Raw genomic sequence first — 57,149 nt, 5'->3', positions numbered from 1 at the left:
CCCAGTTCGCTGGCCAGGACCACGTTGCCGCTGGCAAGAAGGGTCTTGACGCCGTCAAAGCCCGTGGCTTCCAGGGCTGCCTTGAGATCCGCCATCTTGATATTGATCCCGCCCACGTTGATGCCGCGGAGGAACACTGCGTAGCTGTTCATGCTGAAAGCCTAGCCGCGGCGGCGCGTCACTTGCGGGTACGCCCTAGTCGTTGTTCTTGCGCAGGGCTTCGGTGAGGATCCGGCCTGCGTTGCACACCACTTCGGCGTGCAACCGGCCCGGCTGGCGGGTGAGGCGTTCGATGGGGCCCGAGATCGACACTGCGGCAATGACACGGCCGGACGGTCCGCGCACCGGTGCGGAAACTGAGGCAACCCCCGGCTCACGTTCGCCGAGGCTCTGCCCCCAGCCCCGCCGTCGTACTCCTGCCAGCACCGTGGGCGTAAAGCGCGCGGATTGGAGGCCTTCGAGGAGCCGGTCATGGTCTTCCCACGCGAGCAGGACCTGGGCGGCCGAGCCGGCCTTCATGGAGAGCTGCGTGCCTACCGGAATGGTGTCCCGCAGGCCGATCGGACGCTCCGCGGACGCAACGCACACACGCCAGTCGCCCTGGCGCCGGAAGATCTGGGCACTTTCGCCTGTGGCGTCGCGCAGTTGCATCAGTACAGGTCCGGCGGAAGCGATCAGGCGGTCTTCTCCCGCGGCGGAAGCCAGCTCAACGAGCCTGCTCCCGAGCACGAACCGGCCTTGGATGTCACGGCTGACCAGCCGGTGATGGACCAGGGCAAGGGCAAGCCGGTGGACGGTGGGCCGGGCGAGGCCGGTGGCTGCTACGAGCTGGGCCAGGGTGGTAGGCCCGGCCTCAAGTGCGTCCAGCACATGGGCCGCTTTATCAATGACACCGACTCCACTAGAATTGTCCATGTAATGATATTGCCGTCTCAATATCTGAGATGCAAATGTTTCGGCTGGCGATTTGCACGGCCGCCCTGATTCAGTGGACCTTAACAGCCAACAGCAGTGAAGGGAGATGGCCGTGGCAAAGACACTGGCCGAGAAAGTCTGGGACGCGCACGTGGTGCGCAAAGGCGACGGCGAAGGAGCCAACGCCCAGCCCGACCTCCTCTTCATCGACCTCCACCTCGTTCACGAGGTGACCTCCCCGCAGGCTTTTGAAGGCCTGCGCCTGGCCGGCCGCAAGCTGCGCCGCCCGGACCTCACGATTGCCACGGAGGACCACAACACGCCCACACTGGACATCGACAAGCCCATTGCCGACCTGACCAGCCGCACCCAGATCCAGACGCTGCGCAACAACTGCGCAGAGTTCGGCGTCCGGCTGCACTCCCTTGGTGATGCCGAACAGGGCATCGTCCACGTGGTGGGTCCCCAGCTTGGCCTGACCCAGCCCGGCATGACAGTGGTCTGCGGGGACTCGCACACCTCCACGCACGGCGCGTTCGGCGCGCTTGCGATGGGCATCGGCACCTCCGAGGTGGAGCACGTCATGGCCACGCAGACGCTGTCCCTGAAGCCGTTCAAGACCATGGCCATCAACGTCGAGGGCACCCTCCGCCCGGGCGTCACGGCAAAGGACATCATCCTCGCCGTCATCGCCAAGATCGGCACCGGCGGTGGCCAGGGCTACGTCCTGGAATACCGTGGCTCCGCCATCCGGGCGCTGTCCATGGATGCCCGCATGACCATCTGCAACATGTCCATCGAAGCCGGGGCCCGCGCCGGGCTCGTCGCGCCGGACCAGACTACCTACGACTACATGTACGGTCGCCCGCACGCCCCGCAGGGTGCCGAGTGGGACGCCGCCGTCGAATACTGGAACACGCTGCGTACCGACGACGACGCCACGTTTGACGTCGAGGTGGACCTCGACGCCGACACGCTTGAGCCGTTCGTCACCTGGGGTACCAACCCTGGCCAGGGCGTGTCGCTTTCCGGGTCGGTGCCGTCCCCGGATGACTTCGGCGACGAGAACGCCAAAGCCGCCGCTGAGCGTGCCCTGCAGTACATGGGCCTGGCCGCAGGTACGCCCATGAAGGACATCCGCGTGGACACTGTCTTCCTCGGCTCCTGCACGAATTCGCGGATGGAGGATCTGCGCGCTGCGGCAGACATCATCCGCGGCCGCCAGAAAGACCCCAACATCCGCATGCTGGTGGTACCAGGCTCGGCACGCGTCAGGCTGGAAGCCGAAGCTGAGGGCCTGGACAAGGTTTTCAAGGACTTCGGCGCCGAGTGGCGCTTCGCCGGCTGCTCGATGTGCCTGGGCATGAACCCGGACCAGCTGGAGGTGGGGGAGCGTTGCGCCTCAACGTCCAACCGCAACTTCGAAGGCCGGCAGGGCAAGGGCGGACGCACGCACCTCGTCTCCCCGGTGGTGGCAGCAGCCACGGCCATCCGCGGCACGCTGAGTTCGCCGTCGGACCTTGATCCGGCCCCCGAGTCCGCCGCCATCCGCACCGACGCAGCCTAGGAGACCGATATGGAAAAGTTCACCACCCACACGGGCATCGGCGTCCCGCTGCGCCAAAGCAACGTTGACACGGACCAGATCATCCCTGCCGTCTACCTCAAGCGGATCACCCGCACCGGCTTCGAGGACGCGCTCTTCTCCGCCTGGCGCAAGGACCCTGCCTTCATCCTGAACCAGGCACCGTTCAACGCCGGTTCCGTACTGGTGGCCGGACCTGATTTCGGCACGGGCTCCTCCCGTGAACACGCCGTCTGGGCGCTGAAGGACTACGGCTTTAAGACCGTCCTGTCGTCACGGTTCGCGGACATCTTCCGGGGCAACTCCGGCAAGCAGGGGCTGTTGGCCGCTGAAGTGGCCCAGGACGACATCGAGCTCATTTGGAAAGAGCTCGAGAACGCACCGGGAACCGAAGTGACGGTTGACCTGGTTTCCAAGACTGTGATCTGCGGCAACATTGTGGCGCCGTTCGAGATCGACGACTACACACGGTGGCGTCTGCTCGAAGGCCTCGATGACATCGGCCTGACGCTGCAGCACGAAGAGGACATCACCGCCTACGAGGCCACCCGCCCCGCATTCATGCCGAAGACGCTCCCGGCCCGTCTGTCCTGAACAGCCGGACCGGCCAGCCGATAAGCCAGGCCAAGGAGGACGCCACACCCTGCCGGAGGCGTCCGCGCATTTCGGTTCGGTAACGCGACCTCCTATGCTTAGCTGGAGCCTTTGCAAGGACTTGGGGGCGAGTAATCGTAAGGAAACCGGTATATGAGTAGTGTTCTGACAATCCGCGGCGGAGTCCCGCTTACAGGCCGCGTCAGCGTCCGTGGGGCCAAGAATCTTGTTCCCAAGGCCATGGTGGCGGCGTTGCTGGGCAACGAACCCTCGGTGTTGCGGAACGTTCCGGAGATCAAGGACGTGGAGGTAGTCACCTCCCTCCTGCAGCTGCATGGCGTGACCGTGGTCAAGGACCCCGTCAACGGGGACCTGACGCTCGATCCCAAGGCGGCCAAGACCGCTCCCAGCACGGCCATTGATGCCCACGCCGGCGATTCTCGGATTCCCATCCTGCTGTGCGGACCGCTGATCCATGCGATCGGTGAGGCCTTCATTCCTGACCTGGGCGGTTGCAAAATCGGCGACAGGCCCATCGACTACCACCTCAATGTCCTGCGCCAGTTTGGCGCGGTCGTGGAAAAGCGCCCGGGCGGCATCCACATTTCGGCGCCCAAGGGCCTGCACGGTGCCAAGATCTCGCTGCCGTATCCGTCCGTTGGAGCCACCGAGCAGGTGCTGCTCAGCGCTACCCGCGCCGAGGGCATCACGGAGCTCTCAGGTGCGGCGACGGAACCCGAAATCATCGACCTCATCGCGGTGCTGCAGAAGATGGGCGCCATCATCAGCGTCCAGACTGACCGCACCATCCGCATCGAAGGCGTCCGAGACCTCGGAGGCTACAACCACCGTGCCCTCTCGGACCGCAACGAATCGGCGTCGTGGGCATCAGCCGCGCTCGTGACGCGGGGCGACATCTTTGTCGAAGGTGCTTCGCAGCGCGACATGATGACCTTCCTCAACACTTACCGGAAGGTGGGCGGCGGGATGGACATCGGCGAGGACGGCATCCGTTTCTACCACCGGGGAGGCAAGCTCAACCCGCTGGTCCTGGAAACGGACGTACATCCCGGCTTCATGACCGACTGGCAGCAGCCGCTGGTGGTGGCGCTCACCCAGGCCGAGGGCGTGTCGATTGTCCATGAGACGGTCTACGAGAACCGCTTCGGCTTCACGGACGCCCTCATCCGGATGGGTGCCAGCATCCAGGTGCACCGCGAATGCCTGGGCAGCGTGCCGTGCCGGTTCGGCCAGCGCAACTTCCTGCACTCAGCCGTTATCTCCGGACCCACCCAGCTCAAGGGAACCGACATTGACGTCCCTGACCTGCGCGGCGGCTTCAGCCACCTCATCGCAGCCTTGGCCGCTACCGGCACCTCCCGCGTGACCGGAATCGACATCATCAACCGCGGCTATGAGCGGTTCACGGAAAAGCTGGCAGGCCTCGGCGCAGATTTCGACATCACCACAGCAAAGTAGCGGGGGGCACGTGAAGGAAACGGCCAAGAGCCAGGCCACCTTTGTGGTCGTTGCCGGCATTGTCAGGCCGGTGATGAACCTGCTGATGAACAAGAAGTGGGAGGGCATTGAGAAGCTGCCCGCCGGCGGCTTCATCGCAGCACCCAACCACTGCACCGAAATCGATCCCCTCATCGTGGGCCACCTCCTCTATAACAACAAGAGGGCGCCCCACTTCCTCGCCAAGGCCGGACTGTTCAAGGTGCCGGTGCTGGGCTGGGTCCTGCGGGCCACGAAGCAGGTCCCGGTGGAACGCTCGACGGCGGGAGCCAACCGCTCCTTGCAGGTCGCCCAGGAGATCGTCGCCGAGGGCGGCGCGATCATCATCTACCCTGAGGGAACCTTAACCAGGGACCCTGACCTGTGGCCGATGAAAGGGCACACCGGCGCGGCCAGGCTGGCGCTCGAGGGCGGCATTCCAGTGGTGCCGATCGCCCACTGGGGCGCCCACGAGGTCTTCCCCCGCTATGCCAAGCGGTTCCACATGTTCCCCCGCAGGACCTCCACGGTTGTTGTGGGCGATCCGGTGGACCTCAGCCCCTACACGGGCCGTCCGCTGGACAAGGCCACCCTGACGGCGGCCACCGAGGCAATCATGGACGCCGTGACAGCTTTGCTGGCTGGCATCCGCAACGAAGAGCCGCCCGTCGAGCGGTGGGATCCCGCCAAGCACAAGCAAGCGAAACACGGGCGGTTTGTGGAGCGGGGACCACGGGCCGCAGGTGCCGGCCCTGCCGCTGGAACCGCAGATGCGGCCGGAACGTCGGCTGGCGACGAGGCGGACGCCCTGTGACCGGTGACGGGCGCCGCCCCGGCTCAGCCCGCTCGGTTGCGGTCCTCGGGGCCGGTTCCTGGGGAACCACCTTTGCCAAGATCCTGGCCGACGCCGCCACGGCCGCGGGCGACGAACGGCAGATCCGGGTCTGGGGCAGGCGCGGGGAAGTCGTGGAGCAAATCAACGGCATACACCGAAACATCCAGTACCTGAAAGACATCGCCCTGCCGGAGACCATCACCGCCTCCACGGATGTGGGCGAGGTCCTGGCAGGAGCGGACCTGGTGGTCCTGGCCGTACCTGCGCAGTCCCTGCGGCTTCAACTGCGCGAATGGAAGCCACTGATCGACCATCAGGCCATTGTGGTTTCCCTGATGAAGGGGCTCGAGCTCGACACCGACGCCCGGATGAGCGAAGTCATCAGCCAGGAACTCGGCATCCCGGCGGACCGCATCGCTGTGGTGTCGGGTCCGAACCTGGCCATGGAAATCGCCCGCGAGGAGCCAACGGCGTCAGTTGTCGCGTGCAGTGATTCCGCTGCTGCCGGGTGGATCGCTCGCAGCTGCACGGCGCCCTACTTCCGCCCGTACACCACCGCCGACGTCGTGGGCGTGGAAATCGGTGGCATCGTCAAGAACGTCATCGCGCTGGCTGTCGGTATCTGCGAGGGTAAGCAGATGGGGGACAACACCAAGGCTTCCGTGATCACCCGGGGTCTGGCTGAAACCTCACGGCTGGCCCTCGCCCTCGGCGGCGAGGCCCAGACCATGGCCGGCCTCGCAGGGCTGGGCGACCTGGTGGCCACGTGCTCCTCGCCGTTGTCCCGGAACCACACAGCGGGCCGCCTGCTGGGGGAGGGCCTGACGCTGGACGAGGTTGCCCAGAAAATGACCCAGACTGCCGAAGGGATCAAGTCCGGCCAGGCCGTGCACGAATTGGCAGGAAAGCTCGGCGTCGACATGCCCATTACCGCAGCCGTTGTAGCTGTCCTGGCCGGCAAACTGTCCGTTGACCAACTGGGGCCGCTTCTGCTGGCCCGGGAACTGAAACCTGAAGGCGATTACTGACCATGTCCGAAGACAACCTGAAAGCGGCCCCTTCCGCCAAACCGCGGGTGGCCGTGCTGTTTGGCGGCCGGTCCAGCGAACATGCAGTGAGCTGTGTGACCGCTGCCGGAGTGCTTGCCGCCATCAACAAAGACAAATACGAGGTCATCCCCATCGGCATCGCCAAATCGGGGCAGTGGGTCCTTGCCTCGGGGGACACCGCCCAGTGGTCACTGTCGGCGTCGTCGCTGCCGGAAGTTCCGCCGTCGACCGAAACGGTGACGCTCGCCGAGATCGGCGGCGAGCACCAGCTGATCGTCGCCGCACCCAACGAAGTTCCGCAGGAACTGGGGACGGTCGACGTCGTATTTCCACTGCTGCACGGTCCGTTCGGTGAGGACGGCACCATCCAGGGACTCCTGGAACTGTCCGACACCCGCTACGTCGGCGCCGGGGTCCTCGCCTCAGCCGTGGGCATGGACAAGCACTACATGAAGGTGGTCTTTGAGGCGGCCGGCCTCCACGTCGGACCCTACATCGCTGTTACCGACCGGCAATGGCTCAAGGACGCCGAGTCAGTCCGCAAGCAGGTGGACCGCCTCGGGTTCCCGGTCTTCGTCAAGCCCGCGCGGGCCGGATCCTCCATGGGAATTTCCAAGGTGGACTCATTGGAGGGGCTGGACGCCGCCGTCGAGGAAGCCCGCCGCCATGACCTCAAGCTGGTCATCGAAGCCGGCATAGTAGGCCGCGAAATCGAATGCGCCGTCCTGGAAGGGCGCGGGACAGCAGCGCCGCGGACTTCCATGCCTGGTGAGATCTCCGTGGCCGGCGGCACCCACGAGTTCTACGACTTCAACGCCAAGTATGTCGAGGATGACGCCGCTGCACTCAGCTGCCCGGCGGACATCCCGGAGGAAGCAATCGCCCGCGTTCGAGAGCTGGCAGCTGCGGCGTTTGATGCCGTGGGAGCCGAAGGACTGAGTCGGGTTGATTTCTTCTACACCCCTGAGGGTGAGCTGATCATCAACGAAATCAACACCATGCCCGGCTTTACACCGAAGAGCATGTACCCCCAGATGTGGGCGGCTTCGGGCCTGGACTATGCAGAGCTCATTGACGAACTCATTTACTTGGCACTGAACCGGAAGACCGGCCTGCGCTAGTCCCCACCGGCACCCTAACCTCGCTCCGCTTCGGCCAGGGAACCCTGCCGGCGTGGGCCCACCACCGGGACGCTAACCTCGCATGCACACTACTGGGTGGACGGCAGGTTCTTCAGCTCTTCCTGCCCGACGCAGTTCCGTGTGGCGGGGATCTTTGCCGCCGCGGCCGACAAGTCAGCAAGGACTGTCGCGGAACTAACGGCCTCCTGATCCTTGGTCAGGAGGATTTCGGTGGCTGGTTCGCGGCCGAAGGTAGTCAGGGTCCACGCGGTGTCGCCCTCCTTGATGACCCAATCCACGCCGTTGACGCTGACGCAGCGGTCCGTCGTCGGTCCCGGAACGTTGACGCCACAACGCAGGATCACTTGCGAGGGGTCGCCCCACGCAGCGGTTGCCTGGCTGTTGGTTTTCCGCAGGCCCGCGTCCCCGATGGCATCAGGCAGTGCCACCATCATGGGCGCGCAGGCGGGGTTGGCTGCGTCCTGCGCCGCGGTAACATCCACTACCGGGGAACAAGCCACCAGGCAGAGTCCCACAGCGAGAACGGCCACTACTGCACCGGAAGCCCTGCTGTACGCCGTCGGGATGGGCATGGCTGGTGCGGGTAAAGGGGCGGGGCGCATCAACCCATCATCTCCATTTACCGTTTGCTGCGCCAATCCTTGGATTCGCCTAATCAAAGGCTTGGATCAGTTTTTGCGCAGGTATCCCCGCGATGCCCGCGGTTCCCCTAGGATGACTGCATCACTTCTGGTCTCACCCCTAAGCGAGCACTCTTGAATATTCTGCGTCGGACGGCCCTGGCCGTGTCCGTTATCGTGCTGTCGTCAGCCCTTCCCCAGTTCGCCTTTGCGGCGCCGGCTGATCTATCCGTGCCGGCGGGCGTTTCCGCCGTGGCGGATCCGGGTCCTGTGCCGGTGGACGACTTCGTCCGCCCCGACGTTCCTCCACGGCACATCGAATCGGAATACACGTATGTTGACCAGCCGCTGGCGGGGACCATCAAGACCACCCTCGTGACGGTGAAGCTTGCCGACAAAACGGTAGAGGAGACCAACGCTGCCGTTCCCATGGCGGCCGCCCAGGCTTCCCTGAGTGCGGCAAGCGCGTACTGGTCAACGCAGACTGTGGGCAGGGTGAACATGTCGCTGATCAAGGCCGAGACGGCCCGGCCGTCGGCGGCGCGATCCACCCAGTCGCCCAACGAAATCGTTGACATCGTCTCGCGCGAGCTGGGATGGACGCAGACGTCCTACACCGCGCTGGTGATGTACATTCCGGGCGCCTATCTGACCAATGGCGCCGCCGGCATGGCTTTCAGCAACGGCTCCGTGGGCGGCCGGATCATCATGCCCCAGAACGGCAGGCTCAGCACGCCGGTCCTGACACATGAATTCGGACACGCTCTGGGGCTTGACCACGCGAACAGCCTCCAGTGCGGCAGCGGGATCTCCGACGTCGCCCCGGGACCGTACGGGGGATTCGCGGATTCGTCATGCAGCATCAAAACCTATGGCGACAACCTGGATGTCATGGGCATCTCGCACTACGACTTCATGCCGGCCATAGGTGCCCCGTTCTGGGAGATGGGACGCTTCGGCAACGGCAACGAGATTGCCGACGCCGGCACTGTCACCGCAACAAAGTCACTGACGCTTAAGCCGTGGGCCGGCACGGGTGCAGCCCGCGCCGCAAAGTTCACAGACCCGAAATCGGGCGAGGTCTACTACCTGGAACTGAGGGCACCCGTCGGATACGACGTGGGCAAGGCCATTGGCGGGAACCGGGGCGTGAAGATCTCGCAGCAGGGTTCGGGAAACTCGTCCATATTGCTGCCTCCTTCGACTTTTCCCATCAGCGGCAACTACAGCTCCACCCAGGCGTGGCAGGCCGGCGCAACCTTCAAGACCCATGCGGGGACGAAGGTGACCATAGATTCGGTGAGTGACACCTCCGCGACCGTGACGCTTCGTCCTCCGGGCGCGCCGGGTATCGGCGCTATCGATGCCGTAGAACTGCAGCGTGACAGCTCGGCGGTGAAACTGGTGGTGCGGGGCTGGGCATACGATGGCGCCAAACCAGCGGAATCAAGCGACGTGCACGTCTACCTGAAGACACCTGACGGAGTGGAGCGCAGCTACGCAGTGCCGGCGAACCAGCCGCGGCCGGACGTTAACAGCGTGATGCAGGTGACCGGTCAGCACGGTTACTCCAAGACTTTTGACGTCACCGCAGCCGGGCCGTACCGGGTGTGCGTGTACGCAATGGGAAGCGTCGAAAACACATACCTTGGCTGCAGGACGGTGACAGCGGAAGCGTCGCCGCCGCCGCTGGGTGTGCTTGACTCATTCAGCTACGCCGTGGAATCCGGAAAGGGTGTTCTCAAGGCTCGGGGCTGGGCTTTCGATGCCGGCGCTTCCTCTGCCAGCATCCCCGTGCATATTTATCTCAGCGGCCCCAGCGGCCAGAGTGCCCACGCCCTGACTGCGAACGGCTCCCGCCCGGACGTCAACTCCGTGTTTTCGATTTCCGGAGCCCATGGATTCAGCCTGAGCACGCCGGTGACACAGGGCGGCCGTTATACCGCGTGTGCCTATGGCCTCTTTGTCGCCCCGCTCTCGCAAGGCAACAGCTTCCTTGGTTGCAAGGAAATCCTGTTGCCGGCGACTCCAGCGCCTGCCGGATTTGTGGATAGCGTCTCCCTGCGCAAAGTTGACACGAAAGCCTACCTGTCGGTCTCCGGGTGGACGGCAGACCTTGGCTCCCCACTGGCCTCCATCCCAGTGCATGTCTACGTCACGTCACCCGATGGAAGCGTCAAAGGCCAGGCATTCACCGCCGACCGGCCGCGCGCTGATATAAACAGTGCGCTCGGCATCACTGGCAACCACGGTTTCGAGCCATCGGTGGAGATCCAGGGAGCCGGCACCTACAGGGTCTGTGCCTACGGGATACCGGTCAGCCCACTGGCGGAGGGCAACAGCCTCCTGGGGTGCCGGAGCATTAACGTGCCGGCCACGCCTGCGCCCGTGGGGTCCTTCGATTCGCTCGTCGTTGAGTCCGGGGCTGCCGGGTCGGTGCTGGTGTCCAAGGGCTGGGCCTATGACCCGGCCTTCACCTCGGCCAGTATCCCCGTGCATGCATACCTCACGGCGCCAGACGGGGCGGTGAGTGCTGTCGCCTTCACCGCGGATGTGCCCCGCCCCGACGTTAACAAAGTGATGGGCATACCGGGAAACCACGGATACACCGTTTCGGTCCCCCTTGCACAACGTGGCAAATACACCCTCTGCACCTGGGGACTGGCCGTGTCATCCCTCTCTGCTGGAGTAACACAGCTGGGCTGCAGGGCGATAAACTACTGACCAAATGACTAAAATTATCGACGTCGGTTCTCCTCGAAGAATGGTGCCCCAGGAGACGAGGACGGCTCACCCGGCGGTCAAAATTGGCATCAGGGTGTTGGTAAATGCAGTGGCCGTGGCGGTCCTCGGGCTGTTGACTTGGGGAAGGCTTCCGCCCCTGGCCCGCCAGACCGTCTGGGCTGAGGACGGCGGAGTATTCCTCCGCGACGTACTCAGCAATGGACACTTGAGGAGCATCCCGCTTCCGTACGACGGGTACCTCCATGTCATCCCGCGCACGCTGGCAAGCCTGGCCCACGCCGTCGTGCCGCTCCAGGGCTATGCGTTGGCCATGTCGCTCCTGAGCTGCCTGGCTGTTGCGGCCATTTCCGTAGCGGTTTTCCACCTGTCACGTTCGGTTGCAGAGTCCGTTCCCGTGCGGGTCATGATCGCAGCGATCCCTGTACTGCTGCCGATCGGGCCGCAGGAAGTACTGGGGAATGCAGCGAACCTCCACTGGTACCTCCTCTGGCTGATGCCTTGGCTGCTGCTTTACAGGCCCAAGTCGCGTCCGGCAGGGGTAGCGATGTTTGTTGGCGCCTTCCTTACGGCGGCCAGCGAGATCATCACCGGTATGTTCTTGCCGCTGGCCGTCTGGGCTGCGTTCCGGCGTCGCAATTTTGCAGCCCCCGCAGGTCTGGTGCTGGGGGCCGGATTGCAAGTCCTGGCCACCTTGACCAAGCCGCGTTTCAGTGGTGCAGCCCCTTCCGATGCCGTGGATGTCATTTCAGTATTTCTAGGGTTCGGGCTGTTGCCGATCGGTTCCATCTGGCACGCGGACAGCCGGACCCTGGCGTCGAACATTGTCTCGTACGGGGGGTGGGCGCTCTTCATTCCCTGCCTGCTGGTTGTTGCCCTTCTCACGTACACTCTCTTTGCCGGCGGCCGCGGGCTGAAACTCACAGCACTCGGCGCCCTGGGAGCTTCGGTGCTGTGCTGGGTGGCGTCCGTCGTGCTGAGCGGTAACACCATGTTTAACTACGCCACGTACACCGAGGCTGACTGGGCCACAGGGTTCGGCTATATCCGCTATGCGGCGGCGCCGGCGATGTTCCTCCTCCTGCTGGTGCCATTGGCTGTCGCAGCTGCCCTTGCGAAGGGACATGTCAACCGGAGGGCTGCCTTCGCGGTCACCGGGATGTTCCTTGCTTTCCTCTTGGTCAGCTACCTGCCAGCGTCCACCGTGCGTCAGGCCGGCCCCTCCTGGTCAGCGGGCGTCAGCGACGCCCGGGTGGCCTGCGAGGCTGATCCCAGCCTTGCCACTGGGACTGTGCTGATAGCGCCCGTGACGTGGAAGTTTGCCCAGGTCCAGATTCCCTGCAGCGAGCTCCGTTCTCCGTGAGGAGTGCGGAGCGCAAGCTGGCACCGGCAACGAATGTCGGTGCTGCGCTGTAGCGTAGTGGCGTGCCTGTAAATGCTGTGCCTGGGAATGCCCCCACCGAAAAAGCCCTGCCTGAAAAGGCACTGCCCGAAGAAGCTGCGCCTCAGAAAGCCGCCCCTGGAAAGGCCGTGACTGTCGCGGAACTGTCCGAGTCCGATCTTCTGACCCGGATATTCCCCCGGCTGGCGATGGACAGCCGCCATGCCGCTGCCACGCTGCTGGGTCCGGGGGACGACGCCGCGATCGTTGCCGCCCCGGACGGCCGGACGGTCATCAGTATCGACACACAGGTGCAGGACCAGGACTTCCGGCTTCAGTGGCCCAACGGGTACCGCACCACCGGCTTTGACGTGGGCTGGAAGGCTGCTGCCCAGAACCTCAGCGATATCAATGCCATGGGCGCCACCGCAACGTCCATGGTGGTCAGCCTCACCCTTCCGCGGGACACCCCGGTCAGTTGGGTGGAGGATCTTGCCGATGGCCTGGCAGCCGGAATCCGGAAGCTGGGCGCTGACTCCTGTTCTGTTGCCGGCGGTGACCTCGGGCGTGGCCGGGAGATTTCGGTCAGCGTCGCTGTGCTGGGCACCCTGAGCGGCGGATCGCCGGTGCTGAGATCTGGAGCCTGCCCCGGCGATGTGCTGGCACTTGCCGGTACGGTGGGGCGGGCGGCGGCTGGGCTAGCCCTCCTGGAGTCGGACGCAGGCATAGAGTCACTGACTCCGGAACAGCGCAAACTGGTGGCACTTCAGTGCCGGCCGGGGCCTCCTCTTGCCGCAGGTCCGCTGGCACGGTCAGGCGGCGCAACGGCGATGCTGGATATCTCCGATGGGCTCCTCCGGGACGGGGCCCGCCTCGCCCGCTCCAGCGGCGTCGTCCTGGACCTGGATCCGCAGGCGCTTCGGCAACTGTCCGAAGGGCTGGAACCGGCGTCGGACCTTCTCAATGCCGACCCCATGGAGTGGGTGCTGGCCGGAGGAGAAGACCACGGACTCCTGGCCACATTCCCTCCCGGCGTTCAGGTGCCTCCCGGATTCACTGCGATAGGCTCAGTACAAGCCTTGGGAGAAAGCGAAAGCCCGGGCATCAAAATTGCAGGCCACGCCGCGGACACCGGGGGATGGGATCACTTTGCACACTAAGGTTGCCGCCAACGCGCAAGCGATGAAGCGGTGGTTGGGCAAGGCTGAAACGGCTCTTGGCAACCACAGCGACCGCCTTAACGCCATCAATATCTTCCCCGTGGCGGACGGTGATACCGGCACCAACCTCTATCTCACAGTCCGGGCGGCCTCCCGCGCGCTCCAAGGCGTCGGGCCGGGCAACGGCAGCACCAGCCTGGATTCCCGGCAGCCCGACGCCGGACAGGCGGACGTCGGAGCTGTCCTGGCAATGGCCGGACAGGCGGCCTTGGAGCAGGCAAGGGGCAATTCGGGCACACTCTTTTCCGTCTTTCTCTGCGCAGCCGCGGAGCCGCTGGCCGGCCACACCAGGCTGACGTCCACCCTGCTTGCCGCCGCCCTCAACCGGGCACAGATCAGGGCCTGGTCAGCATTAAGCGACCCCGTCCCCGGGACCATGCTCTCAGTTATGGAAGCTGCCGCCCGTGCTGCTGCCGCGGTGGATGCCGGTCAAAACGGCGATGACAGCAACCACGCTCTTGGCTTGTCGCTGGACGCCGCGGTTGAGGGCGCCCTGGCGGCAGTTATCCGCACGGAGGACCAGCTGGACGCCCTGCAGGCGGCGCACGTCGTGGACGCCGGCGGTGTGGGAATGCTCCTCATCCTGGATTGCCTCCGATCCGCCGTCCTGGGGGAGGAACTGCAAAGCGAGCTCCTCGACGGGCTGCACGGCTACGACGTCCAGGACCCTCATATTCACACCAGCATGCCTGACGACGACGGCGTGGAAGTCATGTGCACCATCAGCCTCTCGCCGCTCAACGCGGCCACCCTGCGGCAGCGGCTCGATGAGATCGGCGAGTCCGTAATCATGAGCCAGGTGGGTTCTTCGGCTGAGGCTGACGGCAATTACCGCTGGCGCGTCCACGTCCACGTACCGGATGCAGAACTGGCCGTCCGGCTCATCCGTTCCTTGGGGGATCCCACGCAGATCACGGTCAGCGAGCTCGCCCTGCCGAGAGACCCCGACACCGACCCGGTGAACTCCAGTGGGCATGAACGCTGAATTCGACTTTGACCTAGGACGCCTCGTCGGCAGACGCTCCGCCGGCGTCATTGAGAAACACCTTGGCCTGACTACCGTCGGTGCCTTGCTGAACTACTTTCCCCGGCGGTACCTGGACCGGGGCGAGCTGACCCCTATCAGCGAGGTTCCCCTGGATGAGGACGTCACTCTGATAGCCCGGGTGGTGTCCAACAGCACCCGTTCCATGAAGGCACGCCGCGGCACCATTACCGACGTCGTGATTTCCGATGACGACGGAACGCCGGGGCTCCGGCTGGTCGGGGGCAGCGATTACCGCGGCAAAGTCCCCGGCACGCTCAAAGTCAGCTTCTTCAACGGTTACCGCGCCAAGGCTGAACTGCTGCTGGGGCGGCGGGCACTGTTCTCCGGCAAAGTCACTCGCTATGGTGGCTTGTTGGGGCTCACGAATCCCGATTTCCTTTTGCTGGACGAGGACCCCTTCACGCAGGGGAAGGACCCGGAGTCGCTGGCCCTGATGCCCATTCCGGTCTATCCGGCTACGGGCAAACTCACCAGCTGGGCCATCCAGAAAGTTGTGCGGGCATTGCTCGAAACGGCCGACCTCGACGCGCTGCCGGACCCAATTCCGCCTGCTGTTGCGGCACGGGAAAAGTTCCTGCCGGTCGCTGAGGCATACCGGCTGATCCACGCACCGGAATCCACGGCGGACTGGCAGCGTGCCCGGGATCGGTTCCGCTACCAGGAAGCGCTGGTCCTGCAGTCGGCATTGGCCAGGCGCCGGGCCCAGTTGGCCGCCGAAGAGGCCACCGCCCGGCGTCCTGTCCCGGACGGCCTGCTCGCTGCCTTCGACCGGCAACTCCCGTTTACCCTGACTGCCGGCCAGGCCTCCATCGGCAAGACACTCTCCACTGAACTTGCCCAGGACGGCCCCATGAACAGGCTCCTGCAGGGCGAGGTGGGTTCGGGCAAGACCGTCGTTGCACTCCGGGCCATGCTGCAGGTGGTCGACGCCGGAGGCCAGGCAGCACTCCTCGCCCCCACCGAAGTCCTCGCCGCCCAGCACTTCGAATCGATCAGGCGCACCTTGGGCTCGCTGTCCCGGGACGGGCTTCTTGGCGGATTGGGCAACGACGCCGTCCAGGTAACGCTCCTGACTGGATCCATGCCCACTGCGGCCCGCAAGCAGGCCATGCTGGACGCCGCTTCCGGTACGGCCGGGATCGTCATAGGCACCCACGCCCTGCTCAGCGGAAACGTGTCCTTCTATGATCTCGGCCTGATCGTGGTGGACGAGCAGCACCGGTTCGGCGTCGAGCAACGGGATGCCTTGCGGGCGAAGGCAAGCAAACCGCCCCACCTGCTGGTCATGACAGCCACCCCCATTCCCCGAACCGTGGCCATGACAGTTTTTGGGGACCTTGAAACGTCTGTGCTTGATGAGCTGCCCGCGGGCCGGGCCCCCATCTCCACCCACGTGGTGGGCCTGGCCGAGAACCCGGGCTGGGTAGGCCGCATTTGGTCCCGGTCGCGGGAGGAGATCGACGCCGGGCACCAGGTTTATGTTGTCTGCCCCAAAATCGGGACTGACGACGACGGCGACTTCAGTCCCGGAGAAGCGGAACCAACGGCGGCGGACCTGGAAGAGGGCGGCGCGGCGCGCGAGCTCGCGTCGGTGACGTCCGTCGTCGAGCAGCTCCAGCAGGAGCCGGCCTTGGCTGGCGTGCCCTTGGCTCCGCTTCACGGGCGCCAGGACCCTGGGGTGAAGTCGGCGGCCATGGCTGATTTCACGGCCAACCGGACCAAGCTTTTGGTCTCCACCACAGTCATCGAGGTGGGCGTCGATGTCCACAATGCGACCCTCATGGTGATCCTCGACGCCGACCGTTTCGGTATTTCCCAACTCCACCAGCTCCGTGGGCGTGTGGGCCGCGGCGGGCATCCCGGCACGTGCCTCCTGGTGACGGCCCTGGAGCCCGGCCATCCAAGCCGTCGCCGGCTGGACGCAGTGGCCGCCACCACTGATGGTTTTGAACTCTCCCAGGAAGACTTGAAGCTGAGGCGTGAAGGGGACATCCTTGGCGCCTCACAGTCAGGTGTCCGGTCCACGCTGAAACTCCTCAGAGTGCTGGAGCATGAGGACGTCATAGCAAAGGCACGGGAGGACGCCCAGAAGATCGTGGGTTCGGATCCGTCCCTTCAGCAGCATCCGCAGCTGGCGCACGCCATCGATGGATACCTCAATCCCGAAAAGGAGGCGTTCCTTGAACGCGGATAACGCGGATAACGCGGCGACAGCCGGCACGGCGGCGCGGAACAGGAAGTGCCCGGCATGAGCAGGATCATCGCGGGAGCTGCCGGTGGCACGCCCTTGGTCAGTGTTCCCGGGTCACTGACCAGGCCCACGACGGACCGGGTCAAGGAAGCCCTGTTTTCACGGCTGGATGCCTTCGATGTCATCTCCGGCGCGCGGGTCCTTGACCTGTACGCCGGCTCAGGGTCGCTCGGTGTGGAGAGCGGCAGCAGGGGCGCCGGAACCGTTGACCTTGTCGAATTCGATGCCAAGGCAAGCGGCGTGTGCCAGCGCAACGCGGACCTGGTCAACGGCGTCGTGGGGCGCAAAGTCGTCACCGTGCACCGCTCCAGGGTGGAGTCGTTCCTGGAGCGCGCCACACTTGACGACAACTGGGACCTGGTCTTCCTGGATCCGCCCTACCCGCTGGACGAGCCGGCCCTGTCCGCCGTGCTGGCCAAGCTTAATCCGCACCTTGCGCCGGCCGCCGTTGTGGTGGTCGAACGCTCGTCGCGGTCGCCGGAACCAGGTTGGCCGGTGGGAATGGAACGTTTTGCCGAGAAGAAGTACGGGGAGACGCGCCTCTGGTTCGCGGAGCCCTCGGTTCCGGACGCGATTCAGGTCGAGGAAGAACTTGACGAGCACGCAGACGCTGGCGGCAATTGAACGCCGGTGGTCAAAGTCCGGTCACTGAAACTCAGCCTGCGAGGCCGTCCAGTTCAACGCCCGCCAGCACTTTGGCCGGGTGAGGTCCCCGCGCCGTCAGTTCCACGGACCAGTTCCGGGGCCATGGGAATTGTGTGCCGGCGAGGATGATGTTGCCCGGGTAGCGGCCAGCGAACATCCCGGCCTCGGCGAAGGCCGCGACATCCTCCATTGCCCGGCGAAGGGCAGCGGCCTGGCTGCGCACCAGGGTGAGTCCGGGTTCGTCCCCCACGTTGACGATCAGCAGGCCGTTTGCTGTGAGCCGTGCGCGGGCCTCCTCGTAGAACCCGGTACAGGCGATGTGCTCCGGGGCGTCCGGTCCGGAGAAAATATCCAGGATAATGACGTCGAACCGCAGCTCCGGCGCCAGTCCGGCCAGGGCGTCACGGGCGTCGCCGATCACAGGATGCAGGTCCGTCCCGTCCGGCAGCGGCAGCTGTTGAAGGACGAAATCCAGCAGCTCGCGCTCCAATTCAACGGCATACTGGACGGATCCTGGCCTTGTGGCCTGGATGTAGCGGGCCAGGGTCAGGGCGCCGGCCCCAAGATGGAGCGCCCTGATCGGCTGCCCCTCCGGAGCTGCCAGATCCACCAGGTGGCCGATCCGGCGTAAGTACTCGTAGAAGATTTCCTCGGGATGGTCCACATTGACATGGGACTGCTCGGCACCGCCAATGCTCAGGATGTATGCGCCATCGATGAGGTGGTCGGCTTCGATGGAGGCATGTTGACCCGTGGTTCGCAGGAACCTGGTGGCCGCATGCCGGCCGTGCGCCGGCATCAGAGCATTCCGCTGAGGCCGGCCAGCCGTGCCGCGGCCTCTTCCAGGACTTCCACTTTCTTGCAGAAGGCGAATCGGAGCAGGCTGCGTGTCCGTTCAGCGCCGTCGGGGTGGCAGAAGACTGGCACCGGGATTGCCGCCACTCCTACGAGTGCGGGAAGCCGGCGCGCAAGGTCCACCGAGTCTTTGATGCCCAGCGGGGCGGTGTCCACGTTCACGAAGTACGTGCCCTGCGGGGTGAAGACTTCGAAACCGGCCGCACGGAGCCCCTCACTGAGGATGTCGCGCTTGTGACGCAGCGTGGCAGAAACTCCGGCGTAGAAATCATCCGGAAGGGCCAGTGCCGTTGCGATCGCCGCCTGGAACGGCGTCCCCGAGCTGTACGTCAGGAACTGTTTCACAGTACGGACGGCGGACACCAGACGCTCCGGTCCGGTCAGCCAGCCGATTTTCCACCCAGTAAACGAGAAAGTCTTGCCTGCGGAGGAGATGGTCAACGTCCGCTCCGCAGCCCCGGGCAGTGTGGCCACCGGAATGTGGCTCACGCCAAACGTCAGGTGCTCGTACACCTCATCGGTGATGATCAGGCAGTCATGCTTCGTGGCAAGATCGACGACCCGCTGAAGCACCTCCAGCGGGAATACGGCACCCGTGGGATTGTGCGGATTGTTGAGCAGCACCACACGCGTGCGGTGGCTGAAGGCCGCTTCGAGGGCGGCCATATCCGGGAGGAAGTCAGGGGCGAGCAACGGAGCAGTCACGTGGGTGGCCCCGGACAGCCCGATCACGGCGCCGTACGAGTCATAGAAGGGCTCGAACGTCAGCACCTCGTCGCCCGGACCGGTCAGGGCCAGCAACGAAGCGGCAATGCCCTCGGTGGCTCCTGTCGTGACGATGACCTCCGTCTGAGGGTCCGGGGCCAAGCCGTAAAACCGTTCCTGGTGGGACGCGACGGCCTCACGAAGTTCAACGGTGCCCTTCCCCGGAGCATACTGGTTTGCGCCGGCGCCGATGGCTGCCTGGGCGGCAGCCCGGATCTCCGCCGGCCCGTCCTCGTCCGGGAACCCCTGGCCCAGGTTTATCGCGCCGGTCTGCAGGGCGAGCGTGGTCATCTCTTCAAAGATGGTGACCCCCAGCTTGCCGTCCTGTCCGAGCAAGTTGGCCCCGAGGGCTGCGCGCTGCCACGGGGCAGGTGCAGTGGGTATAAAAAGGTCCCGTGGTGGATGCATTCAGTCATGGTATCCCGGCGTCCGAATGCGGTAGGTTCGGTGCATGAGACGCGCTGTCTGCCCAGGATCCTTTGACCCCATCCACAACGGCCATCTCGAGGTAATCGCCCGGGCGGCCGGCCTCTTTGACGAGGTCATCGTGGCTGTGTCCACCAACTATGCGAAGAAGTACCGGTTCAGTCTTGGGGACCGGATCGACATGGCTCGGGAGACCCTTGCATCCTTGAAGGGGATTGTGGTTGAGCCCGTTGGTGAAGGGTTGTTGGCTGAGTATTGCCGCCAGCGCGGAGTGTCTGCGATTGTGAAGGGACTTCGGTCCTCGTCGGATTTTGACTACGAATTGCCCATGGCCACCATGAACCGCCAGCTCAGCGGAGTCGAAACAGTGTTCCTGCCCGCGGAAGCCCATTACCTGCACCTGTCCTCCACGCTCATCAAGGAAGTTGCGTCCCTGGGCGGCAGCGTTTCGGACTATGTGCCGCGCTCGGTGCAAAAAAGGCTGTTGGCTGGCGAGTCTTCGTCCGATCAGCCGCCGAGAGGGTAGGCTAGTCCGGTACTCGGCGGCCTTCGGTGGCCTGGTTTGAGTCCATACGGGTCTTCAGGCTAAGATGGTACGTCGGTCATATGTTCAACAGGAGTTCTCATTAAGCGAGATGCTAGTTCGCCCTTGGCGTTCGACGTCAAGGACCTCGGGCGCAGCCCGGGAAGCATGCGGACACTGAAGGAACATGTACCCGCACCAAGTGATCTTGGTGTGGCGCTCATTGGCGTTCAGGAAGGCTCGGATGTTGAGCTGGATCTGAGGCTTGAGGCCGTACACGAAGGAATTCTGGTATCAGGAACCGCAGTCGCTGCAGTAACGGGCGAATGCGGCCGATGCCTGGATCCCCTTGCGTATGACCTTGAGGTCAATGTGCAAGAACTTTTCTTCTACGAAGGCGTCCTGCTTTCGGACGAAGAAGACGATGAAGAGCAACGTCGAGTCGAGCACGATCTAATCGATCTTGAACCGGTGTTGCGGGACGCAGTTGTAACCATGCTGCCGTTCCAGCCGGTGTGCCGGGAAGACTGCCAGGGCCTTTGTTCCGAATGCGGAGCTCGCCTGGAAGACGAGCCGGGGCACCACCACGAGGTCTTGGATCCTCGCTGGGCTGCCCTAGCTGATATGGCTAAGCCTGACCGGCAAAATTGATTTGTACGTGTTTGTCTAGAGAGAAATGAGTTAGCCGTGGCTGTTCCCAAGCGGAAAATGTCTCGCTCGAATACCCGCGCCCGCCGCTCCCAGTGGAAGGCAACTGCCCCCCACCTGGTGAAGACCGTAGAGAACGGCCAGGTCACCTACAGCCTGCCGCACCAGGCAAAGGTCGTCACCGACTCGGCTGGCACTGCGCTGTTCCTTGAGTACAAGGGCCGCAAGGTCGCAGACGTCTAATTGGCCATTCAGGCTGAGATGATGTCTTCAACTGAAGAGCTTCTGAAGCGTCTCGGTGTCTCCATTGACGCCGGGACGCTTCGTCTTGCTCTCACGCACCGTTCCTACGCCTACGAAAACGGCGGAATCCCTACCAACGAGCGGCTGGAATTCCTGGGTGACTCCATCCTGGGCTTCTCCGTCACGGATGCCCTGTACCGGGACAACCCGTCGCTGCCGGAAGGGGACCTGGCGAAACGACGCTCCGCCGTCGTCAGCACACGGGCCCTGGCCGGCATTGGCCGCAGCCTCGGCATTGGTGACTACATCTACCTGGGCCAGGGCGAGAAGCTCACGGAGGGCAAGAACAAGGCCTCCATCCTGGCGGACACCATGGAAGCACTGATCGGTGCCACTTACGTCTCCAACGACATCGAGACCGCGCGCCAACTGGTCATGCGCCTGATTGGTCCACTCCTTAAGGACGCGGCCGCCCTCGGTGCCGGAACGGACTGGAAGACCAGTATCCAGGAACTCGCAGCCAGCAGGCAGCTCGGCAGCATCCACTACGCGGTGGAAGGGGCCGGGCCGGATCACGCCCGAACTTTCACGGCCGTCCTGGAGATCGGCGGCAACGCCTATGGCAAGGGTTCCGGCCATTCCAAGAAGGAAGCCGAGCAGGAGGCCGCCGCCGATGCCTGGCGCGTGCTCTCCGGAGCTTCCCGCCCGGAGGCTGCGGACGGCTCCGCGGGCTCCGCTGCCTCCGTCTAGGCTGACCTGTGCCGGAACTCCCGGAAGTGGAAGTAGTCCGCCGCGGACTGGTGAGTTGGGTGCGCGGCCGCAGCATCACCTCAGTTGACGTGCTGGACCCCCGATCCATCCGCCGCCATGCGCTGGGCACGGAGGACTTCGTCGGCAACCTGGAAGGCGCCACCGTGGCGGATGTAGTCCGCCGCGGCAAGTTCCTCTGGATGCCGTTGCTGGACGCAACGATGACTGGCTCTGCGCAGGCCACACCTGCCATCGCCTTGATGGCCCATCTGGGCATGAGCGGCCAGCTCCTGATGCAGGACACTTCTACACCCGATGAAAAGCACCTCAAGGTCAGGCTCCGGCTCAGTCCGCGCGACGGCATGCCGGAACAGCTCCGCTTTGTGGATCAGCGGATTTTTGGCGGGCTGTTCGTCACCGGCATGCTTCCTACGGACGACGGCGGCCCCGGGGGCCTCGCTGAATCCCCGGTTCCGCTCATCGCCGAAGAGGCATCCCACATTGCCCGCGACCCCCTTGACCCGGCGTTTTCTTTTGAGCTTTTCTTCACCCGGCTCCGCAAACGCAGGACCGGCCTGAAACGCGCTCTGCTGGACCAGGGACTGGTTTCGGGGATCGGCAACATCTACGCGGATGAGGCCCTGTGGCGGGCCAAGCTGCACTACGCCCGTCCCACCGACAAGCTGCGGCGTGCCGACGCGGCCAGGCTCGTGGACTGCGCCCGTGAGGTCATGCTGGACGCGCTGGCGGCCGGCGGGACAAGCTTTGATTCGCTGTACGTGAATGTCAACGGCGCCTCAGGCTACTTTGACCGCTCCCTGAATGCCTATGGGAGGGAAGGCCAGCCCTGTGGGCGGTGTGCCGCCGTCGGACTTAATTCGCCGATCCGACGCGAGCAGTTCATGAACCGGTCGTCCTACACTTGCCCGGTGTGCCAGCCGCGACCGCGGAACGGGCGCTGGTAGCTCGGGGCCCGCAACCAGACGTCTCAGCCGGCCGCATCACGGCAGGACAACTGCCGCAAATCCGAGGAAACCCGCAGTGACGCAGTAGATTTGGGGACAGCAAAGCAGCCGCTTCAGCCACTCAGGAGACCAGAAACACCTTGCACCTCAAAAGCCTTACTGTCCGGGGGTTCAAGTCGTTCGCGTCCGCCACGACCTTCGATTTTGAACCCGGTGTCACGGCAGTGGTGGGACCGAACGGTTCCGGAAAGTCCAATGTTGTGGACGCCCTCTCCTGGGTCATGGGGGAACAGGGGGCCAAAACGCTGCGCGGCGGCAAAATGGAAGACGTCATCTTCGCGGGAACCTCAGGGCGGCCTCCGCTGGGCCGGGCCCATGTCTCCCTGACCATTGACAACGCTGACGGGGCGTTGCCGATTGAGTACAGCGAGGTCACCATCTCGCGGACGCTCTTCCGTACCGGGGGATCTGAGTACGCCATCAACGGTGCCAGCTGCCGCCTGCTCGATATCCAGGAACTGCTTTCCGACTCCGGTCTCGGCCGGGAAATGCACGTCATCGTGGGCCAGGGGCAGCTGGACAAGGTCCTCCACGCCACCCCTGAGGACCGCCGCGGCTTCATTGAGGAGGCCGCCGGAATCCTGAAACACCGCCGCCGCAAGGAAAAGACCGTCCGCAAGCTCGAGGCCATGCAAGCCAACCTCCAGCGCCTGACCGACCTCACCGGTGAAATCCGGCGGCAACTCACGCCGCTGGGCAAGCAGGCCGACGTCGCGCGCCGGGCCCAGCGCGTCCAGTTCGACGTCCGCGACGCGCGTGCTCGGCTCCTGGCAGATGACCTCGTCCGCCAGCAGGCAACCCTCGATCAGGACGTGGCGGATGAGGAAGCCCTGAAAGCACGCCGTGCCGTGGTGGAACAGGAGCTGGAGTCCGGGCGAAGGAAACAGGCCGCCATGGAACAGCTCGCCGCGGAAGCAACACCGCTGCTCAATGCTGCGCGCGATACCTGGTATCGGCTGTCCGCAGCGAGGGAGCGCCTCCGCTCTCTCGGTTCGTTGGCCCAGGAACGCGGTCGGTTGCTTGGCGCGGTGGACGCTGAACCGTACTCGGGAAGGGATCCCGAACAACTCGAACGGCAGGCTGCCCGAGTCCGGGACGAGCTGGCGGAACTCGATCGACACCTCCTGGACAGGCGCAGTGCCCTGGAAGCAGCGACGGCCGCCAAATCCGACGCGGAAACCGCCGCGGCCGCCGAGGAGAAACGGCTGACGGCCGTCCTACGCGCCGCCGCGGACCGGCGGGAGGGCCTGGCGCGGCTTGCCGGCCAGGTAGGCGCCGCACGGTCAAGGGTGGAGTCCGCCCAGGCTGAACTTGGCCGGCTGCGCGAGTCACTCGCCGCCGGGCAGGAGCGGCGTCGCAAGGCACAGACCGAGTTCACGGCTTTGGAGACTCAGGTGGCGGGGGTGGAGGAAGGCGAGGAAAGCCTCGACGCCGACTACGAGGACGCCGCTGCCGAACTGGACGCGGTGAACGAAGAGATTGCCGGCCTGGCCGCGGCCGAGGGGGAGGCTGTACGCGAACGCGACGCACTCGTGGCGCGGCGGGATGCCCTCCAGCTCGGACTCAACCGCAAGGACGGCACGGCGCGCGCACTGGACTCAGGGTTGGACGGCCTCGTGGGCACCCTGGCTGCGGATCTCACCATCAGCCCCGGCTACGAGACGGCGCTAGCGGCGGCACTCGGCGACGCCTCCGAAGCGGTTGTGGTCCGGGACCCCGCCGTGGCTGCCGCCGTCGTGCAATTCCTCAGGGATGACGACGGCGGGCGCGCCTCCCTGCTGCTCGCGTCAGTTCCTGCCCTGCCGGACGCAGGGGTTCCCGCCACCGGGACACTGCCGGAGGGTGCGCGCCGGGCCGTTGACCTCGTATCCGCCGCGGAAGGCAGCCGCCCTGCCGTGATGGCGCTCCTCGCCCGTGTGGCGGTGGTTGAAGACCTCAATGGTGCTGGCCAACTGGTTGCTGAGCGGCCTGAGCTGACGGCGGTGACCCGGGCCGGGGACGTCTTCACTGCGCTGACTGTGACTGGCGGCTCGGCGAAGGCGCCGTCCCTGCTTGAGGTCCAGGCCGCCGTCGACGACGCCGAGACCAGGCTTAGTGCGGTCACTGCCGACCTGGAGCGGAACCGGTTCGCACTGGCGGGCGCCCAAGCCCGGCGCGCCGAAGCCCAGGTCCGGGCCGAGGCCGCCCTGGACCGGCTGCACGAATCAGACGCCCGGCTTGCGGCTGTCGCTGAGCGGCTGGGCCACTTGAACTCCGTCCTGCGCAGCGCCGTGGGGGAGAGCGACAGGCTGGCAGCGTCGCTCGCGAAAGCCGAGGCCAACGTGGCCATTGAGGAACAAGCGCTCGCAGCCATCACTGAACGCCTGGCCGCCGCGCAGCAGGCACCGGCCGAAGAGGAACCCTCCACCGAACAACGCGATGCCTTGGCCGTGGCAGCGTCTCAGGCACGGTCCGCGGAAATGGAAGCCAGGCTGTCGCTCCGCAGCGCGGAAGAGCAACTGATGGCCACCCGCAACCGGGCCGCGTCGCTCGAGCGGGCCGCGGCCACTGAACGCAGGGCGCGGGAGGAAGCCGCCGAACGGGCACGCCGCCGCCGCATCCAGGCCCGGCGTGCGGCCGCGGTGCAGTCGGGCGTGGAGCTTGCCCTGCGCTATATCGACGTGTCGGTGGAGCAGGCCCGGCAGGAACGCGACCTCGCCGAGGAGAACCGCGAGCAACGGGACCGTGCCCTGCTGGAGATCAGGACAGCCAACGACGCCTTCACCAGCGAACTGGCGGAGCTGACGGACTCGGTCCACCGCGACGAGCTGGCCCGGGCCCAGCAGCGGGCGCGGATCGAGGCCCTCGAAACCCGTTCCATCGAGGAACTCGGCATCACCCCGGACCTGCTGGTGGCGGACTTCGGCCCGGACGTTCCGGTGCCCGTCCCGGCGGACGAAAGCCAGGACAAATGGGCCGCCCTCAGGGCGCCGGTGGATGATAACGGCGCCCCCGTCCCCGAAGGCAAGCCCTACGTCCGGGAAGAGCAGGAGAAGCGGCTCCGGAAGGCCGAACGGGACCTGTCCGCCCTTGGCAAGGTCAACCCACTGGCTCTGGAGGAATTCGCGGCGCTGGAAGAACGGCACCAGTTCCTCAGCACCCAGCTGGAGGACCTCAAATCCAGCCGCAAGGACCTGCTGGATATCATCAAGGAAGTGGACGACCGCGTCCAACGTGTCTTCGCTGAGGCCTTCGAAGACACCCAGGCGCAGTTCATCCGCGTCTTTGCCAGGCTCTTTCCCGGCGGTGAGGGCCGTCTTGTCCTGACGGATCCCTCGGACATGCTCACCACCGGCATCGAGGTGGAGGCACGCCCGGCCGGCAAGAAGATTAAGCGGCTATCCCTGCTTTCGGGCGGAGAACGGTCCCTGACGGCTGTGGCCCTGCTGGTGGCGATCTTCAAGGCCCGGCCCTCGCCCTTCTACGTGATGGACGAGGTGGAGGCCGCCCTCGACGACACCAACCTGGGCCGGCTCATCACCATCTTCGAGGAACTCCGCGAGTCCAGCCAGCTGATCGTGATCACGCACCAAAAGCGGACCATGGAAGTGGCTGATGCCCTGTACGGCGTCACGATGCGGGGCGACGGCGTCTCCACCGTCATCAGCCAGCGCCTGGGCGCCGAGGTGTAACTGCCCCGATGTCCGGCCACACGTGTGTGACATCGGGGTCAAACGCGTGTGAGAAGCTAGGGGAGTGAATGACATCCTTCCCATTATTCTGTCCATTGTTGCTGCCCTGGCGGTTGTTGGCGGGCTGATCCCGGTCCTGTTGAAGACGCGGAAGAACATCACCCAGTACCCGGGGACGCGCGACGCCAACGATCCCGAGACGCTGAAAGGAACCGGCGGAACACTCGTTGAGGACGCACCTGCGGTCCCTGCTGACCGAAAGGCCCCCGCCGGCGTCGACCTTGACGGGCTGGAAACCACTGAGGTCCCCGACACCGTGGCGGGCCTTGAAACCATCCAGGTCGAGACCCCCCTTCCCGTCGCTGGCCGCCTGACCCGCCTGCGCGAACGCCTTGTCCGGTCGAACAACATCCTGGGGAAGGGCCTGCTGGCACTGCTCTCCAGCGATAAGATTGACGAGGATGTCTGGGACGAAGTTGAGGAAACCCTCCTTCTGGCAGACCTGGGAACCGAACCCACCATGCAGCTCGTGGATGCCCTGCGGGAACGCGTCAAGGTCCTCGGCACCCGGACCCCTGATCAGGTCAAGGCGCTGCTCCGCGAAGAACTCATCAAACTGGTCGATCCCACTATGGACCGCAGCCTGAACACCACCAGGCACGCCGACAAGCCCGCCGTCGTGATGGTGGTTGGCGTCAACGGCGTGGGCAAAACCACCACCGTAGGCAAACTCGCGCGCGTGCTCGTCGCGGAAGACAAAGACGTGCTCTTGGGTGCAGCAGACACCTTCCGTGCTGCGGCCGCGGAGCAGCTGGCCACCTGGGGCCAGCGCGTGGGAGTTCCCACGGTGAAGTCCGACGTCGACGGTGCGGATCCGGCGTCTGTCGCCTATGAGGCGGTCAAGGCTGGCATCGACCAGGAAGTCGACGTCGTCATGATCGACACCGCCGGCCGCCTGCAGAACAAGGTCGGCTTGATGGACGAACTCGGCAAGGTCAAGCGCGTCATTGAAAAGCTCGCCGAGGTTGACGAGGTGCTGCTCGTCCTGGATGCCACCACCGGCCAGAACGGGCTCAACCAGGCCCGGGTCTTTTCCGAGGTGGTCAACATCACCGGTATCGTCCTGACCAAGCTGGACGGCACCGCCAAGGGCGGGATTGTCGTCGCCATCCAGAAATCGCTCGGTGTTCCCGTCAAGCTCATCGGTCTTGGCGAGGGGGCGGACGACCTCGCCCCCTTCGAGGCCGAGGGATTTGTCGACGCCCTGCTGAACTGACTCCTACTTCACTTGAGGGGTGAGATCCTGCCGCATAGCCCGGGCTATTGCGGCGGGATCTCACCCCTCAACGCGTTTAAGCGGTTCGCGCGTTACGGACCAGCTTGCCGCGGCCACGACGAGGACAGCACCCGTGACGCCGAAAGCCCAGCCGTAGCCCAGCCGGTCGGCGAGCACTCCGGCCAGGATTGGACCCGCAATGGCGCCGATATCCGCCGTCATCTGGTAGATGGCCAGGACCTTTCCCCCGGAGCGGCCGTTTCCGATGACGTCGGCCACCGCGGCCTGTTGCGCGGGTCCCAGCAGCCCGGAACCAATGCCAGCCAGCGTGGAGGCCACCAGGAACCAGCCCAGTTCATGCGTCAAGCCAATGGCTGCGGTGGCCAGGCCGGTGACGAGCAGGCCTGTCACCATCATGGGTTTGCGCCCCAGGGAATCGGCCAGGCGGCCGGAGAAGGTAAGGGCCGCTGCGTTGCCCGCGGCAAATACCGCCAGCGCAAGCCCTGCAGCCTCTGGGCCTGCACCGAGGGCCGCGACGGCAAACAGCGGAACCGTTGCCATCCTGACGCCGAACGTCGCCCACCCGTTCGCAAAACTGGACACCAGCGAGGACCGGTAGGCGCCGTCGCGGAGGGCATCTGCCAGGCGCATGTCAGGATTCCGCGACTGCCCCTGGCCGGCCTCCCTGCGCTCATGGCTGAGCTGTGTTTGGACGACGGCGGCCGCGATGACCAGGGCCGCGGCGTACGCGAGGAAGGGCACCCGCAGCCCGAAGCCTGCGAGCAGGCCTCCGACGATAGGGCCGCAGACGTTCCCCACCAGGAACGCCGAGGCGTAGGCGCCGGACACCCGGCCGCGGCTTTCCGGAGGTGCCAGGCGGATCACCAGTGCCATGGATGCCACGGTAAACATGACTGAGCCGATGCCGCCAAGCCCGCGGAACAGCAGCAGTTGCCAGTAGCCCTGCGCAAAAGCGCACGCCGCAGTGGACCCTGCCACGATCAGCAGTCCCGCCACGTAGACCGGCCGTTCACCCCATCGGCCAATCAGGGCGCCTCCGGCCGGAGCGAAGACCAGGCGCATCAGGGCGAAGATTGCCACGATCACCGCAGCCTCGGTGTTTCCGACGCCGAAGGTTGTGGCGAATTGTGGCAACACAGGCGCAACAAGCCCGAATCCGAGGGCAATCAGGAACGCCGCGGCCAGCATCACCTTGATGTCGCGCGGCAGCTTGTCCTGCCCCGACCGTCGCAGGCCGGGAATCCGCGACGTGGCGCCGCTCACAGGGGGTCTGGACGTCATGGGGCCGGGGTCCTTGCGCTTTCGTATGAGGGTTGCTTGCAAGAGTGATGAAACATAACCGTAACAAGCCAGATATGCACCATTTACTTCCTAGAGGTTGTTGTAACAAACGCGCAATCTAAATCCTCCGTGGGCGAAACACAGCGGGACCAGACTCTTCATAGGACGCAAAAGGCGTTGGCAGGCGGAGAGATCCGCAGTATCGATCTGAGAGAGGACGTGCACCATGGAACTTACCGCAGGTCACGTATGGCTCATGGTGGCGGCAGCGCTCGTGCTGTTTATGACACCGGGCCTGGCATTTTTCTACGGCGGCATGACGCGCGCCAAGGCCGCACTGAACATGATGATGATGAGCTTCATCTCCATCGGCATCGTCAGTGTTGTCTGGGTACTCTGGGGTTACTCCATGACTGGCGGTGAGGGCTTCATGCAGATTGTCGGAAACCCCTTCGCCAGCTTCGGCCTTGAAGGCGTCAACACGGCGGAAGCGCCCGAAGGCCTCATCCTGGTCGGCTACGGAGCAACCTTCGCCATCATTACCGTGGCCCTGATCAGCGGAGCCATCGCGGACCGCGCCAAGTTCGGCGCCTGGTCAGTCTTCGTCCCCGTTTGGGTCACCCTCGTCTACTGCCCGCTGGCCTATATGGTCTGGGGCGGCGGCCTCTTCGGTGAGGAAGGCGCAATCGGCCAGGCACTCGGCCCGGCCATCGACTTTGCCGGCGGCACCGTGGTTCACATCAACGCCGGTGTGGCCGCGCTGATCCTCGTCCTGATCATCGGCAACCGCAGGGGATTCGGCAAGGACCCGAACCACCGCCCGCACAACATTCCGTTCGTGATGCTCGGGGCTGCCATTCTGTGGTTCGGCTGGTTCGGCTTCAACGGAGGCCTGGCCTCCAGCGCTGAGCAGGGCGGTCTGATCTGGGTCAACACCCTCGCAGCACCTGCCGCGGCCATGATCGGCTGGCTCATCACTGAACGCATCCGCGACGGCCACCCGACGTCCCTCGGTGCCGCTTCGGGCGTCGTGGCCGGCCTGGTTGCGATCACCCCTGCCTGCGCCAACGTCAGCCCTGTCGGTGCCCTCGGCCTCGGCGTCGTGGCCGGCGTCGCCTCCGCCCTTGCAGTTGGACTCAAGTTCCGCTGGGGCTTCGATGACTCCCTGGATGTTGTGGGTGTCCACCTCGTTTCGGGCATCATCGGCACCGTCGCACTGGGCTTCATCGCCCTCCCCACCGATGGCGTGGGCGGCGGCCTCTTCTACGGCGGCGGCATGACCCAGATGTGGGCGCAGTTGGCAGCAGCCGGCATCGCCATCGCCTACTCCGCAATCCTTACCGCGATCATCGCGTTTGCCATCCACAAGACGATGGGCTTCAGGGTCTCGGATGAGCAGGAAGTCGTTGGTGTTGACCTCAGCCTGCATGCTGAGACCGCTTACGAGTTCGGTGTGGGCGGCCACGGTGGCAGCTTCCAGCCCCTTCATGAACTGATCACCGGCAAGGGTGCACCGGAACAGGGCGCAAGCGCCGATTCCAAGAAGACTGAATCAGCAACAGGCAAGGAAAGCGTGGGGGCATGAAACTGATCACAGCAATCGTCAGGCCGGAGAAGCTCGAGGCCATCCGGGAAGGCCTGGAAGCCTATGGCGTCCAGGGACTGACGGTCAGCGCGGCAAGCGGCTACGGCCGGCAACGCGGCTACACGGAGGTGTACCGGGGAGCTGAATACAACGTGGACCTCCTGCCGAAGATCAGGGTCGAGGTGCTGGCCACGGACGAGCAGGCCGACGACATCCTGGACGTCATCATCGCAAGTTCCAATACGGGACGCGCGGGGGACGGCAAGGTCTGGACCATGGATGTATTCGAAGCGGTCCGGGTCCGCACCGGCGAACGCGGCGTCGCCGCCATCTAGCCCCGTCGGGCAGTCAGCAGCACCATTCAGAAGCGCAGAGCGGGCAGGAACCTGGAAAGGTTACCTGCCCGCTCTGGCGTTTGCCCTCTTACTTCCCCTGCACCGGCCCGGACCAGCCTGCGGGACCCGAGGACCCGGCGTCGTACTCCTCCACTGGCGCCGTGCCGCGCGACCAGGCTTTGAGGACCGGCTCAACAATCCGCCAGCAGTCCTCGGCGGTGTCGCCGCGGACGGACAGCAGAGGGTCCCCGTTGAGCACTCCCTCCAACACTTCGCCGTAGGGAAGCAGCTCGGAGGCGTTCAGCCCGGCATGGAGGGTGGCACGGTCCAGGCTGAAAATGTCTCCGGGGCCGTTCACATCAACGTCCAGGTCCAGGGTGTCCGGTCCAAATCCGATCCGCAGCTGGTTGGGCGCGTCCACCCCCGTGAAGCCGGCGGGCAAATGGGGTACAGGGCGGAACGTGACCACAGCTTCCTTGCGCTTCACGCCTAGCGCCTTGCCCGAGCGCAGGATGAAGGGGACGCCCTGCCAGCGCCAGTTGTCGATCTCCACCGTGACTTCCGCCAGCGTCTCTGTTTGCCGGCCAGGGTCAACCCCTGTTTCCTTGGCATAGTCCGGGACCTGCTTCCCGGAAAGCAGCCCGGCGGAATATCTCGCCCGCCTAGTGGACTGTGCGTACGGTGCCTTGATGCTGCTGGCACGTAGCACCGTGGAGATGGCGTCACGAAGGTCTCGTTCGCCGATCGTGGCCGGGGGTTCGAGGGCCATCACCGCCATGATGTGCAGGAGATGGCTCTGGATCATGTCGCGCAGGGCGCCGGCAGTGTCGTAATAGCGCGCCCGCCCTTCCAGTGCGAGATCCTCGTCAAAGATAATCTCCACCTTCTCAACGTGATCGCGGTTCCAGACGGGTTCCAGGAAGGTGTTGGCAAAGCGCAGACCCAGAATGTTAAGCACCGTCGCCTTGCCCAGGAAATGGTCCACGCGGTGGATGTGGTCTTCCGGAACCAGTGCTGTGAGCGTCCGGTTCAGGGAACGGGCTGATTCCTCGCTGGATCCGAACGGCTTCTCCATGACCAGCCGCGTGCCGGCGGGTACCTGGCCCGGCCTGAGGGTTTCGCAGGCCCGCTGGCTGACCTGCGGCGGCAGGGCGAAATATACGGCCGCCGGTGCGTCCAGCGAGGCCAGCAAGGACGCGAGCGGCCCGTCCGCTGTGACATCCAGCTGATGGTAAGCCGTTCCGGCCTCCATGGCCGACAAAGCCTCGCGCCCTGCGGCGTCAGCGGACTCGGAGGCGGCGGCAAAGGCATCATGGACCCGCGCCTGCCACTGCTCCGCGGTCCAGGCATCGGAGCCGGCCCCGACGAGTTTGAGCCCTTTGGCGCGGCCCTTCGCCACGAGCCGGGCGAGTCCGGGCAGCAGCAGGCGGCCTGTGAGATCGCCGGAAGCGCCAAGAATGAGCAGGGTTTTTACAGTCGTTTGGCTCGTCACCTTGCCAGCATGCCATCTTGAAGGTCTGTCTTGGTACCCTAGATAGTCGAGTCCCGTCGCCGAAGCAGTTGGAAACAACAGCCGAGGCGCTGGTGTGCCGAAGGGCCGCCATCCGTCCATCCACTGAAAGAAGTGCACGGCGCGTGTTCAATTCACTCTCTGACCGGTTGACAGCAACCTTCAAGAATCTTCGTGGCAAGGGCCGCCTCACCGAGGCTGATGTCGACGCCACCGTCCGGGAGATCCGCCGTGCCCTGCTGGATGCAGACGTTGCCGTTCCGGTGGTCCGCGAATTCACCGCCCGCGTCCGCGAGCGGGCCCTTGGCGAAGAGGTCTCCGGCGCGCTGAATCCCAGCCAGCAGATCGTCAAGATCGTCAACGAGGAACTGGTTGAGATCCTGGGCGGCGAGACCCGCCGGATCCGCCTGGCCAAGACCGGCCCCACGATCATCATGCTCGCCGGCCTCCAGGGCGCGGGTAAGACCACCCTCGCTGGCAAGCTGTCCAAATGGCTCAAGGCACAGGGCCATAGCCCCATCCTGGTGGCCTGCGACCTCCAGCGGCCCAATGCCGTCACCCAGCTCCAGGTGGTGGGCAAGCGCGCCGGCGTTCCGGTTTACGCACCCCACCCCGGGGCCACCCATGAGCTGGAGCACCCCGCGGGCGATCCCGTAGCAGTGGCCCGCGCCGGCGTCGAAGAAGCTCGCCAGAAGCTCCACGACGTAGTGATCGTGGACACCGCCGGCCGCCTCGGCGTCGACGCCGACATGATGGAGCAGGCACGGCAGATCCGCCGGGCCATCGTTCCCAACGAAGTGCTGTTCGTGATCGACTCCATGATCGGCCAGGACGCCGTGAACACGGCGATGGCCTTTGACGAGGGCGTTAATTTCACCGGTATCGTGCTGTCAAAGCTCGACGGCGACGCCCGCGGTGGTGCTGCGCTCTCTGTTGCGTCGGTAACCGGCAAGCCCGTCATGTTCGCCTCCACCGGCGAAGGCCTGGACGACTTCGAGCTCTTCCACCCGGACCGGATGGCCTCCCGCATCCTGGATATGGGCGATGTCCTGACCCTCATCGAGCAGGCGGAAAAGAACTGGGACAAGGACGAAGCAGCCCGGATGGCGAAGAAGTTCGCCGACCAGGAAGACTTCACCCTGGACGACTTCCTGGCCCAGATGCAGCAGATCCGCAACATGGGCTCCATGAAGAAAATGCTCATGATGATGCCGGGTGCGCAGAACATCCGCCAGCAGCTCGAGCAGTTCGACGAGCGGGAAATCGACCGCGTCGAGGCAATCGTCCGGTCCATGACCCCGCACGAGCGCGTTGCCCCCAAAATCATCAATGGCTCCCGCCGGGCCCGCATTGCCCGCGGTTCGGGCGTCCACGTCTCCGAAGTCAATGGGCTGCTCGAACGTTTTGCCCAGGCCCAGAAGATGATGAAGAAGATGGCCCAGGGCGGCGGCATGCCGGGAATGCCAGGCATGCCGGGAATGGGCGGCCCAGGCGGCGGCGCACGCAAGGGGGCCAAGAATGCCCCGAAGAAGAAGGCCCGCTCCGGTAACCCGGCCAAGGCAGCCCAGGAGCTCAAGGACGCCGAGGCGCGGCGCGCCGGAGCGGCCAAGGCGCTCCCCACGGGTGCGGCGTTCGGCCAGCAGTCCGGCGACTTCGATCCTTCGCAGCTGAACCTGCCCAAGGGCTTCGACAAGTTCCTCGGCAAGTAATCGCATCGCCCAACTGGGTAGCAGCAGATGTCGTTATGAGCGCTCAAAACGACACCTGCTGCTACCCAGTTGGGATGTCGGAGCCGTGGAATAGGGTTGGGTCATGTTCAAGCAGCGGGTAGTGTTCGTGCACGGCGCCGGAAGCTTCGGCTCGGCGGCCTGGCCCCGGCAGCACGGCATGGCACTGACTTACGACGCCCTGTTTCTCCGGCGCCACGGCTTTGACTCTGTTGCTGAACCGGTCGAGTCCTCCTTTGCGGAGGACACCGCCATCGTTTTGAGATCCCTCGCCGACGACGGCAGGGGCGCCGCCGGTGGCCACGTTGTGGCGCATTCCCAAGGGGCGATCTCCGCCATGATGGCCGCCGTCGAGCGCCCCGACCTGGTGTATTCGCTGACGCTCGTGGAGCCGGCCTGCCTGTCGTTGACCGCGGAACTGCCTGCGACGGCGGCGCACCGGGAGCTCATGCAGCCGCTGTTTGATGTCCGCCACCAGCTGGGTGACGAGGATTTCCAACGGGAGTTCGTCCGCCGCGTCTATGCTGCAGATCTCCAAGAGCCCGCCACCCAGGAGGAACGACGCTCCGCCCGGCGGCTGCGGCTGCAGGCCCCGGCCTGGGAGGCGCCGCTGCATATCGTCCCTGGCGTGCCAACGCTGGTGCTGACCGGCGGCTGGGAGCCGCTGTATGAAGAGATCGCCGGATACCTCCGCGAAACCGGTGCCCTGCACCTCATTGCTGCGGGCGGGCACCGGCCCCAGGATTCGGCGGAAGGCGATCACGCCATCCGGGCGTTCGTGGGCGACGTCAGCCGCGGCCGGTCAGCCCGGGCCTCCTGACGCGTTAGCGCGAAGGCACCTCCAGGTCAGGCAGGTAAACCTTCCCGCCTGCCGCGAGGAACTCCTCGCTCTTTTCTCGCATCCCGGCCGCCATCTCCGCCAGCGCTGCCTGGGATTCAGCCGAGCCATACTCATCCCGGATGTCCTGGCTGATCCTCATGGAGCAGAACTTGGGGCCGCACATGGAACAGAAGTGGGCGGTTTTGGCCGGCTCGGCGGGCAGCGTTTCGTCATGGAAGGCTTCCGCAGTGACCGGGTCCAGGGACAGTGCGAATTGGTCCCGCCAGCGGAACTCGAACCGCGCCTTTGACAGGGCGTCGTCCCGCTCGTGGGCGCCGGGGTGGCCCTTGGCCAGGTCGGCGGCGTGGGCCGCGATCTTGTAGGTGATCACACCCGTCTTCACATCGTCCTTGTTGGGCAGGCCGAGGTGCTCCTTAGGCGTGACGTAGCAGAGCATGGCGGTGCCGTAGCGGGCGATCTCGGTGGCCCCGATGGCGGAGGTGATGTGGTCGTAGCCGGGTGCTATGTCCGTGACCAGCGGTCCGAGGGTGTAGAACGGGGCCCCCTTGCAGAGCTCCTGCTGGCGTTCCACATTCTCCCGGACGAGGTGGAACGGTACGTGGCCGGGTCCTTCCACCATCACCTGCACGTCGAATTCCCAGGCGCGCTGCGTCAGTTCAGCCAGCGTATCCAGCTCGGCGAACTGGGCGGCATCGTTGGCGTCCGCCGTCGCTCCCGGGCGCAGCCCGTCGCCGAGGGAGAAAGCGACGTCGTACTTGGCGAAAATTTCGCACAGCTCGTCGAAGTGGGTGTACAGGAAGTTCTCCTGGTGATGCGCGAGGCACCAGCCGGCCATGATGGAACCGCCACGGGAAACGATGCCGGTGACACGGTTGGCCGTCAGCGGCACGTAGCGCAGCAGCACTCCGGCGTGGATGGTCATGTAGTCCACGCCCTGCTCGCACTGCTCAATCACGGTGTCGCGGAAGATCTCCCACGTCAGTTTGTTGGCCTCGCCATTGACCTTCTCCAGCGCCTGGTAGATGGGCACCGTGCCGATGGGGACGGGGGAGTTGCGGATGATCCACTCACGCGTGGTGTGGATGTCATCGCCGGTGGACAGGTCCATCACGGTGTCGGCTCCCCACTGGGTTGCCCACTGCAGTTTGTCCACTTCCTCGGCGATGGAACTTGTCACAGCCGAGTTGCCGATATTGGCGTTGATCTTGACCAGGAAGGCCTTGCCGATGATCATCGGCTCGGATTCCGGGTGGTTGATGTTGTTGGGGATGATGGCGCGGCCTGCCGCCACTTCGCTGCGGACCAGTTCCACGTCACAGTTTTCGCGGAGGGCAACGAACTGCATCTCCGGGGTGATGACACCCTGCTTTGCGTAGTGCATCTGGGTGACTGTCCGGCCGTCGACGGCGCGGCGGGGCACCGGCTGTGCTCCCTTCCACTCTGCGGAGGCTGCGCCGCGGCGTACTGCCGACTTGCCGTCGTCGAGCAGGTTCCGTTCCCGGCCGCTGTAGGGCTCGGTGTCACCACGGGCCGCGATCCATTCCGAGCGGAACGGCTCCAGGCCCACCACCGGATCACTCCCAGGGCCGGCGGTGCGGTAGGTCCGGAAAGGGCCGTTCGCCTCGCCGTTGGGCGATGGTTCCAGCGCAATTTCCGTTACCGGAACCCGGATTCCGGTGGCCTCGTCACTGATGAACGCCAACGAATGGGATTTCAGCGACTGGGTCTCAGTGCCGGCTTTCCCCTTGGCAGTCTCATTTTGGGCAGCGATCAGCCGTGTTTCTGGTGTACTCAATGAATACTCACTTCCTTCGCCGGCATTACCCGGACAGGTTCAACGGTCGCAGGCTGCGTCAGCCTGATCTCAGCCCCTGCAAGGGCTCCCGTGTGGTCTAGATGAAGCTACCACAGGTCCAAGTGGGGAGGATGTGACTTGACAGGCTGACCATCTTCCGCGGATTAGGCTGTTGCCATGGCCGGAATCATCGAATTCAGCGGAACAGTGCTCACCGGACCGAATGAGGAACGGCGGGGCCTCTGGTCCGTGGACGGGCGGCTGACGTTCCGGCGTCCCGGGGCCGCTCCGAACGCGGTACTTGACGGCTGGGTGCTGCCCGGATTCGTTGATGCCCACTGCCACGTAGGCCTGGGTCCCGGCGGCGCTGTCCCGGATGCGATGGCTGAAGAACAGGCCCGCACCGACCGCGACGCAGGCACGCTCCTGGTCCGTGATGCCGGGGCGGCAAGCGACACGCGTTGGCTGCAGCAGCGTCACGACATGCCCAGGCTTGTTCGCGCCGGGCGGCATATTGCCCGGTCCCGGCGCTACCTGCGGGATTTCGCCGTCGAGGTGGAGCCGGACGGCCTGGTGGAGGCCGTGCGGAAGCAGGCGAGGGCCGGTGATGGCTGGGTCAAGCTCGTGGGGGACTGGATTGACCGCGACGCCGGAGACCTCGCACCGTCGTTTCCCGACGCCGTCGTCCGCGATGCCGTGCAGGCGGCGCATGACGAGGGCGCCCGGGTGACCGCGCACTGCTTCGCCGAAGACACCCTTGACCAGATGCTCGACGCCGGCATCGACTGCATCGAGCACGCCACCGGATTGCTGCCCCGGCACGTTCCCCGGCTCGCCGCCCAGGGTGTCCCCATCGTTCCGACGCTGATCAACATCGACACCTTCCCGGACATCGCCCGCCAGGCCGAAGCGAAATTCCCGCGGTACGCCGAGCACATGCACGCGCTGTGGGAACGCAGGTACGAGCGCGTGTACGAAGCCTTCGCAGCGGGTGTGCGAATCTATGCCGGGACAGATGCGGGCAGCGTCATCCGGCACGGACGGATCGCCGACGAAATCCTGGCACTGCACCGGGCAGGCCTCCCTCCTGCGGCGGCCCTGGATGCAGCTTGCTGGGGTGCGCGGACGTGGCTCGGCGCTGAGGGGATCTCCGAGGGTGCCAGCGCCGATGTGGTGTTGTGCGGGGAAGACCCCCGGCGCGTCCCCTCCACTGTCGCCACGCTCCGGCACGTCGTGTTGCGGGGCGAGGTGATCCGCTGACCGCCGAAGATCGCGCATCGTACAGCTGGGAATAAATTGAAGCTTCAAGTAATTTAGAAGAGTAGAGGCCTCCGAGATCCGGCGGCCGTTGGACCGGGAGTTTTCGATGACTGCAGAATCCACCAGCCAGGACCTTCTACCAGCCGAGCTCACCATGGGCACGGTGATGCTGAAGGTCGGCGACATGAAGCTCATGACTGACTACTACCAGCGCGCACTGGGCCTGGACGTGGTGGCCGAACAGGACGGTGGCCTCTACATGGGCCGGCTCGGAAAGCCGCTGGTGCATCTGGCCGCCGCCCCCGGGCTGACTCTTCCTGGCAGGGGCGAGGCCGGGCTGTTCCACACGGCGCTGCTTTTTGAGGACCAGGCGGCACTGGCGGCCACAGTCGCTACGGCGGCCCAATATGAGCCCCGCTCGTTCACGGGCAGTGCGGACCACTTGGTCAGTGAAGCCTTCTATTTCAACGACCCGGAGGGCAACGGCATCGAACTCTACTGGGACCGGCCGCGCAAAAACTGGTCCTGGAACGGAACGGACGTGGTCATGGACAGCCTGGCACTGCCTCCGCAGCGCTACCTGCAGGAGCATCTGACCCAGGAATCCGTTGAGGGCCAGCAGCGGACGGCGGCCGGGGTGGGCCACGTCCACCTCCAGGTGGGCGACGTCCACACCGCCCACGATTTCTATGTCGGCACATTGGGGTTCGAGAAGACGGCGGGCTGGCATGGCCAGGCGCTTTTTGTGTCAGCCGGGCGCTACCACCACCACATGGCCATGAACGTCTGGAACAGCCGCGGCGCCGGTCCCCGGAAAGATACCCTCGGCCTGGGGGAGGTGCTCATTGAGGTGCCGTCCGGAGATGACGTCGGCGCACTGGCCGATCGGCTGAAGGTCGCCGGGGTTGCCAGCCACCATACGGGGGCCGAGTTGCGCTTCGAGGACCCTTGGCGAAACAGCATCCGGGTCGCTGTGCGCTAAGCCGGGTGCGGCGGCCCAGGGAGCGCGGAGCCGTGTACTAGGCTGATTCCGAACGGCCGGGGCGGCTCTGCAGCTGCCTGCCAGAGCCGCACCGTCGACGGAATGAGGGCGATTCCCATGGGCTTCACCGAAATCTTTGTTTCAACCCACGACGCCGCGCTGAAGCGTGCCGGGATACTGGACGACGGCGGTTCCCCCGCCACGCCCGGCCTTCGGATTCCCGGGATCAGTGACTTCGAAATTGAACAGCTCGGGGACCTCGCCGGCGCGGCCGTCCATGCCGGTGGTGCGGACTATGAACTGGCCATGGTGGATGTGGCCAGCGATTCACTGCTGGGTGTTCCGCCCGCCATGGTCCGGGCGCTCGCTGAGCTGCTCAGCTATGAGACCGAGGGGGAGGGCAACGTACTCGACGACGTCGCCGAAAAATGGGCGGCCCAGGACGACATGCCATTCGGTGCGGCCGAGGCCAGGAAATACGTGCAGCAGCTGGCAGAGCTGGCCAGTGGAATCGAGGATGCCGACCGCACCGGGCTGTACGTCTGGTCATCCTGAGCAACGTGGGAGCATCGCCGGTGTCCGGCGGATCGGTCCCAAGTCGAAATCCGGGCGCTGATCTGGCACAATAAACAGGTACTCGATCTGCGTGGCCCCTCTCTCCGCGTCTGGATCCTGTCCTTCGAACCCTCAAGTATGGCCCGCCCCACGGGTGCAGAACGCCGGGTTCACCCCTTTTCTGAAACAGGAGTGACCACAAAAGTGGCCGTAAAGATTCGCCTTAAGCGCTTTGGCAAGATGCGCGCACCGTACTACCGCATCGTTGTTGCGGACTCACGCACCAAGCGTGATGGCCGTGCAATCGAAGAAATCGGCAAGTACCACCCCACCGAAGAGCCCTCATACATCGAGGTTGACTCCGAGCGTGCCCAGTACTGGCTGTCCGTCGGCGCCCAGCCGTCCGAGCAGGTTGCCGCGATCCTCAAGATCACCGGTGACTGGCAGAAGTTCAAGGGCCTCCCGGGCCAGGAAGGCACCCTGAAGACCAAAGCTCCGAAGGCTGCCTTCGTTGCTCCGGAGAAGGGTTCCGTGATCATCCCGGAAGCGATCACCAAGAAGTCCAAGCAGTCCGACGCCCCGGCCGAAGCCGAAGCCGAGACCACCGAGGCTGAGTAGATTGCTGGCTGAAGCGCTCGAACACCTGGTCCGCGGAATCGTTGATTCCCCGGAAGACGTCAAGGTCACCTCGAAGAACAACCGCCGCGGGGACACCCTCGAAGTGCGCGTTCACCAGGACGATCTCGGACGGGTGATCGGCCGCCAGGGCCGCACGGCACGCGCACTGCGCACCGTTGTGGCGGCACTGGCTGACGGCGAGCCGGTAAGGGTCGACGTCGTCGACACCGACCGCCGCCGCTAAAAGCGCTCGGCAACATCAGTTTTGCTCCGGCCCTTCCACCAACGGTGGAGGGGCCGGAGTGCTTTCACCACAACGCCTAACCCCAGCACAACCACGAACAGAGGACCAGATGCAGCTTCAGGTGGCACGAATCGGCAAACCGCATGGAATCCGCGGGGAAGTGACGGTCCAGGTGCTGACTGACGCCCCGGCGGACAGGTTCGTTCCCGGCACCGAGTTTGTGGTGGAACCTGCCTCGGCCGGCCCGCTCACTGTTGAAAGTGCGCGCTGGAACAAGGACATCCTCCTGCTTGCCTTCGAGGGAATCGAAACCCGCAACCAGGCCGAGACCCTCCGCGGCGCCAAACTGTTCATCGAAACCGAAGAGCTGGACGAGGACGACGACGAAGGCTGGTACGAGCACGAACTGGTAGGACTCGAGGCCCGGGTCGGCTCGCAGGTGGTGGGCAAGATCGCGGCCCTGCACACCATGCCCGTCCAGGACCTGCTGGTGGTCGAAGCCCCGGACGGTAAGGAAATCCTGATCCCGTTCGTGGAACAGATCGTGCCCGAGGTCAACGTCGCCGAGGGGTTTGTCCTGCTGACGCCGCCTGATGGCCTCTTTGACATCAACACCGACGACGCCGGTGCGGCCGGGCCGGAGGACAACGCGTAGATGAGAATCGACGTCGTCAGCATCTTCCCGGAATACCTGGCGCCCCTGGAGCTGTCCCTCATCGGCAAGGCCCGCCAGGACGGCCTGCTGGACCTTCGCGTCCACGACCTGCGCGACTTCACCACGGACAAGCACCGCTCGGTGGATGACACACCCTACGGCGGCGGTGCCGGCATGGTGATGAAGGCAGAACCCTGGGCGCAGGCCCTGGCCTCCGTGGCCGCAACGGGTGGAGACAAAACAGCCAAGCCTGTGCTGATCGTCCCCTCGCCGGCGGGGGAGCGCTTCAGCCAGGCACTGGCGCATGAACTGGCCGAAGAGGACCAGCTTGTTTTCGCCTGCGGACGCTACGAGGGCATTGACGAGCGCGTCATCGAATGGGCGGAGGAACACTTTACCGTGCGGCCCATGAGCCTGGGCGATTACGTCCTCAACGGCGGCGAAGTGGCCGTGCTGGCCATGGTGGAGGCCATTGGCCGCCTGCTGCCCGGCGTTGTCGGGAACCCCGAGTCCCTGGTGGAGGAGTCCCACTCGGACGGGCTGCTCGAGTACCCCGTTTACACCAAACCCTCCGTCTGGCGGGACCGGGAAGTGCCGGAAGTGCTGCTGAGCGGCAACCACGGCAAGATCGCCCAGTGGCGCCGCCATGAGCAGTTTCGGCGGACGGCCGAACGCCGCCCTGACCTCTTGGAAACTTTCGACGCCGGGAAGTTGCCCCGCGCGGACCGGACTGCTCTCGCCGACCTGGGGTACGACGTCGTCGACGGCCGTCTTCGGCCGCGGCCTGACGCGCCCAACTGACGGCGCCGCCCCGCCGGCGACGATTGGCTGTAAGCCGCCGGATGTGGCAAAATTAGTCCTTGTGTCTGCTGGGTCCGCACCTGCCACAGGGGGAGCGCAACCAACAGCGGGACACCCCGGTGCCGCCAATCAGTGACGGAACCGGACCACAAAACTTTCGACGGCAATTTCCGGCTCGCGCAAGCGCCTCCGGGCTTGGCCGCCGTGACCCAAAGTGAATGACCTGTGGCGTTCACCAGGAGTGGAATTATGCATATTCTCGATTCCGTAGATGCAGCCTCGCTGCGCACCGACGTTCCTGCGTTCCGCGCAGGTGACACCCTCAAGGTGCACGTGAACATCATCGAAGGCAAGAACTCCCGTGTCCAGGTATTCCAGGGCTTCGTCCTGGGCCGCCAGGGCGACGGCATCCGCGAAACCTTCACGGTCCGCAAGGTCTCCTTCGGCGTTGGTGTGGAGCGTACCTTCCCGGTACACTCCCCGATCATCGACAAGATCGAGCTCGTCAGCAAGGGCGACGTCCGTCGCGCCAAGCTGTACTACATGCGCGCCCTGCGCGGCAAGGCCGCAAAGATCAAGGAAAAGCGCGACTTCACCACCGCCAAGTAAGTCCCCCCGGACCTACAAGGCAGGGCCACAGCCGTACCAGGCCAGCGCCGGAGCCAACCGCCACAGCGCCCCAGGATACGGATTCATGGACCAGACAAAACGCCAGCCCAGAAGAATGGGCTGGCGTTTTGCGTTCCTGGCACTCCTGCTCGCCGTTGCCATCAGCGGACTCATCCGGTCGCTGTGGCTGGATGTCTATTACATTCCGTCCGAATCCATGGAGCCGCTTTTGCAGGGCGGAGACCGCATCCTGGTCTCGAGGACGGACTTCCAGATGGAACCCGTCCGCCGTGGTGACGTCGTGGTCTTTGACGGACGGGGCTCGTTCGCCCCGTTGAACAGCGGGAAGGGGCCCCTGGCGGATGCGGCGGCGGCCGCCGCCCAATGGATTGGGCTCGTCGGAAGCGACACTACCTACGTCAAGAGGGTGATCGGCGTTCCCGGAGATACTGTGGTGTGCTGTGACACCGACGGAAAGATCACCGTGAACGGTGCGCCGTTGGACGAACCGTATCTCTTCCCGGGGGATGTGGCCAGCCGGCAGGCCTTCACCGCCGAAGTGCCGGAAGGGCGGCTGTGGCTGCTCGGGGACCACCGGTCCCTGTCCGCCGACTCCCGCAGCCTGCTTGGTGCCCCGGGCGGCGGAATGGTGCCGCTGGACAGGGTGATCGGCCGGCCCGTCCAGATAGTCTGGCCGCTTGATAGATTTGCTGCAGTAGCACGGCCGCAGCAGGCAGGACCAACAACAGAGGACGGACAGTAGATGCCCGAGAACCACGCCCGGATCCCCGATCCTGGCCATGACGGCGGCCCTGAAGCCCCCGCCGCCCGTGCTGCTGCCGAATCCGACGCCGCTGCAGCCGTTCCGGAATCCGCGCCGGCTAAAGCCGAGGGAGGCGCCCCCGCCAGCCCGGCCGCCGGGAAGCACTCTTCTGCTCCCCGGGCGGAGCCTTCGGCGCCGGGCCCCCTCTTTGTCTGGCTGAAGGAAATCGCCACGGTGGTGGTGATCGCTGTGGTGCTCTCATTCCTGATCAAGACTTTCCTGTTCCGCGCGTTCTACATTCCGTCCGAATCCATGGTCAGCACCCTGGATGTCAACGACCGTATTTTCGTCAACTTGCTCGTTCCCGAACCTTTCGCCCTCTCGCATGGCGATGTGGTGGTCTTCCGGGACACCCAGGGCTGGCTGGCTGCCGCCCCGGAGAAGACTGAGGGGCCGTTCACCTGGGTTCAGGACGGCCTGACATTTGTGGGCCTGCTGCCGGACGACTCGGAGCAGCATCTCGTCAAGCGCGTCATCGGACTGCCCGGAGACCACGTGATCTGCTGCGACGCCGGCGGTAAACTGACCATCAACGGAGCCCCGGTCGACGAGAGCTACGTCAACGCCGCCGAAATCCCGGAGATCCGCAACTTCGATGTCGTTGTACCGGAAGGAAAGGTCTGGGTCATGGGCGACAACCGGAACCACTCGGCCGATTCACGCGCCCACATGGAAGCCAACGGCGGCTTCGTCAACCTCGCTGACATCGAAGGCAAGGCGGCCGTCATCGCGTGGCCGTTGAATCGCATCAGCGTCCTCGACAACTACCCGGACGTCTTCAAGAACGTGCCCGCCGGAGGCTGAGGATGTCCACAGCAATACCCCTCGCTCCAGCCAAGGCTGCTGCGCGGCCTGCCACCGGGCCACGCTCCAAGGCCCCCACCCTGCGCCACGAACGCACCTTCAAAGCCCTCGGCGCCAAGTACCTGGCCGGCGTGGACGAAGTGGGGCGCGGCGCCCTGGCCGGGCCCGTGAGCGTGGGAATCGCCGTCGTCGACCTCCTAGCCCAAAAGCCGCTCGCGGGGGTGCGGGACAGCAAGCTGCTCAGCCCCGCAGAACGGGAACGCCTGGAACCGTTGGTACGCAAGTGGAGCGTGGCTTCGGCGGTAGGGCATGCCTCGGCGGCGGAGATCGACGCGCTGGGCATCATCGCCGCGCTCCGGTTGGCAGGTACCCGCGCCTGGATGGACGTCCTGGCCACAGGAATCACCCCCGACATCGTGCTCCTGGACGGCAGCCACAATTGGCTCTCACCGGCTGAGCAACCCTCACTGTTTGATGAGGCCCCGAGCGACGCCGGCTGCGCCGCGCCCGTCCATACCCGCGTGAAGGCAGACATGCAGTGCCTGAGCGTGGCGGCCGCCAGCGTGATTGCCAAGGTCGAACGTGATCAGCAAATGCGCCAACTGCACGCCGAATTTCCGGATTTCGGCTGGGACATCAACAAAGGCTACGCCACGTCCCTGCACCGCGATGTCCTCCGTGCCGCAGGCCCCACGCCTTATCACCGCGTGAGCTGGCGGCTGCTTGGCGGAGAACTCTGACGCCTGCCCTTCGCCGTGACGCCAGCGCCGCGCTCAATGGTGCAAGATGGAAGCATGAGTGCCGAGGATCTTGAAAACTATGAAACCGACATGGAGCTTCAGCTCTACCGTGAATACCGCGATGTCGTCGGGCTGTTCAGCTACGTTGTCGAGACCGAACGGCGTTTCTACCTGGCTAACCACGTGGATCTCCAGGCCCGCAGCGCCGACGGCGAAGTCTACTTTGACCTGACACTGCAGGACGCCTGGGTATGGGACGTCTATCGCTCAGCCCGGTTCGTCAAAAGCGTCCGGGTGCTGACTTTCAAGGACGTCAACGTCGAGGAGCTTCCCCGCAACGAGGAACTGGCGTTGCCCAAGGACGTTGACCTTGGCAACTGACGCCCCCGCTTCACGGCCTGCCAGAAGCCCTGCCTGATCGCCACTTGTCCTCAACACCCCCGCCGGCCGGCCGGGTTGCCCACATAGGCCAATAGGTCCCTGTCCTCCGCGGTCCTGCTCCTGCAGGCTGGTTTGCGGAGGTAGCAATGAAATCCAAAGACCTGTTAGGCAGGCGTGGCGAGGAACTCGCCGCCGTTTATCTTGAATCGCTGGGCATGCTGGTGGTCGATCGGAACTGGCGGTGCACCGAGGGCGAAATCGACATTGTCGCCCTGGACCGGGACGCCCTGGTGATCGCCGAAGTGAAGACACGCCGCTCGCTCGACTACGGCCATCCCTTTGAGGCTGTGGGGGAAGCGAAGCTGGCGCGGCTCCACCGCCTGGGCGCCGCCTGGTGCCGCGAGAGCGACGTTCGGATGCCGCTGCGGAGAGTCGATGTCATCGCCGTGCTGGACGACGGCGTTGGCGAACCCGTCGTGGAGCACCTCAGGGGAGTGGTGTAAATGACTTTGGGCCGCACCTACTCGGTTGCCCTCGTAGGGTTGAACGGGTACATCGTCGAGGTCGAGGCCGACATCGGACAGAGCCTCCCTGCATTTATCCTTCTTGGCCTGCCCGATGCTGCCCTCAACGAGGCGAAGGAGCGCATACGCTCGGCTACCAAGAATTCCGGGATTCCGCTGAGCCGGAGAAAAATTACCGCTAACCTGATCCCGGCCTCGCTTCCCAAGCGTGGTTCAGGCTTCGACCTGGCAGTCACCATGGCAGTCCTGCGTGCCGCGAACGACATCAAGCCAACCGAGCGCACTGTCTTCATAGCCGAACTAGGGCTGGACGGCCGGTTACGGCCGGTGCGGGGCATCCTTCCGGCAGTGATGGCGGCGGTGCAGGCAGGATACCCCGACATCGTCGTGGCACAGGCAAACCTGGCCGAAGCCGCGCTGGTACCCGGTGCCAACGTCAGAGGCTATCGGACCCTCGCCAGGCTGGCACTGGACTGCGGCGCCGACCCGCAGGAACTGGTGCTGGACTTCGAACCCGACGACGCTCCGGATCCCAACGGGACGGAAGCAGGTTACGAAGCCGTTCCCGACATGGCCGACGTCTCAGGGCAGGGGGACGCCAGAAGGGCCCTTGAAGTGGCCGCCGCCGGTGCGCACCATCTGCTGCTCACCGGACCGCCGGGCGCCGGAAAGACCATGCTGGCGGAGCGGCTGCCAGGGCTGCTCCCGGACCTCGCCGACAACGAGGCCATGGAAGTCACCGCCATTCATTCACTCTGCGGGTTGCCTTCCTCTGCCGTACAGCTCCTCCGCAGGCCACCGTTTGAGAACCCGCATCATTCCGCCACTGCGGCCGCAATCATCGGAGGCGGATCAGGACTGCCGCGGCCAGGAGCCGCATCACGGGCCCACCGTGGTGTCTTGTTCCTTGACGAGGCCCCTGAGTACGAACGCCGGGTCCTTGATGCCCTTCGGCAGCCGCTGGAGAGCGGGGAGCTCGTGATCCATCGCTCCGCCGGGACAGCCGCGTATCCTGCCAGGTTCCAATTGGTCCTGGCCGCCAATCCATGTCCCTGCGGAAAGGCCTCGGGTAAGGGCCTGGACTGTACGTGCACGCCCATGATGCGGCGCCGCTACCTTGCCAGGATGTCTGGACCCCTGCTGGACCGGGTGGACATCCAGTTGCAGGTGGAGCGTGTCTCCTTGGCGGACTTCGGCCAGGGCGGCATGGAAGAGGACACCGCTGCGGTGGCGCAGCGCGTGCGTGCCGCCCGCCGCAGGCAGTCCGAACGGCTGCACCCCCTTGGCCTGGAAACCAATTCGCAGGTTCCTGGCCGGATCCTGCGAGGCGAGCTCCGACTCCCGGCGTCATCGACCCGCATCCTGGACAACTCCCTGGAGCGCGGCGTCCTGACGGCGAGAGGCTATGACAGGGTGCTGCGGCTCGCATGGACCCTGGCCGATCTTGCCCATCGTGACAGGCCGGACCTCAATGACATTGGACAGGCCCTGGGCCTGCGGCAGGCTGCCTCGGCAGTGGCATAAGGAACTGGACATGGACAACGAACGGATAACCCGCGCCTCATTGTCGCGGCTGATGGAGCCGCAGGATGCGGCAGGACTCGCGCTGGTCAAAGCAGCTGGAGCCACCGACGCGCTGCGGATAGCCACTGGCCAACTGGCCGCCGGACCGGCACTGGAACAGGAAATCACGGCGTTGCTGGCGGACAACGGAGCAGGAACCAGCTGGGCGGGGATGGGGGCGGCCCTGAAACGCTGGGCCCCCAGGATTCCGGACCTTGCACCCGAGCGGGATTTGGCCACTATGGCCCGCCTCGGAGGCCGGCTGATTGTCCCCTCCGATGACGTGTGGCCCGCGCAGTTGGCGGAGCTCGGACTCCAGGAGCCCATCTGCCTGTGGTGGCGCGGCCTGGAACAGCCGCTCCCGGATGTTTCCCGGTGCGTGGCGCTCGTGGGCTCACGGGACAGCACCAGTTACGGCGCGTCCGTCACGGGCGACCTCGCATACTCGTTGGCCCAGCGTGGCTTTACGGTTGTGTCCGGCGGGGCCTACGGCATCGATGCCCACGCCCATCGTGCCGCCCTTGCCGGGGGAACCGGCGCAGTACCCACCATCGCCGTGATGGCTGGCGGTGTGGACCGGTTTTATCCTTCCGGGAATGAGGACCTGCTCCGGGCGGTCTGTAACCAAGGAGCCGTCCTGGCCGAGGTTCCCCCGGGATCGGCCCCAACCCGGTACAGGTTCCTTCAGCGCAACCGGCTTATCGCGGCACTTTCCGCTGTAACGGTGGTGGTCGAAGCGCGCTGGCGGTCCGGGGCCCTGAATACAGCCCATCACGCAGAAACCCTGTGCCGGGCTGTCGGTGCGGTTCCGGGATCCGTTCATAGTGCCAATTCGGCGGGGTGCCACCGACTGCTCCGGGACGGCGGGGCCGTCTGCGTCACAGATGCCGGTGAAATAGCTGAGCTAGCCTCACCGAGCGGCGAAGCCGTTCCGGAAGCCCGGACGGGACGCGCAGCAGAGCACGACGGCCTGACCCTTGAAGATCTGATCCTTCTTGACGCCTTGCCGCTCCGGTCCGCAACTTCTGTGGACAAACTATGTTCTGTTGCAGGGCTCAGCCAGGAATCAGTGCGGGCCGGCCTGGGAAGACTGGGGCTCCTCGGACTGGCCCATTCTGAACGGGGCGGGTGGAAGCGTGCCAAAGGGTCAGCCTAGATTGCTGTGTCCGGCCTTTATCTGCGAACAAATGCTGGGAGAGTAAGCATGTGGAGATTCAGGAATTGCCGCCAGCCCTTGCGCTGGCAGCCGAAGCTTTCGGCAAATATTTGGCAGGGGAACGGGCCAGGTCCGAGCACACCGTCCGTGCCTACCTCGCTGACGTCCGGAGCATGCTGGCATACAGCGCGTCCGAAGGCGTTACTGACCTGCCCGGCCTTGAACTTGGCACCCTGCGGCGGTGGCTTGGTGTCCAGAGCGAGGCGGGGGCCGCCCGCTCCACACTCGCCCGGAGATCGGCTACGGCGCGGTCTTTCACTGCCTGGGCACTCCGGGAAGAACTCATCAGCGAGGATCCCTCGCTTCGGCTGAAGGCCCCGAAAAAGGAAAAGTCCCTACCCGGTGTCCTGCAGGCCCAGCAGATAATGAGGCTGCTGGCCAAGCTTGAGGAGGCTGCCCTGGAAGGAGCGCCGCTCGCCGTGCGCAACCGGGCCATGGTGGAACTCCTTTACGCTACCGGCATTCGTGTGGGTGAACTGGCCGGCATGGACGTCGACGACCTCAACCCGGACCGCCGAACGCTCCGTGTCATCGGCAAGGGAAACAAGGAAAGAACCGTTCCCTATGGAGTTCCCGCCGCGGTCGCCATGGATGACTGGCTCCGCAGGGGTCGGCCGCGGCTGGCCCAGGACCAGAGCGGAGCCGCGTTGTTCCTGGGATCAAGGGGCAACCGGGTGGATCAGCGGCAGGTAAGGGCAGTGGTTAAGGATCTCTTCGAAGCTTTGGGCGACACCTCGGCCACGGGTCCCCATGCCCTGCGACATTCAGCGGCTACTCATCTCCTGGACGGCGGTGCGGATCTGCGGGCCGTTCAGGAGATCCTGGGGCACAGCAGCCTCGCCACGACGCAGGTCTACACCCACGTCTCCGTCGACAGGCTCCGCAAGAGTTACCAGCAGGCACATCCCCGGGCCTGAGTATGCCGTCGGCCAGTGGCGCCCTTGGTTTCGGCTGGAAATGACGCAGAGGAAGGCCCCAAGGAATTGCAGTGGCGTAATTAGGCGGCGTGCGGCACAATAAGAGTCAAGTCCGGCAACTTTCAAGTCTCGCTTGAAGCTCAGTGCTTCGTGCGTAATGGCAAGTCCGGACACAGTTACATATTCAGGCAGGGATAACCGCAGCCGGCAGGAACACGGCACAGCGCATTTCATCCAGGCAGAGGTCGTTGGGGAAGACGTACCTACAGCTATGGAGGATGGAATGTCTGTTGCAATGACCCGCGGTGTGTTGTTCGTACACTCGGCCCCTACCGCTCTGTGCCCGCACGTGGAGTGGGCCATTGGATCCGTCGTGGACAAGCGAACGGATCTTGAGTGGACCCCTCAGCCTGCTGCGCCCGGAATGTTTCGGGCCGAGCTCTCCTGGACCGGCGCTCCCGGGACCGGATCGAAGCTGGCCTCCTCACTGCGCGGCTGGGCCCATCTCCGCTATGAGGTCACCGAGGAGCCAAGCCAAGGTGTCGACGGTGGCCGCTGGTCACATACGCCCGAACTGGGGATCTTCCACGCCACGACCGATGTTCACGGCAACATCATGGTCTCAGAGGACCGGATCCGGTACGCCTACGAGTCAGGCGCAGGTGATCCCTCCGCGGTTTACCACGAGCTGTCCTTGGCCCTTGGCGAGGCATGGGACGAAGAGCTGGAGCCCTTCAGGCACGCCGCCGAAGGCGCCCCCGTGCGCTGGCTCCACCAAGTGGGCTGACGCCCCCGAAAGGTGTTACCGCCGTCGGGCATCAAAACCGTTTCCATAGCAAAAGCAAGGGCCCCGCCAACCGGCGGGGCCCTTGCTTTTCACTAGGGAGATGCTAGACGCTGCGTACTGCGATCACGGCATTGTGGCCGCCGAAGCCAAAGGAGTTGCTCAATGCCACAATGTTCCCGGCCGGGAGGTCACGCGCGGACGTGACGACGTCGAGCGGGATTTCCGGGTCCTGGTTTTCGAGGTTGATGGTCACCGGTGCCTTGCGTTCGTAAACGGCGAGCACGGTCAGGACAGCCTCCACGGCGCCGGAGGCTCCCAGGAGGTGCCCCATCTGCGACTTGGTCGCTGAGACTGCCACATTGTCGATGTGGTTGCCCAGGGCGGCACGGAGAGCCGTGTACTCCGGCTTGTCGCCCACGGGCGTCGACGTCGCGTGGGCGTTGACGTGCACAACGTCCTCGGCCTGGATGCGGCCGTCGAACATGGCTGCCTTCAGCGCGCGGGTAGCGCCCAGGCCCTCGGGGTCCGGAGCCGTGATGTGGTAAGCGTCGGCGGTTACCGACGTGCCTGCGAGCTCGCCGTAGATGCGTGCGCCACGTGCCAAAGCGTGCTCTTCGGCTTCGAGGACCAGCGCGCCGGCGCCTTCGCCCATCACAAAGCCGTCGCGGCCGAGGTCATACGGACGGGAGGCGCCCTCGGGGTCCTCATTCCGGCGGGACAGTGCCTGCATGGAGGCAAACGCCGCCAGCGGCATGGGGTGGATGGCAGCCTCGGCGCCGCCACACATCACCACATCAGCCTTGCCGGAGCGGATCAGGTCGAGGCCAAGGTGGAGGGCTTCTGTGCCGGAAGCGCAAGCAGAAACAGGGGTGTGGGCGCCAGCACGGGCACCAAGGTCAAGGCTGACGGCTGCAGCGACACCGTTGGGCATCAGCATGGGAACGGTCATCGGAAGGACCCGTCGCGGGCCTTTTTCCTTCAGGGTGTCCCAGGCGTCGAGCAGGGTCCAGACGCCGCCGATCCCTGTAGCGAAGGCAACGGCGAGGCGGTCGTGGTCGATTTCGGTGATACCGGAGTCGGCCCAGGCTTCCCGGGAGGCGATGACGCCGAACTGCGTGGAAGGGTCCATGCGCTTTGCTTCGACGCGGCTGAGGACGTCGAGGGCAGGGGTACTGCAGCGGGCAGCGAAGTGGACGGGAAGTTCATACTTGGCAACCCAGTCGTCCTCCAGGGTGCGGGCACCAGAGACCCCCTTAAGCGCGTTGTTCCACATTGTGGGTACGTCGCCGCCGATGGGCGTGGTGGCACCCAGACCGGTAATGACTACTTTGCGTGTCATGGGATCACTCTCTGTCGGTGGGCAGCCCGGGTCCGGTTTCTCCGGCGGGGTCCCGCGTGTGGGATGTAGGGCAGGTGGCTGCCGGTTTGATGCGGCTGGACTGCCGGTCCGGAGTTCCCGGTCCGGCAGTCCAGCCAAGCCGCAAGCGACTGGCGTTGTGGCTAGGCCTGCGCGCCGGCGATGAAGCTGACGGCGTCGCCGACGGTCTTGAGGTTCTTGACCTCTTCGTCCGGGATGCGCACGCCGAACTTCTCTTCGGCGTTGACCACGATGGTCATCATGGAGATGGAGTCGATGTCCAGGTCCTCGGTGAAGGACTTGTCCAGCTCCACAGCCTCGGGCGCGAGGCCGGTCTCTTCGTTGACGATTTCAGCCAAGCCGGCCAGGATCTCTTCGTTGCTAGCCATTGATGGCTCCTTTTCTTGTTATTGCCGGCAGGGGCTGCCGGAAACGGTTCAGACAGCGGATGCTGCCTGGGTGGGGCGTTCCTACGGAAGGACGATTACCTGGGCGCCGAAGACGAGCCCGGCTCCGAAGCCAATCTGCAGCGCAAGACCGCCGCTGAGTCCTGGGTTTTCCTGGAGCAACCGGTGCGTGGCCAAGGGGATGGACGCAGCCGAGGTGTTGCCGGCGTCGGCAATGTCCCGGGCCACGGTGACGGTTTCGGGAAGCTTGAGCTTTTTGACCATTTCGTCGATGATCCGCATGTTTGCCTGGTGCGGGATGAACGCCACGAGGTCCTCGGCCTGCACACCGGCAGCCTCCAGGGCCTGCTGCGCCACCTTCGCCATTTCCCACACAGCCCAGCGGAATACGGTCTGCCCATCCTGACGCAGCGTCGGCCACAGGTCCTGGGCTTCTTCCAGCAGCGCGAAGTCACCGGACTCGTCCGACTGGCGCGCTGCCTGGCTCAGGGCCCGGACATCGAGCATGGACCGCGTCATGCCAATGGCGTCCCACTTGCTGCCATCTGAACCCCAGACGGACGGACCAATCCCGGGTGTGTCGGACGGACCGATCACTACCGCGCCGGCACCGTCGCCAAGCAGGAAAGAAATGGTGCGCTCGTGGTTGTCGATGACGTCGGAGAGCTTTTCCGCACCCACGACCAGGACGTATTTGGCGGCGCCGGACCGCACCAGGGCATCGCCTTGGGCAATGCCGTAGCAGTAGCCGGCGCAGGCTGCTGAGATATCAAAGGCCGGAGCCGGCGTTGCGCCCAGCCGGTCAGCCAGGCTGGCAGCCGCCGACGGAGTGGCGTAGGGGTGGGTCACGGTGGAGACGATGACGGCGCCGAGCTGGGAGGCTTCGATACCGGCCTGCTTGAGGGCCTCCTGCGCCGCCCCTTCAGCCATGTCGATGACGCTGACATCGGCCGGAGCGCGGTGGCGCGTGACGATGCCGGTGCGCTGCCGGATCCATTCGTCCGAGGAATCAATCCACTGGCAGACGTCGTCGTTGGTGACAATGATGTCCGGTCGGTAAGCGCCGATTCCCAGGATGCGCGTGTTCTCCTGGACGGGCGCCTGCTTAAGCGTGGGAACGCTCATGCGTTGCCCTCCAATTCTGCGAAGAGTGCCAGTGCGGCTGAGAGGTCATCCGGCGTCTTGACGGCAACCGTCTTGACTCCGGGCATACCGCGTTTGGCGAGGCCCGCAAGCGTGCCTGCAGGAGCCAGTTCAATGACTCCGGTGACGCCCCGCTGCACCATCGTATCCATGCAAAGGTCCCAGCGGACCGGACGGGAGACTTGGGCAATCAGGCTGTCGACACCGGCCACGCCGCCGGTTACGTCCTTGCCGTCGAAGTTGGAGAGCAACGGAACCCGGGGATCCTGCGGCTTCAGGGTTGGTTTGAGCGCCTCAAGGGCGCTTACCGCCGGGGCCATGTGCGAGGTGTGGAACGCCCCGGCCACCTTGAGGGGAATAATGCGGGTCTTGGCGGGTGGGTTCTCTGCCAGCGCCTTGAGCTGGTCGAAGGTCCCGGCGGCCACAGTCTGGCCCGCGCCGTTGACGTTGGCCGGAGTGGCGCCGGACGCTTCAATCGCGGCCCGGACCTCTGCAGGGTCCCCGCCTATCACAGCGCTCATGCCGGTGGGAGTGACTGCCGCGGCGGCGGCCATGCTGTTGGCGCGCTCCCGGACGAAAGTCATGGCTTCCTGTTCGGTGAGGATTCCGGCCAGGGCGGATGCGGTGATTTCGCCGACCGAGTGGCCGGCGAGGATCACCGGGAGGGAGCTGAGTTCGACATCGAAGAGGGACTTCGCCGCCACCAGGCCGGCCGCAACAATAAGCGGCTGCGCTACGGCGGTGTCCTTGATGGTTTCCTCATCCGAGGTAGTCCCGTGGGCTGTCAGGTCGATGCCTGCGATTTCGCTCAGGGAGGCCAGCTGGCCTGCTACCGAAGGCAGTTCCAGCCAGGGGGCCAGAAAACCCGGGGTCTGTGAGCCCTGTCCAGGGCAGACTATTGCAAGCACGTATCCAGCTTTCCAAATTACTGTGTGATTCAGCGGTGTTTCTCTGCACCAAGCTCACGGGGTCAGGTTGTAGGAAGTCTACAACGCCTCAGGTCTGATTCCGCGCCGGATGACGCTCGGTCGGTGCTTTCGGGGGCGCCGCGAGGCGGCCCACAACCAACGCAGCCTGAAGCACAAACGCCTCGCGGGGAAGGAGTGGATCCCAGCCTGTGACGTCACAGACGCGCTTCAGCCGGTACCTGACCGTGTTCGCATGGACAAACAATTCCCGGGCGGTCGCCTCAAGCGAGTGGCCCAGCTCCAGGTACGTACCCAGCGTCTCCACGAGGCCATTGGAGGCCGCCACGAGGGGGCGGTAGATATTCTTGACCAGTGACCGGCGCGCCGCGTCGTCGCCGGAGATAACGCGTTCAGGCAGCAGATCGTCGGCGGCTACGGGCCGCGGAGCCGAAGGCCACGCCCTGGCTGCCGTGAGGCCGGCAAAGGCGGATTGCGCGGACCCGCTGGCTTCCAGGAGCGAACTCGCCTCCGGCCCGTAGACCACGGGTCCCGGGGCAAACATCTCGCTGAGCTTGAGGTAGGCCGTTTCGCGGTCCTGTACGCCGCCAAGAATCAAAATCAGGCGGTCGCCCTGGATTCCCACCAAGGCGTCCTCGGCGTAGCGGCCAGCCAGCCGTCGCAGTTCGCTGACATAGCTGGCACTCGGTTCTGACGGGGAATTGCCCACCATCACCGTAAACCGTTCCTGGGCCTTCCAGCCCAGGGCAGCGATGCGTGAGCGCAGTGCGTCGGTGTTTTCGCCGCGCAGGATGGCGTCCACGATCAGCGCCTCAAGCCGGGTGTCCCACGATCCGCGGGATTCAGCCGCCCGCGCGTAGACATCAGCGGCGGCGAAGGCAACTTCGCGCGAATACCGGAGCACTGCCTCGCGGAGCGATGGCTGGTCGGCCTCGGGAGCGATCACGGGGACCTGGTCCTCAACTACTTCAACCACGATCCGGATGAGTTGGAGCGCCTTCTGGAGGCTGATGGAGCGCGTGAGTTCGGTCGGGGCGGTACCAAAGACGTCGGAGAGGATCCAGGACGGCGAACTGGGTCGCTCGTACCAGGTGACAAAGGCAGCGATGCCGTTTTGGGCCACCATGCCCAGCGCGGACCGTTCGTCAGAGCTGAGCCGGCTGTACCACGGCAGTGACTTTTCGAGCTGCCGCAGGGTGGTGGTGGACAGTTGGCCCACGCTCGCCCGGAGCTTTTTCAGGGTTTCGGATTTCTCCGGAGTCATGCTGCGCGAGGTCGGCTTGCGCTTCACGGGCGGGGGAGTTGGCTCTGGCATCCTTTGAGCATACGGTGCCTGCCCCGCAAGCTCCATTTGTGCAAAGGCTACAACCGACGTGGTGGTGCGTCACAGGTTTGTCCGTCGGGTAAACGGCTGGCACGGGAACGACGACGGCGACCCTCGCCTTGCGGTGAGGGTCGCCGTCGTCGTTCATTGCAGCTGGCTGTGGGTCAGCTGCGGGCGGATCAGGAGTCGCCCCCCGCGTTGCCTGTGGAACCGGCGTTGACGTTGTGCAGGCGGTACTTTTCGATTGCCTTCGCCGGTGCCTGTGCGTCCACTTCGCCACGGCGCGCCAGCATCTCCAGCGAACGGACCACGATGGAGTGGATGTCGTTCTTGAAGAAGCGGCGGGCTGCTGCGCGGGTGTCGGAGAAGCCGAAGCCGTCCGCGCCGAGCGAGGCAAACTCGTTTGGCAGGAACTGGCGGATCTGGTCCGGGACGGCCTTCATGTAGTCCGAAACGGCCACGATCGGTCCGGTGGCACCAGCGAGCTGCTGGGTGACAAACGGGACGCGAGCGGGCTGGCCCGGGTTCAGGAACGCTTCTTCCTCGGCGGCCATGCCGTCGCGGCGCAGTTCGTTCCAGGACGTGACGGACCAGACGTCGGCGGAAACACCCCAGTCCTCGGCCAGGAGCCGCTGGGCTTCCAGCGCCCACGGCACCGAGACACCGGAGGCCAGGATCTGGGTCCGGGGACCGTCGATCTTTGCCGGAGCCAGCAGGTAGATGCCTTTGAGGACACCTTCGACGTCGAGCTCCTCGGGTTCGGCCGGCTGGGTGATCGGTTCGTTGTACACCGTCAGGTAGTACATCAGGTTCCGGTCAGTGGAGTCCGGTCCGTACATCCTTTCGATGCCGTCGCGGATGATGTGGCCCATTTCGTAGCCGTAGGCGGGGTCGTAGGTGACCACCGCGGGGTTGGTGGCGGCGAGGATGGGGGAGTGGCCGTCGGCGTGCTGGAGTCCTTCGCCGGTGAGGGTGGTCCGTCCTGCGGTGGCGCCGATGATGAAGCCGCGGGTCATTTGGTCCGCTGCTGCCCAGAAGGCGTCGCCGGTGCGCTGGAAGCCGAACATGGAGTAGAACACGTAGACCGGGATCAGGGGCACGCCGTGCGTGGCGTAGGCGGTCCCGGCGGCGGTGAAGGCTGCGACGGCCCCGGCTTCGTTGATGCCGGGGTGGATCAGCTGGCCCTGCGCGGATTCCTTGTAGGCCAGGACGAGGTCCCGGTCCACGGACAGGTAGTTCTGGCCCTTGGGGTTGTAGATCTTCGCCGTCGGGAAGAAGGCGTCCATGCCGAAGGTCCGTGCCTCATCGGGAATGATCGGGGCGATGTGCTTGCCGAAGTTCTTGTCCCGCATGAGGTCCTTGAGCAGCCGAACAAATGCCATGGTGGTGGCCGCCTGCTGCTTGCCCGAACCGCGCTTTGCCACTTCGTAGGACTTGGCGTCCGGAAGGGCGATGTCAGCGTGCTTGGAGCGGCGCTCCGGAACAGATCCGCCCAGTGCGGCGCGGCGTTCCATCATGTACTGGATTTCCGGCGCGTCCGTGCCCGGGTGGAAATACGGCGGCTGGTACGGGTCCTTTTCGAGCTGTTCGTCCGTGACCGGAATCCGCAGATGATCCCTGAACTTCTTCAAGTCGTCGAGGGTGAGTTTTTTCATCTGGTGGGTGGCGTTGCGGCCTTCGAAGTGGGGTCCGAGTCCGTAGCCCTTGACGGT

At 65.0% G+C, this 57,149-nt stretch carries 54 protein-coding genes and 1 riboswitch (1 of these 55 running past the window's edge); of the genes, 40 read left to right on the top strand and 14 right to left on the bottom strand.

All coding sequences use genetic code 11. The features are described from left to right. Positions 1 to 152: the 5' portion of a DUF1697 domain-containing protein gene (locus V9L17_RS15895; RefSeq protein WP_337348927.1), read on the bottom strand. The gene continues 388 nt to the left of window position 1, outside the view; the window shows 152 of its 540 coding nt (coding positions 1–152); it begins with the start codon at positions 150 to 152; its stop codon lies off the left edge, out of view. Positions 153 to 195: 43 nt separating this feature from the next. After that, on the bottom strand, positions 196 to 915 hold the full coding sequence (locus V9L17_RS15890) for an IclR family transcriptional regulator (protein WP_066292257.1): 720 nt from the start codon (positions 913 to 915) through the stop codon (positions 196 to 198). 112 nt (positions 916 to 1,027) lie between these two features. Here V9L17_RS15890 and leuC point away from each other — a divergent pair, with 112 nt between their 5' ends. The 6 genes from leuC (at position 1,028) to V9L17_RS15860 (ending at position 7,596) form a co-directional block, all read left to right on the top strand. After that, complete coding sequence (gene leuC, locus V9L17_RS15885; protein ID WP_337348926.1) at positions 1,028 to 2,482, top strand: 3-isopropylmalate dehydratase large subunit; 1,455 nt, start codon at positions 1,028 to 1,030, stop codon at positions 2,480 to 2,482. Positions 2,483 to 2,491: 9 nt separating this feature from the next. Continuing rightward, positions 2,492 to 3,094 carry a 3-isopropylmalate dehydratase small subunit gene (gene leuD / locus V9L17_RS15880; protein WP_337348925.1) on the top strand — a complete coding sequence of 201 codons (603 nt, stop codon included), beginning with the start codon at positions 2,492 to 2,494 and terminating at the stop codon, positions 3,092 to 3,094. A 153-nt stretch (positions 3,095 to 3,247) separates the two neighbouring features. Next, the gene (murA, locus tag V9L17_RS15875) at positions 3,248 to 4,573 is read left to right on the top strand and encodes a UDP-N-acetylglucosamine 1-carboxyvinyltransferase (RefSeq protein WP_337348924.1); all 1,326 of its coding nucleotides are present in this window, start codon (positions 3,248 to 3,250) and stop codon (positions 4,571 to 4,573) included. A gap of 10 nt (positions 4,574 to 4,583) precedes the next feature. Beyond that, complete coding sequence (locus V9L17_RS15870; RefSeq protein WP_337348923.1) at positions 4,584 to 5,405, top strand: lysophospholipid acyltransferase family protein; 822 nt, start codon at positions 4,584 to 4,586, stop codon at positions 5,403 to 5,405. Then, positions 5,402 to 6,454, top strand: coding sequence for an NAD(P)H-dependent glycerol-3-phosphate dehydrogenase (locus V9L17_RS15865; protein WP_337352133.1), 1,053 nt, complete (start codon positions 5,402 to 5,404; stop codon positions 6,452 to 6,454). The genes V9L17_RS15870 and V9L17_RS15865 overlap by 4 nt, the downstream gene beginning before the upstream one ends. A 2-nt stretch (positions 6,455 to 6,456) precedes the next feature. After that, positions 6,457 to 7,596, top strand: coding sequence for a D-alanine--D-alanine ligase family protein (locus tag V9L17_RS15860; protein WP_337352132.1), 1,140 nt, complete (start codon positions 6,457 to 6,459; stop codon positions 7,594 to 7,596). 89 nt (positions 7,597 to 7,685) lie between these two features. Here the strand turns inward: V9L17_RS15860 and V9L17_RS15855 are convergent, their stop codons facing one another. After that, entirely contained in the window at positions 7,686 to 8,219 is a 534-nt protein-coding gene (locus V9L17_RS15855; protein ID WP_337352131.1) for a DUF3515 domain-containing protein, read from the bottom strand. 153 nt (positions 8,220 to 8,372) lie between these two features. Between V9L17_RS15855 and V9L17_RS15850 the strand changes: the two genes are divergently transcribed. From V9L17_RS15850 to rsmD, 6 genes are all read left to right on the top strand, one after another. Continuing rightward, positions 8,373 to 10,961: a hypothetical protein gene (locus V9L17_RS15850; protein WP_337352130.1), complete on the top strand. Its 2,589-nt coding sequence runs from the start codon at positions 8,373 to 8,375 to the stop codon at positions 10,959 to 10,961. 4 nt (positions 10,962 to 10,965) lie between these two features. Further along, positions 10,966 to 12,342, top strand: coding sequence for a hypothetical protein (locus V9L17_RS15845; protein ID WP_337352129.1), 1,377 nt, complete (start codon positions 10,966 to 10,968; stop codon positions 12,340 to 12,342). 122 nt (positions 12,343 to 12,464) lie between these two features. After that, positions 12,465 to 13,520 carry a thiamine-phosphate kinase gene (locus V9L17_RS15840; protein ID WP_337352187.1) on the top strand — a complete coding sequence of 352 codons (1,056 nt, stop codon included), beginning with the start codon at positions 12,465 to 12,467 and terminating at the stop codon, positions 13,518 to 13,520. 22 nt (positions 13,521 to 13,542) lie between these two features. Continuing rightward, complete coding sequence (locus V9L17_RS15835) at positions 13,543 to 14,565, top strand: DAK2 domain-containing protein (protein ID WP_337348917.1); 1,023 nt, start codon at positions 13,543 to 13,545, stop codon at positions 14,563 to 14,565. Then, positions 14,555 to 16,822 (top strand): ATP-dependent DNA helicase RecG, encoded by a 2,268-nt coding sequence (locus V9L17_RS15830; protein ID WP_337352128.1) that lies wholly within the window; start codon positions 14,555 to 14,557, stop codon positions 16,820 to 16,822. The genes V9L17_RS15835 and V9L17_RS15830 overlap by 11 nt, the downstream gene beginning before the upstream one ends. Positions 16,823 to 16,876: 54 nt before the next feature. Next, complete coding sequence (gene rsmD, locus V9L17_RS15825; protein ID WP_337352127.1) at positions 16,877 to 17,503, top strand: 16S rRNA (guanine(966)-N(2))-methyltransferase RsmD; 627 nt, start codon at positions 16,877 to 16,879, stop codon at positions 17,501 to 17,503. 31 nt (positions 17,504 to 17,534) lie between these two features. On the opposite strand, the gene V9L17_RS15820 is transcribed toward rsmD, so the two are convergent. Together V9L17_RS15820 and V9L17_RS15815 are read right to left on the bottom strand one after the other, a co-directional pair. Further along, positions 17,535 to 18,323, bottom strand: a complete 789-nt coding sequence (locus V9L17_RS15820) for a spermidine synthase (protein ID WP_337352126.1) — start codon at positions 18,321 to 18,323, stop codon at positions 17,535 to 17,537. Next, positions 18,323 to 19,552: an aminotransferase class I/II-fold pyridoxal phosphate-dependent enzyme gene (locus V9L17_RS15815; RefSeq protein ID WP_337352125.1), complete on the bottom strand. Its 1,230-nt coding sequence runs from the start codon at positions 19,550 to 19,552 to the stop codon at positions 18,323 to 18,325. The genes V9L17_RS15820 and V9L17_RS15815 overlap by 1 nt, the downstream gene beginning before the upstream one ends. A 43-nt stretch (positions 19,553 to 19,595) precedes the next feature. Here V9L17_RS15815 and coaD point away from each other — a divergent pair, with 43 nt between their 5' ends. The 7 genes from coaD to ftsY all read left to right on the top strand — a co-directional run bounded on the left by coaD (position 19,596) and on the right by ftsY (position 27,706). Continuing rightward, on the top strand, positions 19,596 to 20,096 hold the full coding sequence (coaD, locus tag V9L17_RS15810) for a pantetheine-phosphate adenylyltransferase (RefSeq protein WP_337348912.1): 501 nt from the start codon (positions 19,596 to 19,598) through the stop codon (positions 20,094 to 20,096). Between the two features lie 123 nt (positions 20,097 to 20,219). Next, the gene (locus V9L17_RS15805) at positions 20,220 to 20,744 is read left to right on the top strand and encodes a YceD family protein (protein WP_337348911.1); all 525 of its coding nucleotides are present in this window, start codon (positions 20,220 to 20,222) and stop codon (positions 20,742 to 20,744) included. Between the two features lie 36 nt (positions 20,745 to 20,780). After that, complete coding sequence (rpmF, locus tag V9L17_RS15800) at positions 20,781 to 20,984, top strand: 50S ribosomal protein L32 (protein WP_009356569.1); 204 nt, start codon at positions 20,781 to 20,783, stop codon at positions 20,982 to 20,984. Between the two features lie 21 nt (positions 20,985 to 21,005). Next, entirely contained in the window at positions 21,006 to 21,734 is a 729-nt protein-coding gene (gene rnc, locus V9L17_RS15795) for a ribonuclease III (protein ID WP_337352124.1), read from the top strand. A gap of 8 nt (positions 21,735 to 21,742) precedes the next feature. After that, entirely contained in the window at positions 21,743 to 22,699 is a 957-nt protein-coding gene (gene mutM / locus V9L17_RS15790) for a bifunctional DNA-formamidopyrimidine glycosylase/DNA-(apurinic or apyrimidinic site) lyase (RefSeq protein WP_337352123.1), read from the top strand. A gap of 140 nt (positions 22,700 to 22,839) precedes the next feature. Further along, complete coding sequence (gene smc / locus V9L17_RS15785; RefSeq protein ID WP_337352122.1) at positions 22,840 to 26,430, top strand: chromosome segregation protein SMC; 3,591 nt, start codon at positions 22,840 to 22,842, stop codon at positions 26,428 to 26,430. A 64-nt stretch (positions 26,431 to 26,494) separates the two neighbouring features. Next, a complete protein-coding gene (ftsY, locus tag V9L17_RS15780) occupies positions 26,495 to 27,706 on the top strand; it encodes a signal recognition particle-docking protein FtsY (protein ID WP_337352121.1) in 1,212 nt (403 codons plus the stop codon). 60 nt (positions 27,707 to 27,766) lie between these two features. On the opposite strand, the gene V9L17_RS15775 is transcribed toward ftsY, so the two are convergent. Next, positions 27,767 to 28,915 carry an MFS transporter gene (locus V9L17_RS15775; RefSeq protein WP_337352186.1) on the bottom strand — a complete coding sequence of 383 codons (1,149 nt, stop codon included), beginning with the start codon at positions 28,913 to 28,915 and terminating at the stop codon, positions 27,767 to 27,769. 319 nt (positions 28,916 to 29,234) lie between these two features. Here V9L17_RS15775 and V9L17_RS15770 point away from each other — a divergent pair, with 319 nt between their 5' ends. Both V9L17_RS15770 and V9L17_RS15765 read left to right on the top strand, forming a co-directional pair. Beyond that, positions 29,235 to 30,593, top strand: coding sequence for an ammonium transporter (locus V9L17_RS15770; RefSeq protein ID WP_337352120.1), 1,359 nt, complete (start codon positions 29,235 to 29,237; stop codon positions 30,591 to 30,593). Beyond that, positions 30,590 to 30,928: a P-II family nitrogen regulator gene (locus tag V9L17_RS15765; protein ID WP_015937412.1), complete on the top strand. Its 339-nt coding sequence runs from the start codon at positions 30,590 to 30,592 to the stop codon at positions 30,926 to 30,928. The genes V9L17_RS15770 and V9L17_RS15765 overlap by 4 nt, the downstream gene beginning before the upstream one ends. Before the next feature lie 88 nt (positions 30,929 to 31,016). Here V9L17_RS15765 and V9L17_RS15760 read toward each other — a convergent pair whose 3' ends face one another. Beyond that, on the bottom strand, positions 31,017 to 32,420 hold the full coding sequence (locus tag V9L17_RS15760) for a glucose-6-phosphate dehydrogenase (RefSeq protein ID WP_337352119.1): 1,404 nt from the start codon (positions 32,418 to 32,420) through the stop codon (positions 31,017 to 31,019). A 143-nt stretch (positions 32,421 to 32,563) separates the two neighbouring features. Here V9L17_RS15760 and ffh point away from each other — a divergent pair, with 143 nt between their 5' ends. Beyond that, the gene (ffh, locus tag V9L17_RS15755) at positions 32,564 to 34,147 is read left to right on the top strand and encodes a signal recognition particle protein (protein ID WP_337348904.1); all 1,584 of its coding nucleotides are present in this window, start codon (positions 32,564 to 32,566) and stop codon (positions 34,145 to 34,147) included. A 103-nt stretch (positions 34,148 to 34,250) separates the two neighbouring features. Next, positions 34,251 to 34,985, top strand: coding sequence for an alpha/beta hydrolase (locus tag V9L17_RS15750; RefSeq protein ID WP_337352118.1), 735 nt, complete (start codon positions 34,251 to 34,253; stop codon positions 34,983 to 34,985). A gap of 4 nt (positions 34,986 to 34,989) precedes the next feature. On the opposite strand, the gene thiC is transcribed toward V9L17_RS15750, so the two are convergent. Next, positions 34,990 to 36,801 carry a phosphomethylpyrimidine synthase ThiC gene (gene thiC / locus V9L17_RS15745; RefSeq protein ID WP_337352117.1) on the bottom strand — a complete coding sequence of 604 codons (1,812 nt, stop codon included), beginning with the start codon at positions 36,799 to 36,801 and terminating at the stop codon, positions 34,990 to 34,992. After that, a riboswitch (TPP riboswitch) is annotated at positions 36,796 to 36,903 on the bottom strand. Its footprint overlaps the gene before it by 6 nt. 75 nt (positions 36,904 to 36,978) lie before the next feature. Here thiC and V9L17_RS15740 point away from each other — a divergent pair. From V9L17_RS15740 to V9L17_RS15660, 17 genes are all read left to right on the top strand, one after another. Further along, positions 36,979 to 38,061 (top strand): amidohydrolase family protein, encoded by a 1,083-nt coding sequence (locus V9L17_RS15740; protein WP_337352116.1) that lies wholly within the window; start codon positions 36,979 to 36,981, stop codon positions 38,059 to 38,061. Between the two features lie 106 nt (positions 38,062 to 38,167). Continuing rightward, a complete protein-coding gene (locus tag V9L17_RS15735) occupies positions 38,168 to 39,043 on the top strand; it encodes a VOC family protein (RefSeq protein WP_337352115.1) in 876 nt (291 codons plus the stop codon). Positions 39,044 to 39,160: 117 nt separating this feature from the next. After that, entirely contained in the window at positions 39,161 to 39,598 is a 438-nt protein-coding gene (locus V9L17_RS15730) for a hypothetical protein (protein WP_337348934.1), read from the top strand. Between the two features lie 204 nt (positions 39,599 to 39,802). Next, a complete protein-coding gene (rpsP, locus tag V9L17_RS15725; RefSeq protein ID WP_337348900.1) occupies positions 39,803 to 40,216 on the top strand; it encodes a 30S ribosomal protein S16 in 414 nt (137 codons plus the stop codon). Between the two features lies 1 nt (position 40,217). Further along, a complete protein-coding gene (locus V9L17_RS15720) occupies positions 40,218 to 40,460 on the top strand; it encodes an RNA-binding protein (protein ID WP_066292169.1) in 243 nt (80 codons plus the stop codon). A 109-nt stretch (positions 40,461 to 40,569) separates the two neighbouring features. Further along, positions 40,570 to 41,115: a ribosome maturation factor RimM gene (gene rimM, locus V9L17_RS15715; protein ID WP_337348899.1), complete on the top strand. Its 546-nt coding sequence runs from the start codon at positions 40,570 to 40,572 to the stop codon at positions 41,113 to 41,115. Then, complete coding sequence (gene trmD, locus V9L17_RS15710; RefSeq protein WP_337352114.1) at positions 41,116 to 41,916, top strand: tRNA (guanosine(37)-N1)-methyltransferase TrmD; 801 nt, start codon at positions 41,116 to 41,118, stop codon at positions 41,914 to 41,916. It abuts the gene before it with no gap. Positions 41,917 to 42,165: 249 nt separating this feature from the next. Next, positions 42,166 to 42,525: a 50S ribosomal protein L19 gene (gene rplS, locus V9L17_RS15705; protein WP_337348897.1), complete on the top strand. Its 360-nt coding sequence runs from the start codon at positions 42,166 to 42,168 to the stop codon at positions 42,523 to 42,525. Between the two features lie 85 nt (positions 42,526 to 42,610). After that, the gene (lepB, locus tag V9L17_RS15700; RefSeq protein ID WP_337352113.1) at positions 42,611 to 43,288 is read left to right on the top strand and encodes a signal peptidase I; all 678 of its coding nucleotides are present in this window, start codon (positions 42,611 to 42,613) and stop codon (positions 43,286 to 43,288) included. Further along, positions 43,289 to 44,152, top strand: coding sequence for a signal peptidase I (lepB, locus tag V9L17_RS15695; protein ID WP_337348895.1), 864 nt, complete (start codon positions 43,289 to 43,291; stop codon positions 44,150 to 44,152). Positions 44,153 to 44,154: 2 nt separating this feature from the next. Further along, on the top strand, positions 44,155 to 44,892 hold the full coding sequence (locus V9L17_RS15690) for a ribonuclease HII (RefSeq protein ID WP_337352112.1): 738 nt from the start codon (positions 44,155 to 44,157) through the stop codon (positions 44,890 to 44,892). Between the two features lie 54 nt (positions 44,893 to 44,946). Further along, positions 44,947 to 45,273: a DUF2469 domain-containing protein gene (locus tag V9L17_RS15685; protein ID WP_056335405.1), complete on the top strand. Its 327-nt coding sequence runs from the start codon at positions 44,947 to 44,949 to the stop codon at positions 45,271 to 45,273. A gap of 146 nt (positions 45,274 to 45,419) precedes the next feature. Continuing rightward, positions 45,420 to 45,776 (top strand): YraN family protein, encoded by a 357-nt coding sequence (locus V9L17_RS15680; RefSeq protein WP_337348893.1) that lies wholly within the window; start codon positions 45,420 to 45,422, stop codon positions 45,774 to 45,776. Next, entirely contained in the window at positions 45,777 to 47,321 is a 1,545-nt protein-coding gene (locus tag V9L17_RS15675; RefSeq protein ID WP_337352111.1) for a YifB family Mg chelatase-like AAA ATPase, read from the top strand. It abuts the gene before it with no gap. A gap of 10 nt (positions 47,322 to 47,331) precedes the next feature. Then, positions 47,332 to 48,516, top strand: coding sequence for a DNA-processing protein DprA (gene dprA, locus V9L17_RS15670; protein ID WP_337352110.1), 1,185 nt, complete (start codon positions 47,332 to 47,334; stop codon positions 48,514 to 48,516). 50 nt (positions 48,517 to 48,566) lie between these two features. After that, positions 48,567 to 49,493: a tyrosine recombinase XerC gene (locus V9L17_RS15665; protein ID WP_337352109.1), complete on the top strand. Its 927-nt coding sequence runs from the start codon at positions 48,567 to 48,569 to the stop codon at positions 49,491 to 49,493. A 283-nt stretch (positions 49,494 to 49,776) separates the two neighbouring features. Next, positions 49,777 to 50,280, top strand: a complete 504-nt coding sequence (locus V9L17_RS15660) for a DUF3145 domain-containing protein (protein WP_337348889.1) — start codon at positions 49,777 to 49,779, stop codon at positions 50,278 to 50,280. 103 nt (positions 50,281 to 50,383) lie between these two features. Here V9L17_RS15660 and V9L17_RS15655 read toward each other — a convergent pair whose 3' ends face one another. From V9L17_RS15655 to V9L17_RS15630, 6 genes are all read right to left on the bottom strand, one after another. Beyond that, a complete protein-coding gene (locus V9L17_RS15655; RefSeq protein ID WP_337348888.1) occupies positions 50,384 to 51,619 on the bottom strand; it encodes a beta-ketoacyl-[acyl-carrier-protein] synthase family protein in 1,236 nt (411 codons plus the stop codon). A gap of 161 nt (positions 51,620 to 51,780) precedes the next feature. Next, positions 51,781 to 52,026: an acyl carrier protein gene (locus V9L17_RS15650; RefSeq protein ID WP_009359314.1), complete on the bottom strand. Its 246-nt coding sequence runs from the start codon at positions 52,024 to 52,026 to the stop codon at positions 51,781 to 51,783. 81 nt (positions 52,027 to 52,107) lie between these two features. Further along, entirely contained in the window at positions 52,108 to 53,169 is a 1,062-nt protein-coding gene (locus V9L17_RS15645) for a beta-ketoacyl-ACP synthase III (RefSeq protein ID WP_337348887.1), read from the bottom strand. Next, positions 53,166 to 54,095: an ACP S-malonyltransferase gene (locus V9L17_RS15640; protein WP_337348886.1), complete on the bottom strand. Its 930-nt coding sequence runs from the start codon at positions 54,093 to 54,095 to the stop codon at positions 53,166 to 53,168. Before V9L17_RS15640 ends, V9L17_RS15645 begins: the two co-directional genes overlap by 4 nt. An 88-nt stretch (positions 54,096 to 54,183) precedes the next feature. Then, positions 54,184 to 55,428, bottom strand: coding sequence for a PucR family transcriptional regulator (locus tag V9L17_RS15635; protein ID WP_337348885.1), 1,245 nt, complete (start codon positions 55,426 to 55,428; stop codon positions 54,184 to 54,186). Between the two features lie 188 nt (positions 55,429 to 55,616). Then, a partial coding sequence (locus tag V9L17_RS15630) for a transketolase-like TK C-terminal-containing protein (RefSeq protein ID WP_443197980.1) occupies positions 55,617 to 57,149 on the bottom strand: 1,533 nt, incomplete at its 5' end.

The organism is Pseudarthrobacter sp. CCNWLW207 (assembly GCF_037203945.1).
In the GTDB taxonomy this organism is placed as follows: Bacteria; Actinomycetota; Actinomycetes; order Actinomycetales; family Micrococcaceae; genus Arthrobacter.
The sequence above is the reverse complement of the archived record's forward strand: the minus strand, read 5'-3'. Positions and strand labels throughout refer to the sequence as shown.

What these genes read in the sequence shown, in the direction of transcription:
- V9L17_RS15820 (WP_337352126.1), bottom strand. Translation starts at nt 18,323, where the DNA reads ATGCCGGCGCACGGCCGGCATGCGGCCACCAGGTTCCTGCGAACCACG.
- V9L17_RS15855 (WP_337352131.1), bottom strand. Translation starts at nt 8,219, where the DNA reads ATGCGCCCCGCCCCTTTACCCGCACCAGCCATGCCCATCCCGACGGCG.
- V9L17_RS15730 (WP_337348934.1), top strand. Translation starts at nt 39,161, where the DNA reads ATGGGCTTCACCGAAATCTTTGTTTCAACCCACGACGCCGCGCTGAAG.
- lepB (WP_337352113.1), top strand. Translation starts at nt 42,611, where the DNA reads ATGGACCAGACAAAACGCCAGCCCAGAAGAATGGGCTGGCGTTTTGCG.
- V9L17_RS15750 (WP_337352118.1), top strand. Translation starts at nt 34,251, where the DNA reads ATGTTCAAGCAGCGGGTAGTGTTCGTGCACGGCGCCGGAAGCTTCGGC.
- rplS (WP_337348897.1), top strand. Translation starts at nt 42,166, where the DNA reads ATGCATATTCTCGATTCCGTAGATGCAGCCTCGCTGCGCACCGACGTT.
- V9L17_RS15845 (WP_337352129.1), top strand. Translation starts at nt 10,966, where the DNA reads ATGACTAAAATTATCGACGTCGGTTCTCCTCGAAGAATGGTGCCCCAG.
- rsmD (WP_337352127.1), top strand. Translation starts at nt 16,877, where the DNA reads ATGAGCAGGATCATCGCGGGAGCTGCCGGTGGCACGCCCTTGGTCAGT.
- lepB (WP_337348895.1), top strand. Translation starts at nt 43,289, where the DNA reads ATGCCCGAGAACCACGCCCGGATCCCCGATCCTGGCCATGACGGCGGC.
- rnc (WP_337352124.1), top strand. Translation starts at nt 21,006, where the DNA reads ATGTCTTCAACTGAAGAGCTTCTGAAGCGTCTCGGTGTCTCCATTGAC.
- V9L17_RS15635 (WP_337348885.1), bottom strand. Translation starts at nt 55,428, where the DNA reads ATGCCAGAGCCAACTCCCCCGCCCGTGAAGCGCAAGCCGACCTCGCGC.
- V9L17_RS15685 (WP_056335405.1), top strand. Translation starts at nt 44,947, where the DNA reads ATGAGTGCCGAGGATCTTGAAAACTATGAAACCGACATGGAGCTTCAG.
- murA (WP_337348924.1), top strand. Translation starts at nt 3,248, where the DNA reads ATGAGTAGTGTTCTGACAATCCGCGGCGGAGTCCCGCTTACAGGCCGC.
- V9L17_RS15765 (WP_015937412.1), top strand. Translation starts at nt 30,590, where the DNA reads ATGAAACTGATCACAGCAATCGTCAGGCCGGAGAAGCTCGAGGCCATC.
- V9L17_RS15650 (WP_009359314.1), bottom strand. Translation starts at nt 52,026, where the DNA reads ATGGCTAGCAACGAAGAGATCCTGGCCGGCTTGGCTGAAATCGTCAAC.
- V9L17_RS15890 (WP_066292257.1), bottom strand. Translation starts at nt 915, where the DNA reads ATGGACAATTCTAGTGGAGTCGGTGTCATTGATAAAGCGGCCCATGTG.
- V9L17_RS15860 (WP_337352132.1), top strand. Translation starts at nt 6,457, where the DNA reads ATGTCCGAAGACAACCTGAAAGCGGCCCCTTCCGCCAAACCGCGGGTG.
- V9L17_RS15690 (WP_337352112.1), top strand. Translation starts at nt 44,155, where the DNA reads ATGTCCACAGCAATACCCCTCGCTCCAGCCAAGGCTGCTGCGCGGCCT.
- V9L17_RS15830 (WP_337352128.1), top strand. Translation starts at nt 14,555, where the DNA reads ATGAACGCTGAATTCGACTTTGACCTAGGACGCCTCGTCGGCAGACGC.
- V9L17_RS15645 (WP_337348887.1), bottom strand. Translation starts at nt 53,169, where the DNA reads ATGAGCGTTCCCACGCTTAAGCAGGCGCCCGTCCAGGAGAACACGCGC.
- V9L17_RS15775 (WP_337352186.1), bottom strand. Translation starts at nt 28,915, where the DNA reads ATGCTGGCCGCGGCGTTCCTGATTGCCCTCGGATTCGGGCTTGTTGCG.
- V9L17_RS15660 (WP_337348889.1), top strand. Translation starts at nt 49,777, where the DNA reads ATGTCTGTTGCAATGACCCGCGGTGTGTTGTTCGTACACTCGGCCCCT.
- rimM (WP_337348899.1), top strand. Translation starts at nt 40,570, where the DNA reads ATGCAGCTTCAGGTGGCACGAATCGGCAAACCGCATGGAATCCGCGGG.
- V9L17_RS15655 (WP_337348888.1), bottom strand. Translation starts at nt 51,619, where the DNA reads ATGACACGCAAAGTAGTCATTACCGGTCTGGGTGCCACCACGCCCATC.
- V9L17_RS15835 (WP_337348917.1), top strand. Translation starts at nt 13,543, where the DNA reads ATGAAGCGGTGGTTGGGCAAGGCTGAAACGGCTCTTGGCAACCACAGC.
- V9L17_RS15815 (WP_337352125.1), bottom strand. Translation starts at nt 19,552, where the DNA reads ATGCATCCACCACGGGACCTTTTTATACCCACTGCACCTGCCCCGTGG.
- V9L17_RS15740 (WP_337352116.1), top strand. Translation starts at nt 36,979, where the DNA reads ATGGCCGGAATCATCGAATTCAGCGGAACAGTGCTCACCGGACCGAAT.
- V9L17_RS15680 (WP_337348893.1), top strand. Translation starts at nt 45,420, where the DNA reads ATGAAATCCAAAGACCTGTTAGGCAGGCGTGGCGAGGAACTCGCCGCC.
- coaD (WP_337348912.1), top strand. Translation starts at nt 19,596, where the DNA reads ATGAGACGCGCTGTCTGCCCAGGATCCTTTGACCCCATCCACAACGGC.
- dprA (WP_337352110.1), top strand. Translation starts at nt 47,332, where the DNA reads ATGGACAACGAACGGATAACCCGCGCCTCATTGTCGCGGCTGATGGAG.
- V9L17_RS15770 (WP_337352120.1), top strand. Translation starts at nt 29,235, where the DNA reads ATGGAACTTACCGCAGGTCACGTATGGCTCATGGTGGCGGCAGCGCTC.
- V9L17_RS15735 (WP_337352115.1), top strand. Translation starts at nt 38,168, where the DNA reads ATGACTGCAGAATCCACCAGCCAGGACCTTCTACCAGCCGAGCTCACC.
- leuD (WP_337348925.1), top strand. Translation starts at nt 2,492, where the DNA reads ATGGAAAAGTTCACCACCCACACGGGCATCGGCGTCCCGCTGCGCCAA.
- V9L17_RS15675 (WP_337352111.1), top strand. Translation starts at nt 45,777, where the DNA reads ATGACTTTGGGCCGCACCTACTCGGTTGCCCTCGTAGGGTTGAACGGG.
- trmD (WP_337352114.1), top strand. Translation starts at nt 41,116, where the DNA reads ATGAGAATCGACGTCGTCAGCATCTTCCCGGAATACCTGGCGCCCCTG.